50 protein-coding genes (2 of these 50 only partly in view) are annotated in these 57411 nt (G+C 69.4%); 25 read left to right on the top strand and 25 right to left on the bottom strand.

Annotation, left to right across the window (positions count from 1 at the left end; translation table 11 throughout):
- Together AC27L4_RS28245 and AC27L4_RS28240 are read right to left on the bottom strand one after the other, a co-directional pair.
- Positions 1-1637 carry the start of an acyl-[ACP]--phospholipid O-acyltransferase gene (locus tag AC27L4_RS28245; RefSeq protein ID WP_487145946.1) on the bottom strand. 1774 nt of this gene lie to the left of the window's left edge, so 1637 of the gene's 3411 nt are visible here — the first part of the coding sequence; its start codon is at positions 1635-1637; its stop codon lies off the left edge, out of view.
- A 119-nt stretch (positions 1638-1756) separates the two neighbouring features.
- Entirely contained in the window at positions 1757-3133 is a 1377-nt protein-coding gene (locus tag AC27L4_RS28240) for a cation diffusion facilitator family transporter (protein ID WP_487145945.1), read from the bottom strand.
- A 126-nt stretch (positions 3134-3259) separates the two neighbouring features.
- Here AC27L4_RS28240 and AC27L4_RS28235 point away from each other — a divergent pair, with 126 nt between their 5' ends.
- From AC27L4_RS28235 to AC27L4_RS28215, 5 genes are all read left to right on the top strand, one after another.
- Positions 3260-3778 (top strand): GNAT family N-acetyltransferase, encoded by a 519-nt coding sequence (locus AC27L4_RS28235; RefSeq protein WP_487145944.1) that lies wholly within the window; start codon positions 3260-3262, stop codon positions 3776-3778.
- Positions 3779-3872: 94 nt separating this feature from the next.
- The gene (gene tal / locus AC27L4_RS28230; protein WP_487145943.1) at positions 3873-4847 is read left to right on the top strand and encodes a transaldolase; all 975 of its coding nucleotides are present in this window, start codon (positions 3873-3875) and stop codon (positions 4845-4847) included.
- 1 nt (position 4848) lies between these two features.
- Positions 4849-5334, top strand: coding sequence for a transcription elongation factor GreA (greA, locus tag AC27L4_RS28225; RefSeq protein WP_487145942.1), 486 nt, complete (start codon positions 4849-4851; stop codon positions 5332-5334).
- 126 nt (positions 5335-5460) lie between these two features.
- Positions 5461-5988, top strand: a complete 528-nt coding sequence (locus tag AC27L4_RS28220) for an RNA polymerase sigma factor (protein ID WP_487145941.1) — start codon at positions 5461-5463, stop codon at positions 5986-5988.
- A complete protein-coding gene (locus AC27L4_RS28215; protein ID WP_487145940.1) occupies positions 5975-6805 on the top strand; it encodes an anti-sigma factor family protein in 831 nt (276 codons plus the stop codon). Before AC27L4_RS28220 ends, AC27L4_RS28215 begins: the two co-directional genes overlap by 14 nt.
- Before the next feature lie 33 nt (positions 6806-6838).
- On the opposite strand, the gene AC27L4_RS28210 is transcribed toward AC27L4_RS28215, so the two are convergent.
- The 8 genes from AC27L4_RS28210 to AC27L4_RS28175 form a co-directional block, all read right to left on the bottom strand.
- Positions 6839-7468: a beta/alpha barrel domain-containing protein gene (locus tag AC27L4_RS28210; RefSeq protein ID WP_487145939.1), complete on the bottom strand. Its 630-nt coding sequence runs from the start codon at positions 7466-7468 to the stop codon at positions 6839-6841.
- Positions 7465-8994: a sugar ABC transporter ATP-binding protein gene (locus tag AC27L4_RS28205; RefSeq protein ID WP_487145938.1), complete on the bottom strand. Its 1530-nt coding sequence runs from the start codon at positions 8992-8994 to the stop codon at positions 7465-7467. The genes AC27L4_RS28210 and AC27L4_RS28205 overlap by 4 nt, the downstream gene beginning before the upstream one ends.
- A 32-nt stretch (positions 8995-9026) precedes the next feature.
- Positions 9027-10007, bottom strand: a complete 981-nt coding sequence (locus AC27L4_RS28200) for a substrate-binding domain-containing protein (protein WP_487145937.1) — start codon at positions 10005-10007, stop codon at positions 9027-9029.
- A 50-nt stretch (positions 10008-10057) separates the two neighbouring features.
- Positions 10058-11128: an ABC transporter permease gene (locus AC27L4_RS28195; RefSeq protein ID WP_487145936.1), complete on the bottom strand. Its 1071-nt coding sequence runs from the start codon at positions 11126-11128 to the stop codon at positions 10058-10060.
- A 76-nt stretch (positions 11129-11204) separates the two neighbouring features.
- A complete protein-coding gene (gene xylB, locus AC27L4_RS28190) occupies positions 11205-12662 on the bottom strand; it encodes a xylulokinase (protein ID WP_487145935.1) in 1458 nt (485 codons plus the stop codon).
- Positions 12663-12667: 5 nt separating this feature from the next.
- Entirely contained in the window at positions 12668-13309 is a 642-nt protein-coding gene (locus AC27L4_RS28185; RefSeq protein ID WP_487145934.1) for an SIS domain-containing protein, read from the bottom strand.
- A 158-nt stretch (positions 13310-13467) separates the two neighbouring features.
- On the bottom strand, positions 13468-14403 hold the full coding sequence (locus tag AC27L4_RS28180; RefSeq protein ID WP_487145933.1) for a sugar-binding transcriptional regulator: 936 nt from the start codon (positions 14401-14403) through the stop codon (positions 13468-13470).
- A gap of 323 nt (positions 14404-14726) precedes the next feature.
- Positions 14727-15704: a nitrilase family protein gene (locus AC27L4_RS28175; RefSeq protein ID WP_487145932.1), complete on the bottom strand. Its 978-nt coding sequence runs from the start codon at positions 15702-15704 to the stop codon at positions 14727-14729.
- Between the two features lie 139 nt (positions 15705-15843).
- Between AC27L4_RS28175 and AC27L4_RS28170 the strand changes: the two genes are divergently transcribed.
- From AC27L4_RS28170 to AC27L4_RS28135, 8 genes are all read left to right on the top strand, one after another.
- Positions 15844-16722, top strand: coding sequence for a LysR family transcriptional regulator (locus AC27L4_RS28170; protein ID WP_487145931.1), 879 nt, complete (start codon positions 15844-15846; stop codon positions 16720-16722).
- Positions 16723-16890: 168 nt separating this feature from the next.
- Positions 16891-17073: a CsbD family protein gene (locus AC27L4_RS28165; protein WP_487145930.1), complete on the top strand. Its 183-nt coding sequence runs from the start codon at positions 16891-16893 to the stop codon at positions 17071-17073.
- A gap of 137 nt (positions 17074-17210) precedes the next feature.
- The gene (locus AC27L4_RS28160) at positions 17211-18749 is read left to right on the top strand and encodes a PAS domain S-box protein (protein WP_487145929.1); all 1539 of its coding nucleotides are present in this window, start codon (positions 17211-17213) and stop codon (positions 18747-18749) included.
- Between the two features lie 136 nt (positions 18750-18885).
- Positions 18886-20037, top strand: coding sequence for a sensor histidine kinase (locus AC27L4_RS28155; RefSeq protein WP_487145928.1), 1152 nt, complete (start codon positions 18886-18888; stop codon positions 20035-20037).
- Between the two features lie 142 nt (positions 20038-20179).
- On the top strand, positions 20180-21535 hold the full coding sequence (locus tag AC27L4_RS28150; RefSeq protein ID WP_487145927.1) for an NAD(P)-dependent oxidoreductase: 1356 nt from the start codon (positions 20180-20182) through the stop codon (positions 21533-21535).
- Between the two features lie 23 nt (positions 21536-21558).
- Complete coding sequence (preA, locus tag AC27L4_RS28145) at positions 21559-22884, top strand: NAD-dependent dihydropyrimidine dehydrogenase subunit PreA (protein ID WP_487145926.1); 1326 nt, start codon at positions 21559-21561, stop codon at positions 22882-22884.
- Positions 22885-22914: 30 nt separating this feature from the next.
- Entirely contained in the window at positions 22915-23592 is a 678-nt protein-coding gene (locus tag AC27L4_RS28140) for a ferredoxin (protein WP_487145925.1), read from the top strand.
- Positions 23593-23728: 136 nt separating this feature from the next.
- Entirely contained in the window at positions 23729-24091 is a 363-nt protein-coding gene (locus AC27L4_RS28135; protein ID WP_487145924.1) for a DUF1304 domain-containing protein, read from the top strand.
- 13 nt (positions 24092-24104) lie between these two features.
- On the opposite strand, the gene rutR is transcribed toward AC27L4_RS28135, so the two are convergent.
- The 4 genes from rutR to AC27L4_RS28115 all read right to left on the bottom strand — a co-directional run bounded on the left by rutR (position 24105) and on the right by AC27L4_RS28115 (position 29031).
- On the bottom strand, positions 24105-24746 hold the full coding sequence (gene rutR, locus AC27L4_RS28130) for an HTH-type transcriptional regulator RutR (protein WP_487145923.1): 642 nt from the start codon (positions 24744-24746) through the stop codon (positions 24105-24107).
- Positions 24747-25193: 447 nt separating this feature from the next.
- Positions 25194-26168 carry a substrate-binding domain-containing protein gene (locus tag AC27L4_RS28125; RefSeq protein ID WP_487145922.1) on the bottom strand — a complete coding sequence of 325 codons (975 nt, stop codon included), beginning with the start codon at positions 26166-26168 and terminating at the stop codon, positions 25194-25196.
- Entirely contained in the window at positions 26165-27421 is a 1257-nt protein-coding gene (locus AC27L4_RS28120) for an ABC transporter permease (RefSeq protein WP_487145921.1), read from the bottom strand. The genes AC27L4_RS28125 and AC27L4_RS28120 overlap by 4 nt, the downstream gene beginning before the upstream one ends.
- Positions 27418-29031, bottom strand: coding sequence for a sugar ABC transporter ATP-binding protein (locus AC27L4_RS28115; RefSeq protein ID WP_487145920.1), 1614 nt, complete (start codon positions 29029-29031; stop codon positions 27418-27420). Before AC27L4_RS28115 ends, AC27L4_RS28120 begins: the two co-directional genes overlap by 4 nt.
- 275 nt (positions 29032-29306) lie before the next feature.
- On the opposite strand from AC27L4_RS28115, the gene AC27L4_RS28110 reads away from it, so the two are divergent.
- The gene (locus AC27L4_RS28110; RefSeq protein WP_487145919.1) at positions 29307-30224 is read left to right on the top strand and encodes a GntR family transcriptional regulator; all 918 of its coding nucleotides are present in this window, start codon (positions 29307-29309) and stop codon (positions 30222-30224) included.
- A 163-nt stretch (positions 30225-30387) separates the two neighbouring features.
- Here the strand turns inward: AC27L4_RS28110 and AC27L4_RS28105 are convergent, their stop codons facing one another.
- Positions 30388-30939 (bottom strand): cupin domain-containing protein, encoded by a 552-nt coding sequence (locus AC27L4_RS28105; protein WP_487145918.1) that lies wholly within the window; start codon positions 30937-30939, stop codon positions 30388-30390.
- A 304-nt stretch (positions 30940-31243) separates the two neighbouring features.
- On the opposite strand from AC27L4_RS28105, the gene aptA reads away from it, so the two are divergent.
- From aptA to AC27L4_RS28065, 8 genes are all read left to right on the top strand, one after another.
- Positions 31244-32572 carry an omega-aminotransferase AptA gene (gene aptA / locus AC27L4_RS28100; RefSeq protein WP_487145917.1) on the top strand — a complete coding sequence of 443 codons (1329 nt, stop codon included), beginning with the start codon at positions 31244-31246 and terminating at the stop codon, positions 32570-32572.
- A gap of 199 nt (positions 32573-32771) precedes the next feature.
- Positions 32772-34268 carry a CoA-acylating methylmalonate-semialdehyde dehydrogenase gene (locus tag AC27L4_RS28095; RefSeq protein ID WP_487145916.1) on the top strand — a complete coding sequence of 499 codons (1497 nt, stop codon included), beginning with the start codon at positions 32772-32774 and terminating at the stop codon, positions 34266-34268.
- A gap of 438 nt (positions 34269-34706) precedes the next feature.
- Positions 34707-35531: an ABC transporter ATP-binding protein gene (locus AC27L4_RS28090; RefSeq protein ID WP_487146066.1), complete on the top strand. Its 825-nt coding sequence runs from the start codon at positions 34707-34709 to the stop codon at positions 35529-35531.
- On the top strand, positions 35521-36450 hold the full coding sequence (locus AC27L4_RS28085) for an ABC transporter permease (protein ID WP_487145915.1): 930 nt from the start codon (positions 35521-35523) through the stop codon (positions 36448-36450). The genes AC27L4_RS28090 and AC27L4_RS28085 overlap by 11 nt, the downstream gene beginning before the upstream one ends.
- A gap of 332 nt (positions 36451-36782) precedes the next feature.
- A complete protein-coding gene (locus tag AC27L4_RS28080; protein WP_487146065.1) occupies positions 36783-37595 on the top strand; it encodes an ABC transporter permease in 813 nt (270 codons plus the stop codon).
- A 32-nt stretch (positions 37596-37627) separates the two neighbouring features.
- The gene (locus AC27L4_RS28075; protein WP_487145914.1) at positions 37628-38620 is read left to right on the top strand and encodes an ABC transporter substrate-binding protein; all 993 of its coding nucleotides are present in this window, start codon (positions 37628-37630) and stop codon (positions 38618-38620) included.
- Between the two features lie 147 nt (positions 38621-38767).
- On the top strand, positions 38768-40222 hold the full coding sequence (hydA, locus tag AC27L4_RS28070; protein WP_487145913.1) for a dihydropyrimidinase: 1455 nt from the start codon (positions 38768-38770) through the stop codon (positions 40220-40222).
- Positions 40223-40279: 57 nt separating this feature from the next.
- Positions 40280-41521, top strand: a complete 1242-nt coding sequence (locus tag AC27L4_RS28065) for an allantoate amidohydrolase (RefSeq protein WP_487145912.1) — start codon at positions 40280-40282, stop codon at positions 41519-41521.
- A 310-nt stretch (positions 41522-41831) separates the two neighbouring features.
- Here AC27L4_RS28065 and AC27L4_RS28060 read toward each other — a convergent pair whose 3' ends face one another.
- Complete coding sequence (locus AC27L4_RS28060) at positions 41832-42992, bottom strand: M20 aminoacylase family protein (protein WP_487145911.1); 1161 nt, start codon at positions 42990-42992, stop codon at positions 41832-41834.
- A 226-nt stretch (positions 42993-43218) separates the two neighbouring features.
- On the opposite strand from AC27L4_RS28060, the gene pgi reads away from it, so the two are divergent.
- On the top strand, positions 43219-44856 hold the full coding sequence (pgi, locus tag AC27L4_RS28055) for a glucose-6-phosphate isomerase (RefSeq protein ID WP_487145910.1): 1638 nt from the start codon (positions 43219-43221) through the stop codon (positions 44854-44856).
- Positions 44857-44958: 102 nt separating this feature from the next.
- Entirely contained in the window at positions 44959-45171 is a 213-nt protein-coding gene (locus tag AC27L4_RS28050; protein WP_487146064.1) for a nuclear transport factor 2 family protein, read from the top strand.
- On the opposite strand, the gene AC27L4_RS28045 is transcribed toward AC27L4_RS28050, so the two are convergent.
- From AC27L4_RS28045 to AC27L4_RS28015, 7 genes are all read right to left on the bottom strand, one after another.
- The gene (locus AC27L4_RS28045; RefSeq protein WP_487145909.1) at positions 45107-45904 is read right to left on the bottom strand and encodes an endonuclease III domain-containing protein; all 798 of its coding nucleotides are present in this window, start codon (positions 45902-45904) and stop codon (positions 45107-45109) included. The genes AC27L4_RS28050 and AC27L4_RS28045 overlap by 65 nt on opposite strands.
- Before the next feature lie 10 nt (positions 45905-45914).
- Positions 45915-49190 (bottom strand): error-prone DNA polymerase, encoded by a 3276-nt coding sequence (locus AC27L4_RS28040; protein ID WP_487145908.1) that lies wholly within the window; start codon positions 49188-49190, stop codon positions 45915-45917.
- Positions 49187-50971, bottom strand: a complete 1785-nt coding sequence (locus tag AC27L4_RS28035; RefSeq protein WP_487145907.1) for a Y-family DNA polymerase — start codon at positions 50969-50971, stop codon at positions 49187-49189. Before AC27L4_RS28035 ends, AC27L4_RS28040 begins: the two co-directional genes overlap by 4 nt.
- Positions 50892-51689 carry an ImuA family protein gene (locus AC27L4_RS28030; protein ID WP_487145906.1) on the bottom strand — a complete coding sequence of 266 codons (798 nt, stop codon included), beginning with the start codon at positions 51687-51689 and terminating at the stop codon, positions 50892-50894. The genes AC27L4_RS28035 and AC27L4_RS28030 overlap by 80 nt, the downstream gene beginning before the upstream one ends.
- Positions 51690-51922: 233 nt before the next feature.
- Complete coding sequence (locus AC27L4_RS28025) at positions 51923-53611, bottom strand: flotillin family protein (RefSeq protein WP_487145905.1); 1689 nt, start codon at positions 53609-53611, stop codon at positions 51923-51925.
- A 23-nt stretch (positions 53612-53634) separates the two neighbouring features.
- Positions 53635-54294 (bottom strand): OB-fold-containig protein, encoded by a 660-nt coding sequence (locus AC27L4_RS28020; protein ID WP_487145904.1) that lies wholly within the window; start codon positions 54292-54294, stop codon positions 53635-53637.
- A 106-nt stretch (positions 54295-54400) separates the two neighbouring features.
- Positions 54401-55549, bottom strand: coding sequence for a PspA/IM30 family protein (locus AC27L4_RS28015; RefSeq protein ID WP_487145903.1), 1149 nt, complete (start codon positions 55547-55549; stop codon positions 54401-54403).
- A 218-nt stretch (positions 55550-55767) separates the two neighbouring features.
- On the opposite strand from AC27L4_RS28015, the gene AC27L4_RS28010 reads away from it, so the two are divergent.
- Positions 55768-56484: a metallophosphoesterase gene (locus tag AC27L4_RS28010; RefSeq protein ID WP_487145902.1), complete on the top strand. Its 717-nt coding sequence runs from the start codon at positions 55768-55770 to the stop codon at positions 56482-56484.
- Between the two features lie 58 nt (positions 56485-56542).
- On the opposite strand, the gene AC27L4_RS28005 is transcribed toward AC27L4_RS28010, so the two are convergent.
- Together AC27L4_RS28005 and AC27L4_RS28000 are read right to left on the bottom strand one after the other, a co-directional pair.
- The gene (locus AC27L4_RS28005; RefSeq protein WP_487145901.1) at positions 56543-57016 is read right to left on the bottom strand and encodes an SRPBCC family protein; all 474 of its coding nucleotides are present in this window, start codon (positions 57014-57016) and stop codon (positions 56543-56545) included.
- 142 nt (positions 57017-57158) lie between these two features.
- Positions 57159-57411, bottom strand: partial view of a YciI family protein gene (locus tag AC27L4_RS28000; RefSeq protein WP_487145900.1) — the 3' portion only. Its footprint extends 146 nt past the window's final position; 253 of the gene's 399 nt are visible here — the last part of the coding sequence; the start codon falls outside the window, past its right edge — the gene reads right to left on this strand; it ends in the stop codon at positions 57159-57161.

Here is a 57411-nt window from a genome sequence, read left to right as displayed (position 1 = left end):
CCGTCATAGACCTTCATCAGGCTGCCGGTGACGGTGAGGCGTCCCTCCGGGAAGATCACCAGCGTGTCGCCGGCCTTGACCGCGTTGATCAGGGCGCGCGTCGCCATCGGCTTGGACGGATCGAGCGGATAGGCCCGGGCGAGCTTGAGGAAGGGCTTCACCCACCAGGCCTTGGCGATGGTGTGGTCGATGGCGAAGACGGGATCCTGGTCGAGCAGCGCCAGCATCAGCCCGGCATCGAGGAAGCTGATATGGTTGATCGCGATGATGCGCTGCGGCGAACTGGTCTCCAGGTGCTCGATGCCCTTGACCTCCAGGCGGAACATGAGCCGGTAGAGCATCAGGATGAAATCGCGCAGGGCATGCATCGGCAGGATGCGGAAGAACACGATGCCGGCCGCGATGTTGAGGACGGCGATGCCGAGGAGCAGCATCGGCGTCGATACGCCCAGGGCCTGCAGCCCCGCCAGCACGCCGGCGCCGGCCGTCATGAACAGGGCGGAGAGCACGTTGACGCCGGCGATGACGCGAGCCCGCGCTGCCTTGTCCGCCCAGGCCTGCACGGCGGCGAACACCGGCACGATGAACAGGCCGGCAAAGATCGCCAGCAGGGTGAGGGCGGCGACCAGGCGCACGCCCTGCACGTCGGCCAGGAAGGCGCCGATGGTGAGCGGCGCCTCGCCGTGGCTGGCATGTGCCGCCACCCAGGCGATGTCGAGGCCGGTCAGGCCCATCAGGATGGCGGCGACCGGCGTCAGCACCAGGATGATGCGGCCGGCGACGAGCTGGGCCGCCAGCACCGAGCCGATGCCGATGCCGATCGAGAAGGCGGTAAGGAATAGCGTCGCCACGTCCTGGTTGCCGCCGATCACGTCCTTGGCCAGCGTCGGCACCAGCGACAGCACCACGGCGCCGATCATCCAGAACCAACTGACGGCGATGCCGCCATTGAGCAGCTTGCGGTCGGCGAAGAGGCTGCGCAGCAGCCCGGTGGTGGAGCGGGCGATGTTCCAGTCGACCTTGAGGTCCGGAGCGGCCTCGCCGGTCTTGGGGATCAGGGCGGCCGAGGCCCAGCAGCCGAGGGCGATCACCACCATGAAGCCGGCGATGATCCAGCTCTCGATATAGGCCGGTGCGACGCCGCCGGCGATGATGCCGATCAGGATGGAGAGGAAGGTGCCCGCCTCGATCAGGGCATTGCCGGCCGGCAGTTCCTCCAGCTTCAGATGGTCGGGCAGGATGCCGTACTTGATCGGCCCGAACAGCGTCGCCATGATGCCGAGGCCGAGGATGCAGGCCATCAGGATCGGCACGGAATGCAAGGCGAAGCCCACCGCGGCGGCGGCGACGACGCCGATCTCCGCCATCTTCACCCGTCGCGCCACCACCGCCTTGTCGTAGCGGTCGGCGAGTTGGCCGGCGAGGCCGGAGAGCAGCAGGCCGGGCAGCACCAGCATGGCGGTCGCCACCGTGGTCAGCACCTTGGCCGTGTCGATGTCGAGCGCCGCGGTGGTGCCGACCCCGAACAGCACCAGGATGATCAGCGACTGCTTGATGAAATTGTCGTTGAACGCACTGAGGAACTGGCACCAGAACAGCGGCGCGAATCGGCGGGCCGTCATCAGCGAAGAGAGCATCGGAAGGCTCCTGCGGCTGGCGCCGCGCTTCGATTGCATGGGTTCACTAAGTGAGTGAACGTGCGCTCACTTAAGATCAATTCGCCCGAGGGGTCAAGCCGGTTCTCCGGGCCGCAGCATCAGCGCACCGGCTCGGCATGCACGATGATGCGGGCAATGCCCGGCCAGGCCGCGCCGATGCGCCGCTCCGCCGCATCGACGCGGTCATGCACCTCCTGCACCGGCATGGCCGCCGGTGCCCGGCAGTGGAAGGTGACGATCAGCCCGCGCGCCGTGGTCCGCACCCGGACATTGTGGGCGTCGGTCAGGCCGCTGTCGCCGTCGGTGATGGCGGCGATGGTCGCCGCGAGGCGCTGGCGCGTGTCGGGGTCGACGTCGCGGCCCTCGACATCATCGGCCTCGAGCGGCTCGATATGGGTTTCCACCTCCGTGTCCGGCCCGAATTCCCGCCGGATCGCCGCCTCGAGCTCGGAGGCGACGGCATGAGCCTCGCCGAGCGGCATCTCATGATCGACCTCCAGGTCGAGGCTGACCGACAGCCGGCCGTCGAGGCTCTGCACCGTGACGTGGTGCACGGCCAGATGCCGGTTGAGCGCGATCATCAGCACACGCTCGCGCACCGTCTCGCTGTCGACGGCGATCGGGTTGGCGGTCACCTGCACCTCGGCCTCCGGCGTGGCGGCGAGCACGGCCGCGGCGACGGCCTGCTTGAGCTCCATCACCCTGTCCAGCGGCATGGCGCGCGGCACCCGCAGGACCAGCTCGACGAACAGGGCGGCGCCGGCCGGGCGCACCCGCACCTGGTCGACGGCGACGACGCCCTCGACGCCCTGCACCGCCGTCCGGACGCGCTCGGCCGCACCCTGCGGCGCGGCATCCATCAGCACGTCGATCGTGCGCTTGCCGAGCCGCCAGCCGGCGATGCACACGAAGACGGCGACGGCCAGGGCCGCCACCGCGTCGCCTTGCGGGAAGCCGAGCCAGACCGCGCCGAGGCCGGCCAGGACGACGATCGAGCTCCACATGTCCGAGGAAAAGTGCAGCGCATCGGCCTCCAGCGCCTGGCTTCCGGTTTCCTTGGCCGTCCGCTGCAAGGCCCGCGCCCGCCAGAAATCGATGACGATCGAGCCGGCCACCACGGCGAAGGCATAGGGGCTGAGGACCACCTCGCGCTCGTGCCAGATCAGCCGCTTCGCCGCCTCCTGGATCACCCAGGCGCTGGTGACGAACAGCAGCCCGGTCTCGATCAGGGCCGTGACGCTCTCGACCTTGCCGTGGCCGTAGTGATGGCTATCGTCGGCGGGCTTGTCGGAGAGCCGCACCGCATAGAGCGTCATCGCCGTCGACACGAAGTCGAGCAGGGAATGCAGCGCCTCGGACAGGATCGCCAGGCTGCCGGTGGCGAGGCCGACGACGAGCTTCGCCAGGGTCAGGAGACCGCTGGCGCCGACCGAGACCAGGGCGACCCGTTGCTTGCGCTGCGAATGATCCTGCATCGCGTGCTCCATCCATGCGGACTAGCGACGCCGGCAGGCCCGGTCAATGGCCGATCAGGCGGATGGGGGTGTTGCGGGCGGGGACCGCCGGCCATAGGCTGACGCGACCGCAACGGAGAGGGTCTCGTGAGCCCAGAGATCCAGCTTCGCCTCGCCCGGCCGGAAGACGAGGCCGCGGTCGGGCGGCTGTTCCGTGCCTCCTTCCCGCGCCTTGCGGCCGGCGCCTACGAACCGGACGCCTTCGCCCGGGCGCTGCCGCTGATGATCCGTGCCAATCCCCGGCTGCTCGCCTCGGGCAGCTACTACGTTGCGCAGGCTCCGAACGGTCTGCTTGTGGGGGCCGGCGGCTGGACGCACGCGCGGCCGGGGAGCGGCGAGGTCGAGGACGGGCTCGCCCATATCCGTCACCTCGCCGTCGACGCCGACTGGGCCGGCCGCGGCGTCGGCCGCGCCTTGTTCGCCCGTTGCGCCGCCACGGCGCGCGCGGCCGGCATCGTGCGCTTCGAATGCTACGCCACGCTCAACGCCGAGGCCTTCTACGCCGCCCTCGGCTTTCGCACGGCGGCGCGCCGCGAGGTCATGCTGGCCGAAGGGGTTTCGCTGCCCAGCCTGGTGATGGTCTTCTCCCTCGACGAGGCGGTGTAGCCGGATCGCCGTCCGGGCACATTAGTCGATGACGCCGGCTCCGTGGCGCGCTATCTGTCGGGGTCGACACGAAACCTGCTTATGGGAGACGATGATGGCTTCGAAACTCGCACAATTGCGCGCCATGACGACGGTGGTCGCCGATACCGGAGACATCGACGCGATCCGCACCCTGAAGCCGATCGACTGCACCACCAATCCGACCCTGATCCTCAAGGCGGTGGAAATGCCGAGCCATGCCGACATCGTCGACGAGGCGATCGGCTGGGGCCGCAAGCAGTCCGGCACCAGCGCTGCCGTGGCGGCCGCCGTCGCCGATCGGCTGGCCGTGGCGTTCGGCTCCGAGCTTTCCAGGCTCGTGCCCGGCCGCGTCTCCACCGAGGTCGACGCCGACCTGTCCTTCGACACGCAGGCGACCCTCGCCAAGGCGCGGGCGATCATCGCCGCCTACGCCGCCCGCGGCATCCCGCGCGAAAAGATCCTGATCAAGATCGCCTCGACCTGGGAAGGAATCCGCGCCGCCGAGGTGCTGCAGAAGGAAGGCATCGACTGCAACCTCACCCTGCTGTTCTCGCTGGCCCAGGCCATGGCTTGCGCCGAGGCCGGCGTCTTCCTGATCTCGCCCTTCGTCGGCCGCATCCTCGACTGGCACGTCAAGAACGAGGGCCGCAAGTTCGAGCCGGAAGAAGATCCGGGCGTCATCTCCGTGCGCGGCATCTACGCCGCCTACAAGTCGCGCGGGGTCAAGACCATCGTCATGGGCGCTTCCTTCCGCTCGACCGGCGAGGTCGAGGCCCTGGCCGGCTGCGACAACCTCACCATCTCGCCGGCGCTGCTGACCGATCTCGACAAGGACCAGGGCACGCTGGTCCGCCGCCTCTCGCCGGAGCAGTACGGCACGGTGCCGGCGCTGCCGAAGACGGACGAAGTCTCGTTCCGCTGGGCCATGAACGAGGATGCGATGGCGACCGAGAAGCTCGCCGAGGGCATCCGCGGCTTCGGCAAGGATCTCGGCAAGCTGCGCGCCCTGGTGGCGCAGCGCCTGGAGGGCGCCGCTAAGGCCGCCTGAGATGAGCCGGGCCTTCACCCGGGACGGTCAGGAAGGCGAGGGGGCCGAGGTCCTGCCGGACCGCCCCCTCAGCCCACACCGCAACTTGGTGACCCGGCGCGGCCTCGCCCGGATCGAGGCCGCGCTCCAGGCGGCGCGGCAGGCCCACGCCGTCGCCGAGCGTGCCGGCGACCGCACCGCCATGGGCGCCGCCTCCCGCGACATCCGCTACTGGCAGGCGCGCCGCGCCAGCGCCGAGCTGGTCGAGCCGGCGCCGGACGCCGAGGAGGTGCGCTTCGGCATGGAAGTGACGCTGCGCCATGCCGATGGCCGGGAGGTGCGGTGGCGCGTCACAGGCGAGGACGAGGCCGACGCCGCCTCGGGCCGGATCAGCCATGTCGCGCCGCTCGCCCGGTCGCTGTTCGGCAAGGGCATCGGCGACAGCGTCCGCGTCGGCTCAGGCGAAGCCGAGATCGTGGCGATCGATGCCCGCCCCGAAGCGGGGTGACTGATCCACGGTCATGCGGATTTGAACGGCGATGCCCGTCCGGGCGGCTTTGCGCGTTGCGAATCTCGTCTAGACTCGTTGCCATGACCCCGCCGCGCTCCGCTCCTAATCATTTCGTGCATGACCATGACCGGTGACGAGGCTGTGCGGACGGGGCTGGCGAGCCAGCTCGTGCCGCTGTGGCGCTATGGCCTGGTGTTGTCCGCCAGCCGCCAGGCGGCGGAGGATCTGGTGCAGGCGACATGCCTGCGCGCGCTCGAGCGGTCGCATCAGTTCATGCCGGGCACCCGGCTCGACCATTGGCTGTTCGCCATCCTTCGTTCGATCTGGCTCAACGAGCTGCGCGCCCGGCGCATGCGCGAAGGCACGGGCGTGGAGGACGCGGAGACGGTGCTGAGCTTCGATGGGGCCGGCGCCATGGAAACGAATATTCTGGCGGCTCAAGTGTTGAGGGAGGTGTGGGGCCTGCCCGAGGCGCAGCGCGAGACCGTCTACCTCGTCTATGTCGAAGGCCTGAGCTATGCCGAGGCGGCGCAAGCGCTCGGCATCCCGGCCGGGACCGTGATGAGCCGACTGGCCGCCGCACGGGCGCGCCTTGCCGCGCTCCGGGACGAGGTGAAACCGACACGGGGGGAGAATCATGGGGCGGGATGAAACGAGCCCGGAGGATGCCGGCCTCGTCGCCTATCTCGACGGTGCGCTGGCGCCGGAGGAGCGCGAGGCGACGGAGCAGCGTCTCGCCGCCGATCCCGCCTTGCGGGCTCGCCTGGACGCGATGGCGCGCGGCGGCCGGCCGTTCCGCGAGGCCTTCGACGCGGTCGCGGCTGCGGCGCCGCGCGAGCGCCTCGACGCCATGCTGGCGCAGGCCCTGCAGACCCGGCCCGTGCCGGCAGCGCGGCCGGCGATAGCACCGCGGCCCTGGTACGCCGCGCGGTCCGCGGCGATCGCCGCGGGCCTCGCCTTGTTCGTGCTTGGCGCCGGCGCCGGTCATTTCGCCCCGGCCGATTGGTGGCCGCAGGCCGAAACGACGGCTGGCGCCGAAGGCGACCCCGAGGCCTGGCGCAATGCCGTGGCCGATTATGTCGGTCTCATCACGTCGCAGACCCTGCTCGCCCTGCCGCGCGACCAGGCCTCGATCCACCGCGACCTCGGCGTCGTCGGCAAGAAGGTCGGGCTCGACCTCTCGCCCGGTCGGCTGGCGCTGCCCTCGCTGTCGCTGATGCGGGTGGATCTGTTCCAGTTCCAGAACAAGCCGCTGGTGCAGATCGCCTATTTCGATCCGGAGAACGGGCCGATCGCCTTCTGCATCCTCGGCCGCAAGCTGCCGCCCGAGGAGCCGGAGTCCGAGCGTCGCCGCGGCATGAACATTTCCTACTGGTCGGCCGGCAACAACACCTTCATGGTGGTCGGCCGCGCCCCCGAGGAAATCCTGACCAAGCTCGCGACGCAGCTATCGCAGCAGGTCAGCTGAGGTCGGACACGAGACGGCGCGAGACCGGCCCGGCTATGCCGGAGCCGACGCCAGATCGACGAGCGCGCGCGCCCTGCCGTCGACAGCTCCATGGCCGAAGAGGGTCCGCCCGACGACGGCCAACTGGACCTCCAGCGAGCGCAGGCGAGGGAAGTGCGCCGGCTCGATCGCGCCGTCGACGATCGTCCGGGCGCCCACCGGCAGCTCGGCCATCCGTTCGAGTGCGGCCGGGATGAAGCCGCCGCCGCCGGCCGGAGCGGTCAGCAGCAGGACGCCGTCGACCGCCGGCAGCCAGGCGGCCGCCCGGCTCGCCGGCGTTTCCGGCCGAAGCGCGAGATAGGCGAGCGCGCCCTCGGCGCGGATGCGCCCGGCGAGCGCCGCTGCGTCGTCGACCGCCTCGGCATGAAAGGCGACGCTCCGCGCGCCCAGGGATGCGAAGCGCAACGCCCAGCTCTCGGGCCGTTCGAGCATCAGGTGCACGTCGATGGCGGGGCTCTTCTCGCTCAGGAGGCGGCGGACAAGCGCCTCCCCGAACCCGAAGGCCGGCGCGAAGCATCCGTCCATGACGTCGATGTGCAGCGAGTCGACATGGGGGGCGACGGCCGCCGCCGCTTCCGCGAGATGAAGAGGGTCGGCGGCGTGCAGGCTGGCGGAAAGCTTCATGCCTCGTGCGCCCAGGCGGACCGCTTCAGGTCGGCGACGGAGAGGCTGGCAGCCGGCAGCGCATGCCCGTCGCATGCGCCGTTCCTGAAGACGACGATGCGGTGGGCGACCTCCAGCAGTTCCTCCTCTTCCGTCGAGACGACGAGCACCGACCGGCCTTGCCGCGCGAGGTCGCGGATGATCCCGTAGATTTCGGCCTTGGCGCCGATGTCGACGCCCTTGGTCGGTTCGTCGAGCAGCAGCAGCCGGGGCGATTGCAGCAGGGCCCGCGCGAACAGGACCTTCTGCTGGTTGCCGCCCGAGAGCGAGGTGATGGGGCGCTGGACATCGCCGCGGACCGGGATGGTCGAGAGCACCCTGGCGGCGGCGCCTTTCAGCGACGGCCAGTTCAGCAGACCGGACCACAGGTGGCGTCCGAGGACCGGCAGCACGATGTTGTCGACCGACGACATCTGCGGGATGAATCCGTCGGACTTGCGTTCCTCGGAGAGGAAGGCGACGCCGCGGGCGATGGCGTCGATCGGGCTGCGCGGCTGGTAGGGCTCGCCGTCGAGGGACATGGTGCCGTCGCCGGCCGGCTCGGCGCCGTAGACGGTCCTGAGGAAGCGCGACCGGCCGGAGCCGACCAGGCCGTAGACGCCGAGGATTTCCCCGGGGCGGACGGCGAGGTCGACGCCCTCGAGGCCGTTCCCCCGGAGCCCGCGGGCGACGAAGGTCGCATCGCCGAACCCGCCGTCGTCGGCCTGGGCGGCGGCCGAGGAGGGCCGGAAGAAGGCCTGCTTCTCCCGCCGGTCCTCGGCTTCGCCGACGATGGCGTCGACCACCGCCTCCATCGAGACATCGGCCGCCCGTCCGTTCAGGACGATCTGGCCGTTGGCGAGACCGACGATCTGGTCGGCCACCGCATAGACCTCGTCCAGCTTGTGGTTCACGAACAGGATGCCGATGTTCTTCTCGGTGGCGATGCGTCGGATGAGCTTGAGCAACTCGTCGATCTGGTGCTGCTCGAGGGCGGTCGTCGGCTCGTCGAGCAGCAGGTATCGGGCGTCGCGGTGGATCGCCCGTGCTACTTCGAGAAGCTGGCGCTGCGCCACCGGCAGATGCTCGACCGGATCGGATGCGGCGGCCGGAATCCGGTACTCCGCGCAGATCTCGTCGGCGACGCGGTTCATGCTGCGCCGGTCGAGCAGGGGGCCGGCGAACATCTCGGCGCCGAGGAACAGGTTCTCGGCGACTGTGAGCTGGCTGATCAGGCTCAGCTCCTGGTAGACGCAGGCGATGCCGGCGGCACCGGCATCGCCCGGCGAGTGGAATTGCATGTCGGCGCCGTCGACGCTGATCGAGCCTTCGTCCGGGATCTCGGCCCCGGACAGGGCCCGCAGCAGCGTCGACTTGCCGGCGCCGTTGTGCCCGATGAGTGCAACGATCTCGCCGGGGCCGATGCGGATGTCGACGTTCGACAGGGCCCGGGTGGCGCCGTAGGATTTCGACACGGCCCGGACGACAAGTCCCTTGTCGGTGCTCATGCCTTTCTCCTTCGGCGCCGGGCGTCGCCGGCTCAGCCGACTTCGCCGGGGGCCGGCGTCTGGCCGTTGAGGAAGATCTTCAGCGGCCGCAGCACCTGCGCCGGCACGTCGGCGCCGCCGAGATAGGCCTTGAGGTTGTCAAGGGCGATGCGGGCATAGTCGGCCGGCTCCTGTGCGGCGCAGGCGGCATAGGTCGCGGTCAGGGCCGTGTCCGCGGCGCAGAAGGCGTAGAGCTTGACCGTGTCGGCCTTGCCCTGCTGCGTGATCGCCTGCAGCGCGCCGACCGCGTGCGGGCCGGTGTCGGCCCAGATGACGTTGAGGTCGGGATGGGCCTGGAGCAGGTCGCCGGCGACCTGGAGGCTGACATTGGGGTCGACCTTGCCGTTGACGGTCTGGACGACCTTGGCGTTGGGGCTCTTGGAGATGGCGTCGGTGAAGCCCTTGTCGCGCTGGTTGGTCGGGATCTGGTCAGGATTGCCGATGATGCCGGCGACGATCTTGGCATCGGCCCCCAGATCCTTGAGCAGCTGCTCGCCGATCTGCGTGCCACCCGCGACCTGGTCGGCGCCGATATACTGGACGAAGGAGGCGCCCTGCGCCTTGAGGTCCTCGTCCGAGACGATGACGTTGACGGTGAACACCGGGATCCCGGCCTGGTTCAGCGCCCGCACGCTCGCCGCGCCGGGGCCGGAGTTGACGGCGTTCAGCACCACGGCGCAGACGCCCTGCTGGATGAAGCCCTCGATCTGGGACAACTGGTTGGAATCGCTGTCGTTGGCGATGGCCACGTTGACGGTGTAGCCGAGCTCGGCGCCGTGCTTCTGGAAGCTGTCCTGCATGGCGATGTAGTAGGGGTTCACCGTGTTGGGCAGGGCGACCCCGATCACCGGCTTGTCGGCGCGGCAGCTCTCGGGCAGCGCGGGGGCGGCGGCCGCCGCGCTGACGCCGGCCGGGATGCCGAGCGCGAACAGCGCCGCGCCGGCGAGGATGGACTTGCAGCCTTGGGTCTTCATCGACTTCCTCCTGTTGATTGGATGCTTGTCTTGCGGCACCGCGTCCCGGCTCAGCTCGGCCGGCCGAGGCGGCTTGGCTCGGCGGATGGCGAGGCTGGCGGATTGCGGGGAGACGAGGCGGGGCGCGGCGATATCGTCCGGCCGAAGACCGGCTTGCCCTGGCGGGCCCGGCGGTAGGTGTCGAAGGTGACGCCGATCAGGATGATCACGCCGATCACCAGCGACTGCCAGTAGCTCTGGACGTTGATGACGTTCATGCCGTTGCTGACCACGGCGATCAGCACGGCGCCGATCATGGCGCCGAGGATCGTGCCGGCTCCGCCGAACAGCGACACGCCGCCGACCACCGCCGCCGCAATGGAGTAGAACAGCTCGTTGCCCGTGCCGGTGGCGGGAAAGCCGACCATTAGCCGCGACGTGGCGATCAGGCCGCCCATGCCGGCGCAGAAGCCGCTCACGCCGTAGACGAAGAGCGTCGTGCGGGCGACGTTGACGCCGGCGAGGCGCGCGGCCGCCTTGTTGCCGCCCAGGGCGTAGATGTGGACGCCGAGCCGGGTCATACGCAGGAAGCAGCCGGCGATCACCGCGGCCGCGATGATCAGGATGACCGGCATGGGGACACCGAGCACCCGGCCCTGGCCGATCCAGGAGAACCCGAAGTCGCGCACCGAGACCGACTGCGCGCCGGTGATGATCAGGGGAATGGCGAGCGCGACGCCCTGGGTCGAGAAGGTCGCAATGAAGGCCGGGATGCGCAGGTAGTGCGTCAGCGCGCCGTTGATCACGCCGAGGAGCGTCGCCGCCGCGAGCGCGATCAGGGCCGCGAGCGGCCAGGGCACGCCCGCCGCCATGAGCAGGGCGGCGATGACCCCGGTCATGGCGATGTTCGCCCCGGTCGACAGGTCGATCCCGCCGGTGAGAAGCACGAAGGTCTGGCCGAGGGCCAGGAAGGTGATGACGGAACCGTTGACCAGCAGGATGAAGCCGTTGTTCACGGTCCGGAACGAGGGCGACCAGGCGCTCAGCGCCAGGACGACGACGACCAGGACGCAGAAGATGCCGACTTCTTCCGGCAGGCGGCGCTTGCGGGCGGGCCTGGCCTCGGGAACGGAACCGGTCATCGTGCGGCTGCTCCTGCTATGGCCGCTGCGGCGGCGGATGCGGACGCGTCATCCGGGATCGCGACACGGCCGCGCTTCATTCTTGCCTCCCATAGGCTTCGCCCACCGCCTGCCTGTAGGCCTGGCGCACCGTCGCGGCCTGGTCTGCGCTGACGCCGGGCTCGGCGCCGACCTCGAGACGCGGCGACCATGCGGCCGCGACATCGCGGGTGGAGGTGCTGGCGAGTGCGGCGGCGGCCTGCACGGCGGCGCCCGCGGCGGCCATCTCGGCTTCGGGGCAGATCCACACGGGCCGGCCGGCGAGGTCGGCCAGCAATTGGCGATAGGCGCGGGAGCGGGCAGCGCCGCCGGTCAGGATCAGGCGTCCGTCCTGGCCGGCGCCGTGGCGCGCCAGGATGTCGCCGCCCTCCAGCAGGCCGCAGAGCACGCCTTCCACGGCCGCCCGCGCCATCTCGGCCCGGGTCGAGCTGGTTCTGAGCCCAATTATCCGCCCGGTGGCGTGCGGCAGGTTGGGCGTCCGCTCGCCGTCGAGGAAGGGGACCAGGACCAGGCCGCCGGCACCGGGCGGCGCCGAGAGGGCGAGATCGTCGAAGCGCTCGAAATCGACGTCGAGCAGGCGGCGGATGCTGTCGGTGACCTTGGCCGCGTTGAGGGTGGTGACCATCGGCAGGAAGGCGCCGGACGCGTCGGCATAGCCGTTGATCGCCCCCGACGGGTCGCGGACCCCGGTGGTCGTCAGGCCGTAGATCGTGCCGCTGGTGCCGAGGGAGACGACGGTGTCGCCTTCGCGGACGCCGAGGCCGAGAGCCGCCGTCATGTTGTCGCCGGTGCCGGCGCCGACGACGGCGCCGGTCAGCGCCCCGAGGCCGGCGGCTTCGTGGACCTCGCCGGCCCGGGCGTCGGAGGCGATGATCTCCGGCAGCCTGGAAGCCCAGTCGATGCCGGGCACGGCCAGGGCAGCGAGGTCGGCGTCCCAGCGATTGCGGAAGGGATCGAAATAGCCCGTGCCGGAGGACCCGCCCCGCTCCGTGACGGCATGCCCGGAAAGGCGATAGACGATGTAGTCGAACGGCAGCATCACCCGCCGGGCGCGGGCGACGAGGCCCGGATGGTTCCGCTCCGTCCAGGCCAGCTTGGCGACGGTGAGCGCCGGCGCCGGCACGGAGCCGGTCCGGGCGGCCCATTCCGCCGCGGGCAGCAGGCCGAGGAGCCGTTCGGCATCCGGCGCGGATTCGGTGTCGTTCCAGAGCTTGGCCGGACGCAGAGGCTGATCCGCCGCGTCGAGGAGGACGAGGCCGTGCCCCTGTCCGCCGACGGAGATGGCGGCGATCCGCGGCAGTTCGTGCGCCAGCTGCGCGAAGCAGGCCCGGAGCGCGCTCCACCAGTCGAGCGGCGATTGCTCGCTCAGCGGCGGCGTGGTCGGCGGATGGGGAGCCCGGGCCTCGCCGACAACGGCCCCGTCGTCCAGCCGGCGCAGCACGAGGGTGCAGGACTGGGTGGAGGAGTCGATACCGGCGACGAGATCGCGGGCCATGGCGCTCAGCCTTCCCTGTTGGACGCCGCCATCTGTTCGAGCGTGCGTGTCGCGTCGCGGCCGACGGCGCCGGACGGATGCGTGAAGAGCAGGCGCTCCCACGAATAGTCGCGGGTGACCCGCCCGACCTCGCCCAGGGCGTCGACGAGCGCGGAGATGGCCAGGGAGCTGCCGGTGGCGACGACCGACCCCAGGTCGGAATCGTCGTCGAGCTGCAGCCTGATCACATGGTCGGCGAGCCTGGCGAGCGGCGAATCCGCGGCGGCGGTGACCGCGATCACCGCCCGACACAGCGTCCTGGCGCGGCCACAGAAGGCGTTCAGCTCGTCCGAACTGCCACCCTTGGACAGGGCGAGGACGATATCGTCCGGCTGCAGCACGCCCAGGCCGCCATGCAGCCCGTCATTGGGCGAGAGATAGAAGGCGGGGGTGCCGCAGACGGACAAGAGATGGGCGGCGCGGCTGGCGATCGTCCCCGAGGTGCCGCTGCCGGTGACGAGAACCTTGCCCGTCCCCGAGGTCAGGAGCCTTGCGGCCTTGGCAAAGTCCTCGTCGAGGGCACCGGCCGCCGACCGGACGGCCCGGCTGTCCGCTTCGATCACGCCGCGCGCGATCGCAAGGAGCTCGTCGTCGTTCAGAGTCGCCAAGCGCGTCCTCCCGGGACTTTTCCAACTGTTGCTCGACCGATAGGTCAGAGGAACTATTGTGTCAATAGAGCGTATATGCGCTCAAATGAGCGAATTGGCAGGGCGAGCATGCGCGACCGGGCGGAAGCTCCGCCGTGCCGGCGCTGCGGGGGAATGGCTCAGGCGAGGAGGCGGCGTGCGACGCCGGCGTCGGTGATCAGGAAATTGATCCAGCCGCCGCGTAGGACGGCCGCGATCGCCTCCACCTTTTCCAGGCCGCCGCCGATGCCGATGATATCGGGGATGCGACGCAGTTGGGCCGACCGGATGCCCAGGCCGTGCCCGTCGAGCCGGCCGGCGACCTCCCGTCCGTCGCGGTCGATCAGGGTGGCGCAGACATCGGCCTGGACGCCGGCGGCGAGGGCTTCCTCCCGCCAGGTCTTGGGAAATCCGGTGCAGATGGAGGATTCGGCCGGATTCCACGAGCCGATGCCGACGATGAGCACATCGATGCTGTCATAGCGGGCGATGGCGCTGGCGACGGACGGCTCCTGGCGCAGACGCTCGATCAACTGCGGGTCTTCCGCCCACATCGGGCCGTAGATGGGGTAGGCGAGCCCGCCGCTCAGGCTGGCTAGGCGGTGCACGAGCTCCACGGGGCCTTGCAGGAAGTCGAGGCCCGCAGGGCTGCCCGCCGCCTGCACCACGTCGACCTTGGGCAGGTGGGTCAGCGCCCTGGCCATGGCCGTCAGCGTGCGCCCCCACGACACGCCGAGGGTCTGGCCGTCCGCCAGGGTCTCGTCGAGCACCTGTGCCGCCAGGTTGCCGAGCGGCAGGGTCAGGGCCTGGGTGGAGAGATCCGGGCCTTCCAGCACCAGCGCGGACTTCAGCCCGAAGCGCCGCCTGACCGCCTCGCTCAGCTTGGTGTTGATGTCGCCCGGCTCGGAAATGACGAACTGGATGATGCCTTCCTCGATGGCGGCATCGATCAGCCGCGCCACCTTGAAGCGCGAGAAGCCCAGTTCGTCGGCGATCTGCGACTTGGTCTGCCGGTCGATGAAGTAGCGGCGGGCGGCAAGGGCCGCCTGGACGCGGTGAAGGGGGCGGCGCGCCATCGATGACCTCGATCATGGCCCGGATCGTTCATGGGCCGGGCAGCGAAGAGACGGGCTCCTGCTGCGATGATCGGTCCAAGAGAGAGGCGGGAGCGGCAAGCCGCTTACAGCATCGGAGGAGGCCAAGGCAAGCGGGCGGCGCCCGCACGCAGCCCGGCTTCGTGGCCAGGCGTGCCCGCTTCCGGCGTCACCACGTCATGCCGCCGCCGCTCGGTGAGAGGTTCTGGCCGAGCATGCAGCCCGCCTCGTCCGGGGCAAGGAACACGAAGGCCGGGTGATCTCCTCGGGACGGGCGACGCGGCCGATCGGCAGGCGTCCCGGGCTCAGGCCGGCCGCTCGACCTCGTCCCGCGAGAAGCGGGCCTGGCGCGGGTCGAGCTCGTGGCCGAGGCGCCGGGTCAAAGGGCCGTAGAGCTCCGGCCGGCGGCCGCGGATCCAGCGCCGGCCGGTGCTGAGCGGCAGGAGGCCGAGGTCGAGGTCGGCGACGACCAGCCGGTCCGCCGGCGCCGATGTCTCGGACAGGATGCGGCCATAGGGATCGAGGATCATGGCGTTGCCGGTCCGCACCTCGCCGTCATCCTCGCCGACGCCGTTGCTGAACAGCACGAACAGGCCGTTGTCGTGCGCCCGGGCCGGCAGCCAGCGCATCAGCCACTCCCGTCCCTTGGGACCGCGGAATTCGGCTTCGATCGCCGCCGGGTCCTCGGCCCGCCGCCGCCACAGGGCGGGATCGATCAGGCCCATGGCATGCGGGCTGCGCGAGTCGCAGCCGCCGGTCTGGTGGGGGGCGATCAGGATGTCGGCGCCGAGCAGGGCGGTGGCGCGGACGTTCTCGACGAGATTGTTGTCCCAGCAGATCAGGATGCCGACGCGCACGCCCCAGGGCGTGTCGAAGACGGTGTAGCGCTCGCCGCTGTCGATATGCTCGTTCTCGAAGGCGTGCAGCTTGCGGTGCCAGTCGACGGCGCCGTCAGGCCCGCAGACGAAATAGCTGTTGTAGAGCCGGCCGTCGGCGGCGCGCTCGATCAGGCCGGCGCCGATCATCATGCCGTGGCTGCGGGCGAGGGCGGCGACCGCCTGCGCCGAGGCTCCGTCCGGCAGCGGCTCGGCCAGTTCGTCGAGCGCCGCGCGGCCGAGGTTGCGGACGTGCCAATAGCCGGTGAGGCACATCTCGGGAAAGGCGAGGATGCGCACGCCCTGCGCCGCCGCCTCGGCCGCGAACCGCTCGACGACGGCGAGGTTGTGGATCTTGTCGTCGGCACGGTGCTGGAACTGGACGGTGCCGCAGCGCAGGCTGGTCATGTCGGGTCTCCTCGGCAGGTTCGGAAACGAGCGGCCTGCCTTGCCCGTGGCAGGCCGGCATCCGCCTGTCCCTTCCTAATCCGCCGCGCTATGTTCACGAATTCGCTTTCGCTGCACAGGGACCGATCGTTTCTGCACAATGAACTGGGATGATCTGCGCGTGTTCATGGCCGTGGCGCGGCAGGGCACCCTGTCGTCCGCGGCGCGCCTGCTCGGCGTCAACCACGCGACCGTGTCGCGGCGGCTGGCTGAGATCGAGGCCGGCCTCGGCCGGCCGCTGTTCGACCGTGACCGCGCCGGCTACCGCCTGACCGGGCTCGGCCAGGCCGTGCTGGCGCAGGCGCGTCGCATGGACGAAGCCGCGCTCGCCGTCCAGAAGCTGGCCGACGCCGGCGACGGTCTCGCCGGCACGGTGCGTCTGACCACGGCGCGGGCCATGGCCAACGGCTATCTGGCCGGCCGCCTCGGTGGGCTGCTGCGCCGCCATCCCGGGCTGGAGCTGGTGCTGCTCGCCGAAGCGCGCATCCTCAGCCTCGCCCAGCGCGAGGCCGACATCGCCGTCCGCCTCGGCCGTCCGTCCGACGTCGACCTCGTCGGTTCCCATGTCGCCGACATCGAATACGGCTTCTATGCCCTGCCGGCCGTGCGGGCCGCGATCGAGGCGGGCGACACGCTGCGCCTGATCGGCTTCGACAAGGATCATCCCACCGCCGAGGGGAGCTGGATGGCGGCGCACTTTCCGGATGCGGCCATCCCGTTCCGCGCCGACAACCAACTGTCCCAGGTCGCGGCGGCGCGGGACGGCATTGGTGCCGCGCTGCTGCCGCGCTATCTCGCCGGCGGCCTCGAGCGCGTGCATCTCGGGGCCGTGCCTCCGCCCCGGGAGGTCTGGGTGATGACGCGCCGCGACCTCGCCAAGGTCCCGCGTTTCCGCGTCGTCCTGGATTATCTTGCGGCGCTCTACCGCGCCGACCGGGCGATGTTCGCCGCCGGCGCGCAGGACGGGCCCGATTCTTGAGCGCCGCGGCCGACCGTCCGCCGCGGGCGTGTCGGGGTGCAGCTGTATCAGGCGCCGTGATCCGCCGGGGTCTTTTGCGCCGTCGTTGGCGGGCCTAGCAATGCCCGTTCCGGCGAGAGGGGCAGACGTCCCGGCTGCGCCGGGACCGCTCACCCATGGAGAGACGACATGGACAAGGACCGCATCGCCGGTGCCGCCAGGCAGGTCAAGGGCACCATCAAGGAGGCAGCCGGCAAGGTGCTCGGCGACGCCGGGATCGAGGCCGAGGGCAAGGCCGAGAAGGCAGCCGGCAAGGTTCAGAACGCCGTCGGCGGGATGAAGGACGCCGCGCGCGACGCGCTGAAGAAGTGAGGTTCGGCGGGAGGCCCCGAGGGGCCTCCCGGCCCGGGCCCGGCGCAGGCGCTCTTCTCATCGGCGGAGGCGACCGACTATCTTGAACGATCGGGCGAGGCAGGCCTTCGGCGGCGCCCGCAAGGCCGGGGAGTGCCATGGGCAACGAGGTTTCGGACGAGACGGTGCTGCGGCGGCAGGTGGATCGTCGCCAGTTGCAGGAGATCATCGCCGGGCTGGGCGAGGGCATTCTGCTGGTCGATCCCGCCGCCGGGATCGTCTGGGCCAACGAGAGGGCTCTCGCCCTGCACGGCGTCGAGGAACTGTCCGCCCTCGGCGAGACACCGGCCGGATATCGCGAGCGTTTCCTTCTCCGATATCGCAACAACCATGTCCTGGGCGACGAACAGTATCCGATCGACCGGCTCCTGGCCGGCGGCGCCTTCACGGGCATGACCGTGGAGGTCGCCAAGCGCGCCGCGGAGGACAGGGACGAAGCCTGGCGATGCGTTCAACGGCTTCGCGGCCTGGTGCTGGCCGATGCGAAGGGGGCACCCGAGGCCTATGTGCTGATCATCGAGGACATGACCGGCAGCGTCACGGCCGAGGAGCGCTTCGAGCGCACCTTCGGCGCCAACCCGGCGCCGGCCATCATCTGCCGACTTTCGGACCTGCGCTATGTCAAGGTCAACCGGGGCTTCTTGGAGATGACGGGCTACGCGCGCGACGAGGTGATCGGACGCCCCACATACGAGATCGACGTCCTGGAGAACGCCGCCACGAAGGATGCGGCGATCGCGGCGCTGCGGGAAGGTCGGACCATCCCCCAGACGGAGGCGACGCTCCGGCTTCCCGGAGGCGAGACGAAGCTCGTCATCGTCGCCGGCCAGCCGATCGAGGTCGCCGAGGAGGCCTGCATGCTCTTCACCTTCATGGACCTGGAGCCGCGCCGGAAGGCCGAGGATGCGCTGCGCCAGAGCGAGGAGCGCTTCGCCCGTTCCTTCCGCCTGACCCCGGTGCCGACGATCCTCCTGACGCGGGCCGGCCTTCGCCTGCTCGACGTGAACGACGCCTTCGTCGCCGTGCTCGGCTTCACCCCGGAGGAGGCGATCGGCAGGGCCGGGCACGAGCTGCCGATCTGGACTTCCGGTCAGGCCCGCCGCCAGCTCGAGCGGGAGATCGAGAAGAACGGCAGCTTCCGCAACATCGAGGTCCAGCTCCGCACCAGGCATGACGAGACCCTGGACTGCCTCGTCTCGGCCGAGGCCGTGAGCATCCAGGGCGAGGATTGCGTCCTTGTCGTCATCCAGGACATCACGGAGCGCAAGCGGACCGAGGTCGAGCTGATTGCGGCGATCGAGGCGGTGATGCAGGACACGTCCTGGTTCAGCCGGACGGTCATCGAGAAGCTCGCCAACCTGCGCCATCCCGGCCGCGCCGATGCGCCGGCGGCCGAACTGTCGGATCTCACGCAGCGGGAGCTGGAGGTGCTCGGCCTGATGTGCCGGGGGCTGGGCGATGCGGACATCGTCAAGGCCCTGAAGCTCAGCCGCAACACCGTGCGCAATCATGTGGCCCGCATCTACGGCAAGATCGACGTGCACAGCCGTGCCGCTGCGGTGGTTTGGGCGCGCGAGCGCGGTTTCACCGGGCTGTCGGCCAAGGCGGCTTCGCCCGCCGGCCGCACCGGGGCCTGATGCATCTGCATCAGTGTTCGCTGACGCAGCCGGCTCTGTCGCAGCGGGCTACCACTCAATAGGGTCTCGGCATCCGAGCCGGCCGGGGCGACTCGAAGACCTCGGCTGAGCAGCGAACCTTCCCAGGATGCGTGACATGGACGAGGCGGCTCAACAGGACCAGCGCATTGCCGCGCTGCGGCGGTACAATATTCTCGATACGCCTCGCGAGCCGCAGTTCGACGAGATCGCCGCCGCCGCAGCCATGCTGTGCAAGGTTCCGGCCGCCGCGATCACCTTCATCGACCATGACCGGCAATGGACCAAGGCGAGTTGGGGCATCTGGTCTCCGACCATGCCGGTGGACGGCTCGACCTGCGCGCCCGCCGCCCGGCGGGACGATGTCTTCGCCGTCGACGATATCGCAATCGATCCCCGGTTCGAGCCGCGTCCCGACGGGGACATGTGGCCGTTGCCGCGATTCCATGCCGAGGTCCCGATCGAGACGCCGGATGGTCACCGGATCGGCACGCTGCGCATTCTCGACGTCAGGGCTCGCACGCTCGAGGCGAATCAGAGAGCCGTCCTGCGCCTGCTGGCGCGACAGGTGACGGCGGAGCTGGAGCGCCGACGCGCGCTGGAGGAGGAGCGTTCGGCGCGGCGCGAGATGGAGCGGCTCCTGGCGGAACGGGAAGAGCTCGTCGCCCGCGCCGACATCCTGATGCGGGAAATCGACCATCGCGTGAAGAATTCGCTGCAGCTCGTCGCGAGCATGCTGGGCCTCCAGGCTCGCCGCCTGCCGGACAGGTCGGCGGCCCGGGCCCTGGAGGAAGCCCAGCAGCGGATCGGCGGCGTCGCGGCCATGCACGAGCAGCTCTACCGCGTGTCGGAAACCGACCGCGTCGATCTGAAGGAGTTTCTCGGCGGCTTGTGCGCCTCGCTCGCCATGAACAAGCCCAACAGCGTTCGAAACCTGATCGTCGAGGCGGAACGGGTCATCGTCAATTCCAAGCGTGCGATGAAGGCCGGCCTGGTGCTGAACGAGCTTGTGACCAATGCCTTCAAGCATGCCTACGAGCCGGGGCAGCGCGGCGATGTCCGTGTGACGCTGACGGCGCAAGGCAATGGGTCCAGGCTCGTCGTCAGCGACGACGGCGCCGGCGTTCCCGCCGATTTCAGCATCGAGGCGAGCGAGGGGCTCGGCATGCGGTTCATCCGGTCCATCGTCGACCAGTTCGGCGGGATATTGACGCTGAGCAGCGGGCCGGGCGTCACCTTCACCATCGACATGCCGCCGATTTCGACCTGATGCCGCCCGAGCGGACCGGGACGGGCGGCCTCGCTTCGATGCAGGAGAGCTGCGCCACTCTGGAACGTCTCCAGGGAGAGTTGACGATCGGACGATAGTTTGATCAACTGGTCAAAATAATATGAAACGCCCAGAGGTCAGCATGCCGTCGTCCCCCGATATCGCCGCGGGCCGCCTTGCCCCGGACGCCTATGCCGAGAATTTCTCCGACCTGCATCCGCCGCTCACCCGGCACGAAGCGCGGGTCGCCGCCGAGCGCTGCCTGTTCTGCTACGATGCGCCCTGCGTGAAGGCCTGCCCGACCGGCATCGACATCCCGCTGTTCATCCGCGAGATCATGACCGGCAACACGGTCGGGGCCGCCAAGACCATCCTCGACGCCAACATCATGGGCGGCATGTGCGCGCGCGTCTGCCCGACAGAGACGCTGTGCGAGGAAGCCTGCGTCCGCGAGGTGGCGGAGGGGCGGGCGGTCGAGATCGGCCAGCTCCAGCGCCATGCCACCGACGATCTCTTCGCCCGCGGTCGCCAGCTCTACAAGCGCGGTGCACCGACCGGCCGCCGCATCGCCGTGGTCGGCGCCGGGCCGGCGGGCCTGTCCTGCGCCCACAAGCTCGCCACCCTCGGCCACGAGGTGGTGGTGTTCGAGGCCCGCGAGAAGTCCGGCGGCCTCAACGAATACGGCATCGCCGCCTACAAGAGCACCCGGGACTTCGCCCAGGCCGAGGTCGACTACATCACCGCCATCGGCGGCATCGCCATCGAGCATGGCAAGCGCCTGGGCCGCGACGTCACCCTGACCAGTCTGCAGCAGCATTTCGATGCGGTGTTCCTCGGCATGGGCCTCGGCGATACCAATGATCTCGGGCTCGAGGCCGGTCTCGAGGGGGTGATCGATGCGGTCGACTACATCGCCGGCCTGCGCCAGGCCGAGGATCTGTCGGCCCTGCCGGTCGGGCGCAACATCGTCGTCATCGGCGGCGGCATGACCGCCATCGACATCGCTTCTCAGACCCGTCGGCTCGGCGCCGAGAGCGTCACCATCGCCTATCGCCGCGGCCAGCCGCAGATGAACGCCTCCGACTACGAGCAGGAACTGGCCCAGACCGACGGCGTGCTGATCCGCCACTGGCTGAAGCCGAGCCGGCTGGTCGGCGAGGGCGGCCGGCTCGTCGCCGTCGAGCTCGAGTACACGCGGGAGGACGGGGGACGCCTCGTCGGCACCGGCGAGACGGTGACGCTGGCCTGCGACCAGCTCTTCGCCGCCATCGGCCAGAGCTTCCTGCCGGCGGAGGTCGCCGGCGTGCCGTTGACCTTGGACAAGGGCAGGATCAAGGTCGACGCCGAGCGCAGGACCTCCGTTCCCGGCATCTGGGCCGGGGGGGACTGCGTCGCCGGCGGCAAGGACCTCACGGTCGCCGCCGTGGAGGACGGAAAGCAGGCTGCGCTCTCCATCGACCGCGCCCTGAAGTCCGCCACGGCTGCTTCGGCCGCCTGAGCACCATCGAGGGAGCACGACACATGGCCGATCTCCGCGTCGATTTCGTCGGCATCAAGGCGCCGAACCCGTTCTGGCTCGCTTCCGCGCCGCCGACGGACAAGGAATACAACATCGTCCGCGCCTTCAAGGCGGGCTGGGGCGGCGTGGTCTGGAAGACCCTCGGCGAGGCCGGGCCGCCGATCGTCAACGTCAACGGCCCGCGCTACGGCGCCTGGCATTCCCAGGACCGCCGCGTCATGGGCTTCAACAACATCGAGCTGATCACCGACCGGCCGCTGGACGTGAACCTGCGCGAGATCAAGCAGGTCAAGCGCGACTGGCCGGATCGCGCCATCGTGGTCTCGCTGATGGTGCCCTGCGAGGAGCAGGCCTGGAAGGCGATCCTGCCATTGGTCGAGGACACCGGCGCCGACGGCATCGAGCTCAATTTCGGCTGCCCGCACGGCATGTCGGAGCGCGGCATGGGCGCGGCGGTCGGGCAGGTGCCCGAATATGTCGAAATGGTCGCCCGCTGGTGCAAGCAGAACACCCGCATGCCGGTGATCGTCAAGCTGACGCCCAACATCACCGACATCCGCAAGCCGGCCGAGGCGGCCAAGCGCGGCGGCGCCGACGCGGTGTCGCTGATCAACACTATCAATTCGATCATCGGCGTCGACATCGACGCCATGCAGATGTCGCCGAGCACCGACGGCTTCGGCACCCATGGCGGCTATTGCGGCGCGGCGGTGAAGCCGATCGCCCTCAACATGGTGGCGGAGATCGCCCGCAGCCCGGCGACGCATGGCCTGCCGATCTCCGGCATCGGCGGCATCGAGACCTGGCGTGACGCGGTGGAGTACATGGCGCTCGGCTGCGGCACCGTGCAGGTGTGCACCGCCGCCATGGTCTACGGCTTCAAGATCGTCGAGGAGATGAAGTCGGGCCTGTCCAACTGGATGGACGAGAAGGGCTATGCCAGCGTCGCCGACGTGGTCGGCCGCGCCGTGCCGCGCATCACCGACTGGCAGCACCTCAACCTCGACTATGTCGTCAAGGCGCATATCGACCAGGATCTGTGCATCAAGTGCGGCCGCTGCCACATCGCCTGCGAGGACACCTCGCACCAGGCGATCTTCGCCGAGAAGGACGGCAAGCGCCATTTCGAGGTGAACGAGGCCGAATGCGTCGGCTGCAACCTCTGCGCCGTGGTCTGCCCGATCGAGGGCTGCATCTCCATGCTGCCCATGGTCTCCGGCGTCGATCCGCGCACCGGCCGCACCATCGGCGGCCACACCACCTGGAAGGAGCACCCGAACAACCCGGCCGTGTTCGGCAAGGCCAAGGTGGCCGAGCCGGCCGAGTAGGGCGGCGCGGCCCGTCGGCGGAACGGGGCGATGCGCCTTGCCGATCTCGCCGCGGCCGCCGAACCCGTCGGTCTGGTGCTTCGCGGCGCCTTTCATCCCGCTCCGGAGGACGCCGCCGTCCTGCCGGACGGCAGCCTGCCTGGGACGCTGGTCCTGCTCGGCTGGATCGGCGGCCGGCAATGGCCGGCCTTCGCCGCGTCGCCCGAAGCCCGCGACGGCCTGCCCGATCCGCTCGACCGCTGGTCGCGCCGCGTCATCGACGACCTCGCGGCCGGGGCCGGCGCGACCCCGTTCTATCCGTTCGGCGGCCCGCCCTGGCATCCCTTCCAGCGCTGGGCCCGGAAGGCGGAGCCGCTGTTTCCCTCGCCGCTCGGCCTGCTGATCCATCCCGACTGGGGGCTCTGGCACAGCTATCGCGGCGCGCTGGCCTTTGCCGGCAGGCTCGACATCCCGGCCACGGCGCCCCGCGCAAGCCCTTGCGAAACCTGCGAAACCCGTCCCTGCCTCTCGGCCTGCCCGGTGGGGGCCTTTACCCCGGCCGGCTATGACGTCCGCGCCTGCGCCCCCCATGCCGGATCGCCCGCCGGGACCGAGTGCCGCAGGCGGGGATGCCTGGCGCGGCGGGCTTGCCCTGTGGCGGCAGATATGGCGTATGGAGGCGAGCCGGCCGGGTTTTTCATGCAGGCCTTCCTGCACGGCAAGCTCTAAGGCGTCTTGCGATTTGACGGAATCGCGTCAAGTCGCAAAGACGCGTCGAAACAAGGGGTTGGAGCAAAGCGCGTTTCCGTCAAGACGCGCTTTGCTCTAGGATCGGCAAGGTTGCCGCAAAGGGTGGAGATCGGCCTTGAGCACGCTTGGAAACTTTCTGGTCGCGCTGATCGTCATGCTCCACATCGGCTTCCTGGTGGTGGAGATGTTCTTCTGGAAGAAGCCGATCGGCCTGAAGCTTTTCGACCAGACGCTCGAGCAGGCCCAGCACACGGCTGCCCTGGCCGCGAACCAGGGGCTTTATAACGGATTCCTGGCGGCCGGCCTGATTCTCGCCCTCGCCCTCCGCGACCCGGCGACCTCCATGCACGTGAAGGTGTTCTTCCTCCTGTGCGTCGCCCTCGCCGGCATCTATGGCGGCGCCACGGTGAAGGGGAAGATCTTCCTGGCGCAGGGCCTGCCGGCGCTGATCGCCCTGTTCTGCTTCTGGGTCGGGTAGGGGCTTCGGCGCTTCACCGCCCGAGCACGCCCCTCAGGATCCCCGAGACCACAGCCTGCTTCGTCTCCTCGAAGAAGGCAGCGTCCTCCAGGCCCTTGCCGGTCAGCGTGCGGATCTGCGCGTCGAAGTCGGCGTAATGCTGGGTCGCCGCCCAGATCATGAAGAGCAGGTGGTGCGGGTCGAGCGGCCGCAGCCGGCCGTCGGCGATCCAGCCCTGGATGATGCCGATCTTGCGGTCGACCAGCGCGGCCAGGTCCGTCTCCAGCACGGACGCCAGATGCGGGGCGCCCTGCATGATCTCGATGGCGAACAGCCGCGAGGCTTCGGGGAAGCGGCGGGAATAGTCGAGCTTCTGCTCGACATAGGCGGTGAGCGAGGCTTCCGGTCCGCGCGCCGCGTCGAGCTCGCGCAGGGGCTTCAGCCAGATGTCGAGCGTGCGGGTCAGCACCGCCTTGTAGAGCTCGTCCTTGCTGCGGAAGTAATAGAGCAGGTTGGTCTTCGACATGCCGGCCGCCTCGGCGATCTGGCCGATGCGCGTGCCGTGCAGGCCGTGCCGGGCGAAGGCGCTCAGGGCGGCGTCGAGGATCCGGTCGACATTGGCCGCACCGATGCGCGTCTTCGGCCGCGACGCCGCCCCTGCCTCACCATCCGCCATGCCTTGGTCTCCCGACCGATGCGATAGCATCCCGCGCGCTGGCGCGGAAGGTTTTCCGGGCCCGGCTGCGGAGCCCGGATCGGCATGATGTACCGCTCGCCCGAGCGGGCCGGGGGGCGAGGCCGTGTTCCGGGATTTCCGTGTCGGCCCGCCGATTTCGAGAAACCTGCATGGCCGAGGCGGGCCGGGACGGCTCGAACCGGCCGGACGTTGCCGTTGTCGAGCCCGTGGGCCGGGCGTGGAATGTCCGACAGGTTGACGAGCAAGAGCATGCACCGGGCGCGAACGCGTCACCGGCCTGGCTCCCCCGACGAGATCGCGCGATCCCGTCGGGATGGACGGCATAGCCGAGGCCTCGCTCGGCGTCCCATGAAAGAGACGGCGATCGAAGATCGCCTATGCCCGTCCATGACGCGCGGGTCGGGGCGCCTGTTGGCGAACGACGCCTCAGAGCAGCCCGTTCTGCTTCAGGATACCCTCCGAGTTCTCCTTGGTGATCGTCATCGTATCGAGGACCAGCTTCTTCGGCACGGTCTCGCCTCCCAGAACCTTGAGCGCCTGCCGCAGGCCTTCGGCGCCGGGCGTGGGGTAAAGGAACGTGGCGGCCAGGATACCGTCATGGACATACTTGACGCCCTCGTTCGGCAGGCCGTCGACGCCAACGAACAGGATGTTCTTCTCCCGCCCCGCGTCCTTGGCGGCGAGATAGGCGCCGTAGGCCATCGGGTCGTTGTGGCCGTAGACCAGGGTGATGTCCTCGAAATTGCGCAGGGCCGTCGACATGATCTCGTAGGCCTTGGCCTGCTTCCAGTCGGCCGATTGCTGGTTGAGCAGGTGCTTGATGCCGCTCTCCTTGTCGGCCGCCTCGTGGTAGCCGTTGGAGCGGTCGTGGCTCGCCTGGGTGCCGAGGCCGCCCCAGATCTCGACCACATTGCCCTTGGCCTTGCCCTTGCCGCCCAGGGTGCCGACGACGAACTCGCCGACGGCGCGGCCGATGACGACGTTGTCGCCGCCGATCCACTGGGTGTACTTGTCCGAATTGATGTTGCGGTCGAGCACGAACACCGGGATCTTGGCGTCCATGGCCTTTTCCACCACGGCGGTGAGGCCGGCCGATTCCTTCGGGCTGATCAGGATGGCGTCGACCTCCTGGGTGATGAAGCTTTCGGTGTCGGCCACCTGCTTCTCGGTCTTGTCCTCGGCGTCGGCCATCAGCAGGTTGACGTTCGGGTGCTTCGCCGCCTCGGCCTTGAGGTCCTTGTTGAACTGCACGCGCCAGGGTTCGAGCGTCGTCGCCTGCGAAAAGCCGATGGTGTACGTCTTGTCCTCGGCCAGCGCCCGGGGCGTCCAGCCGGCAGGGATGAGCATCGCGGCGCCGCCCGCGGCGAGCGTCGACTGGATGAATGTGCGGCGGTTGATCATGCGTCTCCTCCGATTTTCGCGGTTTGCGTCTTCTCATCCTGCGCCGCGGCTTCGGCCCTCCGGCGGAGCGGCGCGAAGATCTGGCCAAGATTGCGTTCCTGCAGCAGCACCGTGAGGATGATGATCAGCCCCTTCATCACCAGCTGGACGTTGGTGGAGATGTTGTGGAGCTGCAGGATATTGGTCAGCAGTCCAAAGATCAGTACGCCGACCAGCGTGCCGGCGAGGCTGCCGCGCCCACCCATCAGGCTGGTGCCGCCGATGACCACGGCGGCAATGGCGTCGAGCTCGAGCCCGACGCCGGCATCCGGCTTGCCCTGGCGATATTGCGCCACGTAGAGCACCCCGGCGGTGCAGGCGAGCATGCCGGAAAAGGCATAGGTCGCAATCTTCACCGGCGTCACCGCGATGCCGGAGAGCCGCGTCGCCTCTTCGTTGCCGCCGATGGCGTAGATGTAGCGGCCGAAGGCGGTGAATTTCAGCACCGCCATGAACACCGCCAGCGCCACCAGGAAGAACAGCCCGGGCACCGGCAGCACGCCCCAGAGCACGGCGCGCAGCATGTCGATGTCCGCTGTCGCGTTGGTGCCGGAATAGACGGCGACGACGGCGCTGTCCTGGCCGGCGATCAGGCGGGCGAAGCCGAGCATCGTCACCATCGTGGCCAGGGTGACGATGAACGGTTGCAGGCGGCCGGTGACGATGATGGCGCCGTTGACGGCTCCGACCGCGAGGCCGACGCACGGCACGGCGACCAGAACGCCGGCGACCCCGAACCTGGCGTCGACCTGCGGCACCAGCCAGAGCGCCAGAAGCCCGGCGGCGGCAAGCCCCGCGACGGCGGTGGCCGGGCGCGCGGTACCTGGCGCGCCTGCCGTGCCGCCGCGCTGGCGGAGGACGAAGAGGGTCAGCGCCGCGGCACACATGCACGCTGCAAGGAGCGTGATGGGGACGGCGATGCCGCTCGCGGCCGTCAAGCCCGGCTGCGTCAGCATCAGTGCCGTCAGCACCGTGCCGAGCGCCAGGGTCGAACCGACGGAGAGGTCGATGCCGCCGATCAGGATCACCATGGTCATGCCGACAGCCACCAGGCCGGTGATCGATACCTGCCGCAGCACGTCCGACAGGTTGCCGTAGGACAGGAAGATGTTGTGCCCCTTCGAGGTCATCGGCGAGAAGGCGACGCCGACCAGGAACAGCGCCGCCAGGCCCCAATAGAGTTTCGTACGCGAGATCAGGCGCCAGACGATCATGACAGGCTCGACGGTGACGGAGCGTGGTGCGGCGGACCGGGCGGGACGCTGTCGGGCTCCGGCCCGTTCGCGGCCCGGCGCGGCGAGGCCAGCGTCATGATCGTTTCCTCGGTCGCCTGCCGGCGATCGAGGATGCCGGCCTGCCGCCCTTCCTGCATCACCAGGATGCGGTCGGCGAGCAGCAGGAGCTCCGGCAGTTCCGAACTGACGACGATGATGGCAAGTCCCTGGCCGGCCAGGCGGAATATCAGATCGTAGATCTCGCGCTTGGCGCCGACGTCGATGCCGCGCGTCGGCTCGTCGAGCAGCAGGATCTTCGGGCCGACGGCGAGCCATTTTCCCAGGACGACCTTCTGCTGATTGCCGCCGGAGAGATGCGACACCACCTGCTCGTCGGACCGGCAGCGCACGCCGAGCCGGCCGATCGCCCCCCGTGCGAGGTTCTTTTCCGAGGCTGCGTCACGCAGGCCGAAGCCGCGGCGCAGCGGCTCGGAGGGCAGCGAGATGTTTTCGCGGATGCTGGACTGCAGCAACAGGCCGGTCGCCTTCCGGTCCTCGGTGACCAGGGCGAGGCCGTGGCGGATGGCATCGCGCGGCGTATCGATCCGCACCGCCGCGCCGTCGATCTCGATGGTGCCGGACCGCTCGCCGAACGTCGCGCCGAAAATGGTCTCGAGGATTTCGGTGCGGCCGGAGCCGAGCAGGCCGGCGATGCCCAGCACCTCGCCGCGATGCAGAGCGAAGGAGACGCCGCGCAGAACCTGCTTGCGGCCGCGTGCGGTCGGCATGCTGAGGCCGAGGCCCCGGACGGCAAGCGTCACGGCGGGCCGGCCGGCGCCGCGGTCGGGCGCGGCGAGATCGAGCTCGCGGCCTACCATGCTGGCGATGATCCGCTCGGGCGTCAGGTCCGCCATCGGTGCGGTCAGCCGGCGCCGCCCGTCGCGCAGCACCGTGACTCGGTCGGCGAGCAGCGACACCTCGTCCATGCGATGGCTGATATAGACGATGGCGACGCCGGAACCCGCCAGCCGCCGGATGATGCCGAACAGGCGGTCGCATTCCGTCGGCGACAGCGCCGAGGTTGGCTCGTCCATGATCAGGATGCGCGCTTCGAGCGACAGCGCCTTGGCGATCTCGACCAGTTGCTGCTCGCCCACCCTGAGCGATCCGACTCGGGCGTCCGGATCGAGGTCGACGCCGAAGCCGGCGAGCAGCGCCTTGACAGCCCGTCCGAGCCCTCTCCGGTCGATGACGAAGCCGGCGATGCGCGGCTCGCGCCCGAGGAGCACGTTCTCGGCGACGCTCATCTCGGGGATGAGATTGAGTTCCTGGTGGATGATGGCGACGCCCGCGGCCTGAGCCTCGCGGACGGCGCGGAACCGCACCGTCTCCCCGTTGATCGACAGCGTGCCGTCGAAGTCCGGCAGGATGCCGCTGAGGATTTTCATCAGCGTCGATTTGCCGGCGCCGTTTTCGCCGACCAGCGCGTGCACTTCACCGGCGACGAGATCGAAATCGACGTCATGCAGGACGCGAACACCGTCGAATTGCTTCGATATGCCGTGCGCTTCGAGTACGACGCCGGCCCGCCTCGGTTGGAGAGTGGACATGATGCGTTTCCTCGACACCGGCTACGCAAAGGCGCAGTGTCTTTTATTTATAGAACACGCTATCATGCCGCTACGGAGGCGGCAAGGCCCGATTGGTCGGCGCCGGCGGAGCCGCGGAGGAGGAGTGGCGTTGACGCTGCCGGCATCTTCTGATCGCACCCGTTCCGGCGTCATGGCCGGGCATGCCTCCGCGGGAACGCATTCGAGGAGCTGAACTTCGAGCCGCAGGAAGGACCATGCCGCGCCCGCCAAACGTGTCGATGAGGGCCACGAACATGGCGCTCGATATCATCGCCCGGCTGCCGATCGGTGCCGACCTGCCGCCCGAGAGCGTGTTGGCGCGGCAGGTCGGCGTCAGCCGCACGGCGATGCGCTCGGCGCTCGATGGGATGGAGCGTGCCGGTCTGGTGCGCCGCAGCGGCCGGCAGGCGGTGCTGCGGCGCGCGCCGCTTGCATCCGATTATTTCGCCCTGGCGCAGACCGAAAGCCGATCGGATCTGGTCGAACGGCGCTTCCTGGAGATGGCGGTGTCGGGCGGGCTGATGCCGGGCCGCCATTTTTCCGAAACCGAGCTCGCCCGCAACGTCGGTGCCAGCACGGTGAGCGTGCGGGAATTCCTCATCGGTTTCTCACGCTACGGCCTGGTGGAGAAGGCGCCGCGCGGCGGCTGGCGGCTCTGTGCCTTCGATGCGTCCTTCGCCCGGGAACTCGCCACCACGCGGCGCACCTTCGAGATCGAGGCGATCCGGCAGTTTGCGACGCGCGCCGACGGCGACCCGATCTGGCAGCAGGTCGACCTGCTGGCGACGGATCACAAGGCGATGGCGCAGAGCGGGGACGAAGCGCTCCGCCAGTTTCCGCAGATGGACCGACGCCTTCACCGTTTCCTCATCGGCCAGTTGAAGAACCGCTTCGTCGAAAGCCTTTACGACGTCGTCTCCTTCGTCTTCCACTACCATTACCAATGGCGCAAGGACGACGAGATCGAACGCTACCGCACGGCCCTGTCGGAGCATCTCGACATCCTCGAGGCCCTGCAGTCCCGGGCCACGGCCGAAGCCGAGGCCTGCCTGGAACAGCACCTGCAGACCTCCGTGCGCACCCTGCTGGAGTCCGCCATCGGCGCGGCCGAAGGAGCGTCATCCCGGCCGACGCTCCGACCGTCCGCGATCAGGGCGCCCGTGAGAAGGTAGGAGCGGGAGCGCGGCAGCCCAACCGTCCGGCTTGTTTGAAAGATCCGTGGTCTAATTTTCGGTGCGGGCAGACATGAACTTCAACGCGGTTGAACGTGCGCTGGCAAAAATGTTGCTCCGCCGAATTTGTTGAAGGTAGGCCGCCGCTTTGGTCAGGCCGTGCTCAGAACGAGGGCGGCGTGCAGGCGCTCACCAACTCGCAGACCTCGTCGCCGACATTGCGGAAGCGGTGCGGTTCGCGGCTGTCGAAGGAATAGGCGTCGCCCGGTCCGAGCACGGCCTTGTCGCCGCCGACCGTCACCTCCAGGGCGCCGCGGATGACGATGCCGCACTCCTCGCCCTGGTGCTGCAGCAGCACCTTGCCGCTGTCGGCACCCGGCGCGTAGCGCTCGAAGATCATCTGCAGGGCGCGTCCGCGCAGGTCCACGCCGACTTGGCGGTAGGACACCGGCCCGCGGCCGATCTCCATCAGCTCCGCGCCGCGGTAGAACACCTTCCTGGCATGGCTCTCGTCCAGGGCGAAGAACTCGGCGAGTCCGATCGGCACCGCATCGAGCACCCGCTTCAGCGCCCCGACCGACGGGTTGACCGCGTTGGATTCCATCAGAGAGATGGTGGCGTTGGAAATGCCCGCCCGCTTGGCGAGCTGGCGCTGCGACAGGCCCCGCGCCTCGCGCACCCGGCGCAGCAGCGCCCCCAGATCGACGCCCGACATCGCCGCCCCTGTTTAGAGTGTTCAAGATCATGAACACCCTACGGAGATTGCCGTGATTTTTCAACGGTGATGCGTCTTCCAAACTAACGTCTTGTTGCTTGAACTTTGAACGGGTAACCTCTTCGCAGATTTGCCCTTTCCGGCAATTCGCCGGCATTCCCGGCCCCCGTCGCCCGGAGCCTGCGGCTTCAGGGATGCGGGGGCGCGGGAGCGCTCCGCAGGGCATTCTCGGGTCGGGCCGTGCCCGCCGGGAACGGGCGAAGGCGCCGGGAAGGCCTGGACATCACCCGCCGGAGATCCCGCCATGAACGCCCCGACCCGCGTCGTTTCCAACAATCTCGAAGCGTTCTGGATGCCGTTCACGGCGAACCGGCAGTTCAAGTCGAACCCGCGCATGTTCGTCAGCGCCAAGGACATGCACTACCGCACCGCCGACGGCCGCGAGGTGCTCGACGGCACCGCCGGCCTGTGGTGCTGCAATGCCGGCCATTCCCGTCCGAAGATCGTCGAGGCGATCCAGAAGCAGGTGGCCGAGCTCGACTACGCTCCGGCCTTCCAGATGGGCCATCCCAAGGCGTTCGAACTGTCCTCGCGCCTGGTGCAGTTGACGCCCCAGGGCATCGACCACGTCTTCTACACCAACTCCGGCTCCGAGTCGGTCGAGACCGCCCTGAAGATGGCGATCGCCTATCACCGGGCCAAGGGCGACGGCAGTCGCTTCCGCCTGATCGGGCGCGAGCGCGGCTATCACGGCGTCAATTTCGGAGGCATCTCGGTCGGCGGCATCGTCTCGAACCGCAAGATGTTCGGCACGCTCCTGACCGGTGTCGACCACATCCGCCACACCCACGACCTTGCCCGCAACGCCTTCTCGCGCGGCCAGCCCGAATACGGCGCCGAGTTCGCCGAGGATCTGGAGCGCGTCATCCAACTGCACGACGCCTCCACGGTCGCGGCCGTGATCATCGAGCCGGTGGCCGGCTCCACCGGCGTGCTGATCCCGCCGAAGGGCTATCTCGAGCGCATCCGCGCCATCTGTGACAAGTACGGCGTGCTCCTGATCTTCGACGAGGTCATCACCGGCTTCGGCCGCCTCGGCCAGCCTTTCGCCGCCGACTATTTCGGCGTCACCCCCGACCTGATGACCACGGCTAAGGGCATCACCTCCGGCGTCATCCCGATGGGCGCGGTGTTCGTGAAGAAGGAGATCCACGACGCCTTCATGAACGGCCCGGAACATCTCATCGAGTTCTTCCACGGCTACACCTATTCGGCCAATCCGGTTGCCTGCGCCGCGGCGCTCGGCACGCTCGACACCTACCAGGAGGAGGGCCTGCTGACCCGCGCCGCCGAGCTCGCCGATTACTGGGCCGACGGCGTGCACTCGCTGAAGGACCTGCCCCACGTCATCGACACCCGCAATCTCGGCCTGATCGGCGCCATCGAGCTGGAGCCGATCGCCGGCCAGCCGAGCAAGCGGGCCTTCTCCGCCTTCCTCAGCGCCTATGAGAAGGGCCTGCTGATCCGCACCACCGGCGACATCATCGCCCTGTCGCCGCCGCTGATCGTGCAGAAGTCCGAGATCGACCAACTCTTCGGCACCCTGCGCGACGTGCTGAAGGCGCTTGACTGAGGGCTGGTCCCTCTTTTCTTGGACGGGGCGCTGCGCCCCTGACATTCGGGCCGGCCGGCTTCGTCCGGGCGGCCCTTTCCATATGCGGCGGCGCCACGGCGCCGCCGGTTCGGACGCTCCGCACGCCGACGGTTGCAAACCGTCGCCAAGGCGCGTTCAGTCTTCCCTCGGCCAATACCCCCTCGCAAAGGACGACGCCATGCAGCGCATCGGCAACATGATCGGCGGCAAGGCCGCCGAAACCACCAGCGGCCGCTTTTCCGGCGTGTTCAACCCCGCCACCGGCGAGCAGATCGCCGAGCTCGGCCTGTCCTCGACCGCCGACGTCGATGCCGCGGTGCGGGCGGCCAAGGCGGCCCTGCCGGCCTGGGCCAACACGGCGCCGCTGAAGCGCGCCCGCTTCATGTTCAAGTTCAAGGAGCTGCTGGAGGCCAACGCCGACGCCGTCGCCCGCGAGATCTCGCGCGAGCACGGCAAGACCCATTCCGACGCGCTCGGCGAAGTGCAGCGCGGCATCGAGGTGGTGGAGTTCGCCTGCGGTATCCCGCACCTGCTGGCCGGCGAGTTCTCGCGCAATGTCGGCCCGGCGATCGACACCCATTCCGACCGCCAGCCGCTCGGCGTCGTTGCCGGCATCACCCCGTTCAACTTCCCGGCCATGGTGCCGCTGTGGATGTATCCGGTGGCGATCGCCTGCGGCAACACCTTCATCCTCAAGCCCTCGGAGCGCGATCCGTCCGCGGCGATGTTCGTCGGCGAGCTCCTGCAGCAGACCGGCTTGCCCGCCGGCGTGTTCAACATCGTCCATGGCGACAAGACCGCCGTCGACGCCATCCTGCACCACCCGGACGTCAAGGCGGTGAGCTTCGTCGGCTCGACGCCGATCGCCCAGTACATCTATGCCACCGCCGCCGCGGCCGGAAAGCGCTGCCAGGCGCTGGGCGGGGCCAAGAACCACATGGTGGTGATGCCCGATGCCGACATGGACCAGGCCGCCGACGCGCTGGTCTCGGCCGGCTACGGCTCTGCCGGCGAGCGTTGCATGGCGATCTCGGTGGCCGTGCCGATCGGTGACCGTACCGCCGACGCCCTGGTCGAGCGCCTGCTGCCGCGCATCGCCAAGCTGAAGGTCGGCCCCGCCTCGGACAAGGACGCCGAGATGGGACCGGTGGTGACCAGGCAGCACCGCGACAAGGTGATCGGCTATATCGATGCCGGCGTGCGCGAAGGCGCGGAGCTGGTGGTCGACGGCCGCGGCCTCAAGCTGCAGGGCTACGAGAACGGCTATTTCGTCGGCCCGACCCTGTTCGACCGCGTCACCGAGACCATGTCGATCTACAAGGAGGAGATCTTCGGCCCGGTGCTCTCGATGGTCCGCGCCCGCGACTATGACCACGCCGCGAAGATGATCAACGAGCACGAATACGGCAACGGCACCGCCATCTTCACCCGTGACGGCGACGCGGCCCGCGCCTTCGCCGACCAGATCGAGATCGGCATGGTCGGCGTCAACGTGCCGCTGCCGGTGCCGGTGGCCTACCATTCCTTCGGCGGCTGGAAGCGTTCGCTGTTCGGCGACCATTCGATCTACGGCATGGAGGGCGTGCGTTTCTACACCCGCCTGAAGACCGTGACCGCCCGCTGGCCGACCGGCATCCGCGCCGGCGTCAACCTGAACTTCCCGAACCTGAACTGATCGGCACCCGCGACGGCGGAACGGATCGCTGCGCCCGGTATCCCGGCAAGGGGGCCGGGCGCGGGCCGTCGGGACATCCCCGAGGCGCCCGACGGGGCAGGCAGCGGAGGCGGTCTGCCGCGATCCCGTTCCGGTGCCCGGGCCTGGTTCGGGCCCACGTCTCCGTGGTACGAAGACGCCGGTGCGGCGGAGGGCCTGCCGCGCATTCCGCCTCTCTGGACAATTTGCCCTTTTGGTCAAAACCTGTCGCGGTTTCGTTTGACAACGCCTCTGGAAGAGGCTGGAAAGAGTTGACCAAGCAATCAAAAAATCCACCCCGCGCTGGCGTGACGATTGCGAGTTTGACGGATCGGAGCGATCGTGACGCCCGTCCCCGTCTCGGCGAGGGGGCAAGGGGATTGCGGCTGTTCGCGGGGGTGGCGTGAGGGTATGAGCGAGATGCGGGCCGAGACTTCGGGACAGGCGGGAGGAGCGGGCGGCACGGACAGGGCCGTCATCGCCGTCAAGGATCTCACGCTCACCTTCCAGACCGCCGACGGGCCGGTCTACGCCCTGTCGAAGGTCGACCTGACCATCGACGAGGGCGATTTCGTCTCCTTCATCGGGCCGTCCGGCTGCGGCAAGACCACGCTGATGCGCGTCATCGCCGACCTGGAGCAGGCGACTTCCGGCTCGATTCGGGTCAACGGCCTTTCGCCGCAGGAGGCGCGGCTCGGCCGGCAGTACGGCTATGTCTTCCAGGCCCCGGCGCTCTATCCCTGGCGCACCATCGAGCGCAACGTCATGCTGCCGCTGGAGGTCATGGGCTTTCCCGCCGCCGAACGGGCCGAGCGGGCGGCGCGCAACCTCGATCTCGTAAACCTCAAGGGCTTCGAGAAGAAGTTCCCCTGGCAGCTCTCCGGCGGCATGCAGCAGCGCGCCTCGATCGCGCGGGCGCTCAGCTTCGACCCGAAGCTGATGCTGATGGACGAGCCCTTCGGCGCCCTCGACGAGATCGTGCGCGACAAGCTCAACGAGCAATTGCTCAACCTGTGGCGCGCCACCGGCAAGACCGTGGTGTTCGTCACCCATTCCATCCCTGAGGCGGTGTTCCTGTCGACCAAGATCGTGGTGATGTCGCCGCGTCCCGGCCGCATCATCGACGTCATCCGTTGCGACCTGCCGCGCGACCGCACGCTCGACATCCGCGAGACGCCGGAATTCCTCAAGGTGGCGCAGCGCGTGCGCGAGGGCCTGCGGGCGGGGCATTCCTATGACGACTGAGGCCTTGCCCGCGCCGGCCCGTCCCTCGGTCTGGACGCGGCTGATGGCCGGGCAGGCCGGTCCGGTGATGGTGGTGGTCGCCGTCATCCTGCTGGTCTGGTACGCGGCCTGCGTGCCGGCGAACAGCGACGCCGTCTTGCGTACGGCCGCCGATCCGGCGGCCCTGACCACCTCGGACCGCATCCTCCTGTCCTTCTCGCAGGACCGTCCGGTGGTGCCGGCGCCGCATCAGGTCGTGGCCGAGATGTGGCGGACCATCGCGCTCGTCTCGCCGGTGTCGAAGCGCAGCCTCATCTACCACAGCTGGGTGACGCTCTCCTCGGCCCTGCTCGGCTTCGCTCTCGGCACGCTGCTCGGCATCGGCCTGGCGGTGCTGATCGTGCATATGCGCTCGCTGCAGCGCAGCCTGATGCCCTGGATCATCTCCTCGCAGACCATCCCCATCCTGGCGCTGGCGCCGATCGTGGTGGTGGGCCTCGGCTCGATCGGCATCACCGGCATCGTGCCCAAGTCGATCATCTCCACCTATCTGTGCTTTTTCCCGGTGACCATCGGCATGGTCAAGGGCCTGACCTCGCCCGATCCGATGCAGCTCGACCTGATGCGCACCTACAACGCCTCCCAGGCGCAGACCTTCTGGAAGCTGCGCTGGCCGGCCTCGGTGCCGTTCCTGTTCGCCAGCCTGAAGGTCGCCATCGCCATCAGCCTGGTGGGCGCCATCGTCGGCGAACTGCCGACCGGGGCGCAGGCCGGACTCGGCGCCCGGCTGCTGTCGGGCTCCTATTACGGCCAGATCCTGCAGATCTGGGCCGCGCTCTTCACCGCGGCCGCCATCGCCGCCCTGCTGGTGGTGCTGATGGAGATGATCGAGCGTCGCACCTTGCGGGCCATGGGCGCGCGGCCGGAGACACGCGAATGAGTGCCGCCGCATCCCCCGGCCTCGACACGGTCCATGCCCGGGGCTGGATCGCCTCCGGCCTGTTCATCGTCGCCAGCTTCGTCTTCCCGATCGGTATTCCCGTGCGCGGCACGCCGATCCTGATGCTGGAGACGCTGCTGCTCGCCCTCGGCGCCGCCTATACCGCCATCGGCTGGACCCGGCGCCTGGACGGCGGTCGGCTGTGGCTGGCGCTCGCGCTGGTGCTGGCCGGCGCGGCCACCATGGTCGTGCTGGTGCACGAGCCGGGCGTCGCCGGCGCGGCCGGCCTCAATTTCTGGTGCAAGGCGCTCGGTGTCTGGCTCGCCGGCTGGATGATGGTCGACGCCCTGATCGACCGGCCCGCCGGCTCCGAGGCCGAGCGGCGCCTGCTCCGGCTCGCCGTGCCGACGCTGTTCGGCCTGTTCCTGTTCGTGATCTGGGAATGGGTGGTGGTGGGCTTCGGCGTCAACGCCGTCCTGATGCCGCCGCCCTCGGCCATCCTAGCTGCCATGGCCGGCTATGTGCCGACCCTGTCGGCCGATTTCGTCCAGACCTTCCTGAAGTCGGTGATCCCCGGCTGGGCCCTCGGCTCGCTGCTCGGCTTCCTGGTGGCGATCCTGGCCGACGCCGTGCCGTTCCTCAGGCGCGGGCTGCTGCCGCTCGGCAACTTCGTCTCGGCCCTGCCGATCATCGGCGTCGCGCCGATCATGGTGATGTGGTTCGGCTTCGACTGGCAGTCGAAGGTGGCGGTGGTGGTCATCATGACCTTCTTCCCCATGCTGGTGAACACGGTGGCGGGCCTGGCCGCGGCCGGCAGCCTCGAGCGCGACCTCATGCGCTCCTACGGCGCCGGCCATTGGTCGACGCTGCTGCGCCTGCGCCTGCCGGCGGCGATGCCGTTCATCTTCAACGGCCTGAAGATCAACTCGACGCTGGCGCTGATCGGCGCCATCGTGGCCGAGTTCTTCGGCACGCCGATCGTCGGCATGGGCTTTCGCATTTCCACCGAGGTCGGGCGCATGGCGCTCGACAAGGTCTGGGCGGAGATCGTCGTCGCCGCCGTGGCGGGGTCGGCCTTCTACGGCATCCTCGCCGCCATCGAACGGGCGGTGACGTTTTGGCATCCCTCATACCGGCGCGCCTGACGCCGGACGAGGACAACAGAGGAGTGGACGGAATGAAGAAGACGCTGATCTGCGGGATGGCCCTTGCGCTCGGCCTCGGGCTCGGCGGCGCGGCCCGCGCGGACGACAAGGTGACGCTGCAGCTCAAATGGGTGGTGCAGGCCCAGTTCGCCGGCTATCTCGTGGCCAAGGACAAGGGCTTCTACAAGGAGGCCGGGCTCGACGTCACCGTCAATCCGGGCGGCCCCGACATCGCGCCCGAGCAGGTGATCGCCGGCGGACGCGCCGACGTCATCGTCGACTGGATGCCCGCCGCCCTCGCCGCCCGCGAGAAGGGCCTGAAGCTGGTCAACATCGCCCAGCCGTACAAGCGCTCGGGCCTGATGCTCACCTGCCGCAATGATTCCGGCATCAAGAGCCCGGACGACTTCAAGAACAAGACTCTCGGCGTCTGGTTCTTCGGCAACGAGTATCCGTTCCTCGCCTGGATGAGTAAGCTCGGCCTCAAGACCGACGGTTCGGCCGGCGGCGTCAAGGTGATCAAGCAGGGCTTCAACGTCGACCCGCTGCTGCAGAAGCAGGCCGACTGTATCTCCACCATGACCTACAACGAGTATTACCAGGTCATCGAGGCGGGGGTGAAGCCGGACTCCCTGACGGTCTTCAAGTATGAGGACCAGGGCGTCGCCACGCTCGAGGACGGCCTCTACGTCATGGAGGACAAGCTCAAGGACCCGAAGTTCGTCGACGTCATGGGCCGCTTCGTCAAGGCTTCGATGAAGGGCTGGGACTATGCCCGCGCCCATCCGGAAGAGGCCGTGAAGATCGTGCTCGACAACGACACGTCCGGCGCCCAGACCGAAGAGCACCAGACCAACATGATGGGAGAGGTCAACAAGCTCACCGAGGGCTCCGACGGCACGCTCGACGTCGCCGCGGCGCAGACGACGGTGAAGACGCTGCTCTCCGGCGGCTCGGACCCCGTCATCACCAAGGAGCCCGTGGGCGCCTGGACCGCGGTGGTGACGGACGCGGCCAAGAAGTGAGCTGAGGGCGAGGGGGCCCGACCGGTCGGACGGATCGGCCGGGCGCCGGAGATATCCGGGCAAGGCCCGGCCCGATGGCCGCGTCGCGGTGGCGCCCTGGGGCGACGCTGCGGCGGCCATCCTGATCGAGACGAGGGAGACACGACCATGCCCATCCTGATCCGCGGCGGCACCGTGGTGAACCACGACCATTCCCGCCTCGCCGACGTGCTGATCGACGGCGGCACCATCACGGCGGTGGGCCCCAAGCTCGACGCACCGAAAGGGGCCGAGATCATCGACGCCGACGGCTGCTTCGTCCTGCCCGGCGGCATCGATCCGCACACCCATCTGGAAATGCCGTTCATGGGCACGGTCTCGGCCGACGATTTCGAGAGCGGCACCAAGGCGGCGCTCTCAGGCGGCACCACCATGGTGGTCGACTTCTGCCTGCCGGGCTCCGGCCAGTCGCTGCTCGCCGCCTATCAGGACTGGCGTCACAAGTCGGAGAAGGCCGCCTGCGACTACGGCTTCCACATGGCGATCACCTGGTGGGACAAGCCGGTGTTCGACGAGATGGAGACCGTGGTCAAGACCTACGGCATCAACACCTTCAAGCACTTCCTCGCCTACAAGGGCGCGCTGATGGTGAACGACGACGAGCTCTTCGCCTCCTTCAGCCGCTGCGCCGGCCTTGGTGCTTTGCCGCTGGTGCATGCGGAGAACGGCGACGTCGTCTTCCGCCTGCAGCAGCATTATATCGACCTCGGCGTCACCGGCCCCGAGGGCCATTCCTATTCGCGCCCGCCGGAAGTGGAGGCCGAGGCCACCAACCGCGCCATCATGATCGCCGACATGGCGGGCAGCCCGCTCTATGTCGTGCACACCTCGTGCCGCGACGCCCATGAGGCGATCGCCCGGGCCCGGGCCGCCGGCAAGCGCGTCTATGGCGAGCCCCTGATCCAGCACCTCGTGCTCGACGACCGCGAGTACCAGAACAAGGACTGGGACTATGCGGCGCGGCGGGTGATGTCGCCGCCCTTCCGCAACAAGGCCAACCAGGATTCGCTCTGGGCCGGGCTGGCGGCCGGCTCGCTGCAGGTGGTGGCGACCGACCACTGCGCCTTCACCGCCGAGCAGAAGCGCATGGGCCTCGGCGATTTCCGCAAGATCCCGAACGGCACCGGCGGCCTGGAAGACCGTATGCCCGTGCTCTGGGCCGCCGGCGTCAACACCGGGCGCCTGACCCGGGAGGAGTTCGTGGCGGTGACCTCGGCCAACATCGCCCGCATCCTCAACGTCTATCCGCGCAAGGGCGCCATCGCCGTCGGCTCCGATGCCGATCTGGCGGTCTGGGATCCCGGCGCGACCAAGACCGTGACCGCGAAGAAGCAACTCAGCCGGATCGAGTACAACGTGTTCGAGGGCTATGAGTGCCGCGGCCTGCCGATCGTCACCCTGTCCGGCGGCCGCGTCGCCTGGGCCGAGGGCCAGATCCGGGCCGGGAAGGGCGACGGCCAATATGTGGCGCGCCCGCCATTCCCGGCCGCCGCCGTGGCCAACGCCACCTGGAAGGAGTTGTCGCGGCCGCGCAAGGTGGAGCGGCTGGAGGTGACGCCGTAGGCTCGCCGCAGCCGTCTCGTAGACTGCCGTCCTTCATCCTGACGATCGGGGCCGATCATGCTTGCCAACCTCGCCATCAATCCGCAGCGCCTCTGGGACACGCTGATGGAGACCGCCAGCTTCGGCGGCACGCCCAAGGGCGGCATCCGGCGCCTCACTCTCTCGGACGAGGACAAGCGCGTCCGCGACTGGTTCAAGGCCCAGTGCGAGGCGCTGGGCTGCACGGTGACAGTGGACGAGGTCGGCAACATGTTCGCCCGCCGGCCCGGCCGCAACGATGCCCTCGATCCGATCTGCATGGGCTCGCATCTCGACACCCAGCCGACCGGCGGCAAGTTCGACGGCGTGCTCGGCGTGCTCGGGGCGCTGGAGGCGATGCGCACCCTGCACGAGCAGGGCTACGAGACCAACGCGCCGGTGGAGATCGTCAACTGGACCAACGAGGAAGGCTCGCGCTACGCGCCGGCCATGCTCGCCTCGGGCGTCTTCGCCGGCGTCTTCACCACCGAATACGCCTATGAGCGCGAGGATCGCGACGGCATCCGCTTCCAGGCGGAACTGGAGCGGATCGGCTATCGCGGCAGCGAGAAGGCCGGGGCCCGTAAGCTCGGCGCCATGTTCGAGCTGCATATCGAGCAGGGGCCGATCCTGGAGGACGAGAAGACGATGATCGGCGTCGTCACCGGCGTGCAGGGCATGCGCTGGTACGAGGTCAACGTCACCGGCCAGGACGCCCATACCGGTGCGACGCCGATGTATCTGCGCAAGAACGCCCTGCTCGGCGCCGCGCGGATGATCGAGGCGATCGACGCCATCGGCCAGCGCCACCAGCCGGGCGTGGCCACCGTCGGCCTGATCGAGAACAGGCCGAACAGCCGCAACGTCGTGCCGGGCGAGGTGTTCTTCACCGTCGACCTGCGCCATCCCGACGAGGCGGTGCTCGAGGTGATGGAGACGGAGTTCCGCACGGCGCTGGAGGCGACCTTGCCGGCGCTGAAGCTGTCCTACGAGGAGAAGCGGATCTGGAACTCGCCGGCGGTGAGGTTCGCGCCCACGCTGATCGACTGCGTGCGGCACGGCGCCGAAAAGGCGGGCTTCGCCATGCGCGACATGGTCTCGGGCGCCGGCCACGATGCCGCCTATATCGCCCGCGTCGCTCCCACCACCATGATCTTCGTGCCCTGCGAGGGCGGGCTCAGCCACAATGAGGCCGAGTCCACCAGCTTCGACGAATGCGCCGCCGGCGCGCAGGTGCTGCTCAACGCCGTGGTGGAGTACGACCGCCGGCTGGCGGGGTAGGGGCGACGAGGCCTGTCACCGTTCACGGATGGAGGGCAGGTCAGGCGCAAAGGCCTTCTCCCGGCAAGTCGGATGTTTCCGATCCGCTCTCTTGCATGCCAATCTCGGGAACACCTGAGATTGGAGGCGGGAAAGGTGCCCCGACGAAGTCGAGGCGGATGGGATGTGGCCCGCAGGTCTCGCCCTTTGCTGCCCCTGCGCCAGCCAAACACGGGCTTGTATCTGCCCCCACACGTTTGCCGCTTCGCGGCGCCACCCTCCCCAACTTCGTTGGAGAGGGCTTTCCCGTGCCGTTTCCGGGACCGCGCGTCTACGCCGCCAGCCGCGCTTCGGCCAGGCGCGTCCAGTAGGTCACCCCCGCCGGGATGATGGCGTCGTTGAAGTCGTAGGCGGGATGATGCAGGCCGGCGCTGTCGCCGTTGCCGATGAAGATGAAGGCGCCGGGGCGGGCCTCCAGCATGAAGGCGAAATCCTCCGCGCCCATGATCGGCACCGCTGCGATGTCGACGTTCTCGGCGCCGGCGACGCCGCGGGCGACCTCGGCGCAGGCCTGAGTCTGCGCATCGTGGTTCACCACCACCGGATAGTGGCGGACATAGCGCAGGGACGCCGTGGCGCCGAAGGCCGAGGCGACGCCCTGGACGATGCCGGCGAGGCGGGTCTCGATCAGGTCGCGCACGCCCGGATCCAGCGCCCGGCAGGTGCCTTTCATCCGGCAGGTCGAGCCGATGACATTGTAGGCGTCGCCCGTCTGGATGCCGGTCACCGATACCACCGCGCTCTGGAGCGGGTCGACATTGCGCCCGGCGATGGTCTGCAGGGCGGTGACGATGTGCGCGGCGACCACCACCGGGTCGACAGTTTCGTGCGGCTTGGCGGCATGGCCGCCGCGGCCGGTGATCTCGATGTCGAACACGTCGCTGGAGGCCATGAACGGACCCGGCCGGATGGCGAAGTGGCCGGGCGTCAGGCCGGGCATGTTGTGCATGCCGTAGACCTCGGCGATGCCGAAGCGCTCCATCAGCCCGTCGTCGACCATCGCCTTGCCGCCGGCGCCGCCTTCCTCGGCCGGCTGGAAGATGACCACGGCGCTGCCGGCGAAGTTGCGCGTCTCGGCCAGGTGCTTGGCCGCGCCGAGCAGCATGGCGGTGTGGCCGTCATGGCCGCAGGCGTGCATCTTGCCGGGCACGGTCGAGGCATAGGGCGCGCCGGTGACCTCGGTGATCGGCAGCGCGTCCATGTCGGCGCGCAGGCCGACCGCCTTGCCGCCCGGCCGCCCGCGGATCACGCCGACCACGCCGGTGCGCCCGATCCCCTCCACCACCTCGTCGCAGCCGAAGCCGCGCAGCAGCTCCGCCACCAGGCCGGCGGTGCGCTGCACGTCGTACTGGGTCTCGGGATGGCGGTGGATGTCCTGCCGCCAGCCGGTGATCTCCTGCGCCATGGCGGCGATGCTGTTGGAAATGCTCATTTCGGTTTCCTGTCGTTCCGCCCCAGATGAGACGACCGAAGCGCAATGGTCAACCATGGCCGTGCTTGACGCCCCGTCGCCCTGGCGCGATCCGCGGACAGGAGGGGCGGGCCGGGCGGAGAGTCCTGGCGAAGACGGCGGCCGTGCCTGCCGGCGAGGCCAGCAAGAGGGGCGACAAGCGCGCGGCAATTTGGCATGAGTCTGCGAAACCACCGGGAGCGGACCCATGTTGCATCCTGAAACGGCCAAGATCTGGGCGGACTTGCGCGAGCATCGGCAGACGCTGGAAGGCGTGGCGACGCGCGACCTGTTTGCCCGGGATCCCCAGCGGTTTTCCGCCTTCTCCTTCGCGCTCGACGACATTCTCGTCGATTTTTCCAAGAACCGCATCAGCCGCGACACGCTGGCCCTGCTTCTGTCGCTGGCCAGGGCGGCCAATATCGAGGTTCGCCGCGACGAGATGCTGCGCGGCGACGCCATCAACACCACCGAGCAGCGGGCCGTGCTGCACGTGGCGCTGCGCGCGCCGGCCGACGCCGACATTCGCGTCGACGGCCGCAACGTCGTGCCGGACGTGCACGAGGAGTTGTCGCGCTGCTATGCCTTCGCCGATGCCGTCCGCTCGGGCGGGCTGCGCGGGGCGACGGGCGACCGCATCGCCGACGTGGTGAATATCGGCATCGGCGGCTCCGATCTCGGCCCGGCCATGGGCGCGCGCGCGCTGTCGCCCTATGCCGACGGGCCGCGGGCCCATTTCGTCTCGAACGTCGACGGCGCCGACATGGCCGACGTGCTGGCGAAGCTCGACCCCGCCCGCACCCTGTTCCTGGTCTCCTCCAAGACCTTCACCACCATCGAGACCATGACCAACGCCGCCACGGCGCGCCGCTGGATCGCCAAGTCCCTCGGCGAATCGGCAGTCGGCGACCACTTTGCGGCGATCTCCACCAACATCGTCGCAGTGGAGGCGTTCGGCATCTCCAAGGACCGGATGTTCCGCTTCTGGGACTGGGTCGGCGGGCGCTACTCGATGTGGTCGGCGATCGGCCTCGGCCTGATGATCGCCATCGGCCCGCAGCGCTTCGCCGAATTCCTGGCTGGCGGCCACGAGGTCGACGAGCATTTCGCCAAGACGCCGCTGGACGCCAACATCCCCGTGCTGATGGCGCTGATCGGCATCTGGCATCGCAACATCATGGGTCATGCCGCCCATGCCGTTCTGCCCTACGACCAGCGGCTCGGGCGCTTCCCGGCCTATCTCCAGCAGCTCGACATGGAATCCAACGGCAAGCGCGTGCATCTCGACGGCACGCCGCTCGAGGGCTCCACCGGACCGCTGGTCTGGGGCGAGCCCGGCACCAACGGCCAGCATGCCTTCTACCAGCTCATCCACCAGGGCACGGACGTGATCCCGGCGGATTTCCTCATCGCCGCCGAGCCGCACGAGCAGGGCATGGGCGACCATCATGCCATCCTCGTCGCCAACTGCCTGGCGCAGACCGAGGCGCTGATGCACGGCCGGACGCTGGAGGAGGCGCGGGCCCAGCTGATCGCGCAGGGACTGTCGCCGACCCGGGTCGACCTGCTCGCCCCGCACAAGGTGTTCCCCGGCAGCCGGCCGACCACGACCATCGCCTATCGCAAGCTCGACCCGCGCATGCTCGGACGCCTCGTGGCGCTCTACGAGCACAAGGTGTTCGTGCAGGGGGCGATCTGGGGCATCAACTCCTTCGACCAGTGGGGCGTCGAGCTCGGCAAGGAGCTCGCCTCCCGCCTGCTGCCGGTGGTCAAGGGCGCCAGCGCCGAGGCGCTCGATGCCTCGACCCGCGGGCTGGTCGGGCATCTGCGCAGCCTGACGCGCTGAAGCGAAAGGCCGGCCACAGCGCTCACGGCGAGCCGCGTGCGAATCGCGTCACCGTGTCGATGAAGGCCCGGGGCTTGGGCTGCTCCTGGTTCCGGGCCGGGAATAGAGGAAGAGGCCGGCCTGGGGGTCTGGCAGGCGCTGGCAGCAGCAGCGGACACCCAGTTCGACCTGGAGGAACTGGTCGCCGCCGGCGACCATGCCACCATCCTGTGGCGTTATCGCTGGGGCAAGGGCCAGTCCGTCCGAGGCGTCAACCCGATGCGGGCGCGGGATGGGGTGATCGTCGCGGCGATGGGCGATGTGAAGGGGGCGTGAGGGCCGCTCCCTCCGCGTCCCGCACCGGGGGCGGAATGGCTCCGGCCGCGCTCGCCTGCCGGCATAGGGCGGCGATCGGACAGTGCCGGCAGTCCTGTCGCCGATGGGTGCAGACGGTCTGGCCGAGCATCTTGACGTGCCAGTGGAACTCGTAGAGCGCGTCGGCGCTCCAGTCCGGCAGGGCGTCCATGGCCAGCCGGAAGCCCCGTTCGAAGCCTGCGCCGGCGGGCAGCAGGCCGCAGCGTCGGAACACGCGCAGGACATGGGTGTCGATGACGAGCGCCGGCATGCGCAGGCTGCTGAAGTTGAGGACGACCGCGGCGGTCTTGGCGCCGACGCCCGGCAGCTGCTTCAGCCAGTGAAAGGCGTCGAAGCAGGATCGCGTCGCGAGAAAGCCGAGATCGACGCGTCCTTGCAGGTGCCGGATCATGGTCGCCGCGGCGACGAGGCGCCCGGCCTTGTCCATCGGCCAGGTCACGCCGCGGATGAGACGGGCAATGGCCTCCGGATCCGCGTCCGCAAGCCTGTTCCAGTCGGGGAAGGCGGCGAGCAGGCGTTCATAGGCCGCCTGCGACACCGCATCCCGTGTCCGGCCGCTGATGCTGCCCTTGACCCATTGGCTGGTCGGGTCGTGCCGGATGTCGTCGCGCACCGCCGGGAAGGCCTGCTGCAGGCAGGCTCTGATCAGAGCGATCTCGGGCCTGTCGTGGAACGGGAAGCGGGCTTGGTCCATGGCCGTCGTCTCAATGGAAGTCGCGGCTCTTGAGCAGCGGCAGCTCGAGCTGCGGCGAGCGCAGGGCGGCGGCCGGTGCGGCGCCGATCTCCTCGTCGCCGCCGAGCTGTTCGAGCTCGGCGCTGAGGTCGATGAAGTGCTCGGCGATGACGTGGATGACGAGGCCGGCCCGCTGCAGCCGGCCGCGTACGGCGACGAAGCGCGTCGTCATCACCGTCCGGCGATTGGCCTCGAACACCTTCGACCAGACGACGATGTTGGCGATGTCGGTCTCGTCCTCCAGCGTCATGAACACCACGCCCTTGGAGGTGCCCGGCCGCTGGCGCGTCAGCACCATGCCGGCGACCGTGACGAGGCTGCCCTGCGGCACGCTCTCGAGCCGGTGTTCGGCATTGGTGATGACGCCGAGCCGCTTCAGTTGTTCGCGGAAGAAGGTGCAGGGATGCTCCTTCAGCGACAGGCCGACCGACCGGTAGTCCTCCACCACGTGCTCGCGCAGGGGCATCTGAGGCAGCGCGACCGCCGGCTCGTCGAACATCTCGTCGCCGAGATGCGACGCGAACAGGGGCAGGGGCGGCTTGGCCTGCAGGTCCCGGCCGCGGCCGCGCTCGATGCCGATGGCGGCGAGCCGGCGCGCCGTCCACAGCGCCGCGCGCCGGTCGAGCCCGAGCGAGACGAAGGCGTCGGCCTCCGCCAGCCGCTCGATCGTGAAGCCGGAGACGCCGCCGATGCCGCCGAGCCGCTCGATGCTGGAATAGCCGTTGCCGCGCATGGCGACGAGGCTCTTGATTTCCTCCTCGCGCAGGCCCTGCACCAGGCGGAAGCCGAGCCGCACCGCGAAACGGTAGCGGCTCTGGTCCCGTGCCGGTTCCAGCGTGCAGTCCCACTGGCTGGCGTTGACGTCGACCTCCCGCACCTCGACGCCGTGCCGGCGCGCGTCGCGCACCAGCTGAGCCGGCTGGTAGAAGCCCATCGGCAGGCTGTTGAGGATGGCGGCGCAGAAGACGTCGGGATGGTGGCACTTGATCCAGGCCGAGACATAGACCAGCAGCGCGAAGCTCGCCGCATGGCTCTCGGGAAAGCCGTATTCGCCGAAGCCCTTGATCTGGTCGAAGCAGCGTATGGCGAAGTCCGGGGGATAGCCGCGCCGGATCATGCCGCCGACGAATTTTTTCTCATAATTGCCGACCGTGCCATTGTGCCGGAAGGTCGCCATGGCCTTGCGCAGGCCATTGGCGTCGTCGTCGGAAAACTTGGCCGCCACCATGGCGATCTCCATGGCCTGCTCCTGGAACAGCGGCACGCCCTTGGTGCGCTTGAGGATGGCGGCCAGTTCGTCGGGCGGCCCGTGCTCCGGCGCAGGCGAGGGGAAGTACACATCCTCGCGGCCCTCCCGCCGCCTGAGATAGGGATGCACCATCTTGCCCTGGATCGGGCCGGGGCGGACGATCGCCACCTCGATGACGAGGTCGTAGAATTCCCTCGGCTTGAGCCGCGGCAGCATCGACATCTGCGCCCGGCTCTCCACCTGGAACACGCCGATGGAATCGGCCCGCGACAGCATGTCGTAGACGGCCGTGTCTCCCTGAGGCAGGGCAGCCATCTCCGTCAGGCCGAGATGGTAATGGCTGTTGAGCAGGTCGAGCCCGCGCCTGAGGCAGCTCAGCATGCCGAGCGCCAGCACGTCGACCTTCATCAGGCCGAGGACGTCGATGTCGTCCTTGTCCCATTCGATGAAGGTGCGCTCGTCCATGGCGGCGTTGCCGATCGGCACCGTGTCGTCGAGGCGATGGCGGGTCAGCACGAAGCCGCCGACATGCTGGGAGAGGTGGCGGGGGAAGCCGGTGATCTCGGCCGCGAGAAGGATCGCCCTGGCGATCTCCGGATTGTCCGGGTCGAGGCCGGCCTCGCGCACCCGCTCGGGTTCCCATTTGTGCTCCCAGCTGCCCCAGACCGTGCGCGACAGCGCCATGGTGACGTCCGGCGTCAGCCCCAGCGCCTTGCCGACCTCGCCGATCGCCCGGCGTGAGCGGTAATGGATCACGGTGGCGCAGATGGCGGCGCGGTGGCGGCCATAGCGTTCATAGATGTACTGGATCACCTGTTCGCGCCGCTCGTGCTCGAAATCGACGTCGATGTCCGGCGGTTCGCCGCGGTTCTCCGACAGGAAGCGCGAGAACAGGAGGTTGCTGATCGCAGGATCGACCTCGGTGATGCCGAGACAGAAGCACACGGCGCTGTTGGCCGCCGAGCCGCGGCCCTGGCACAGGATCTTCAGTTCCTTACGAGCGTGAGCGACGATATCGTGCACGGTGAGGAAGTAGTGAGCGTATTTGAGCTTCCCGATCAGGGCCAACTCCTTGTGCAGCAACTCGACCGTCTTGTCCGGAATACCGTTCGGATATTTCTGCTTGGGGTAGCGCCATTGTGCCCCAGCCCATGCCAGATCCGTCAGATGCTGCTGTGCCGTCTTGCCGGGCGGGACCGGCTCGTCGGGATATTCGTATTTGAGCTCCTTGAGTGAAAACTGGCAGGCCTCGGCGATGGCGACGGTGCGGGCGACCGCCTCCGGGAAGTCCTTAAACAGCCCGGCCATCTCCGCCGCGTCCTTGAGGTGGCGCTCGTCATGGACCTGCAGCCGGCGGCCGGCCTCGGCGATGGTGCATTTCTCGCGGATGCAGGTCAGCACGTCGGCGATGGGACGGCGCTGCGGCACATGGAACAGCGCGTCGTTGACCGCCACCATCGGCGCGCCCGACCTCTCGCCGAGCTCGGCGGTCAGGCCGAGCCGCCTGGGCTCGTCGCCGCGATGGCGATGGCATCCGGCCAGGAAGGCGCGGCCCGGGGCGGCCTGCGCCAGGCGGGCCAGCCGGGCGGCGAAACCGGGGGATGATGCAAGGTCGTCCGGCGGCAGCGCGATCAGGATCTGTCCTTCGCTCGCCGCCAGAATATCCTCGAATCCGAACAGGCATTCGGCCTTGTCCGCCCTGCGCTTGCCGTCGGTGAGCAGCCGGCAGAGCCGGCCATAGGCAGCCCGGTCGGTCGGATAGGCGATCGCCTCGAAGCCGTCGGTGGCGACGAGGCGGGCGCCGACCAGCAGCTTGATGCCGGGGTGCTTTTGGGCCTCGGCAAAGGCGCGCACCACGCCCGCCAGGCTGTTGCGGTCGGCGATGCCGATGGCCGCGAGGCCGAGCTCGTCGGCGCGGGCGACCATCTCCTGCGGATGCGAGGCGCCGCGCAGGAAGGAGAAATTGGTGGTGACGGCGAGCTCGGCGTAGCGCGTCATGCGAACAGCCCGTGTACGAACCAGCGCGGCGGCGAGGCGCCGACGTCGCGGAACAGCCAGAAGCGCCGGCCGGCCTCGTCCTCGGCGAGGACATAGTCGCGGATCTGCCAGGCCGGGATGGAGGGCAGGGGGGCATCGGCAGGAGGATGCGCCGGCAAACCAGAGTCATGGCCGAGCTTGTCCCGGCCATCCGGACGAGATCGCATGCGATCTCGTCCGGGATCGCGACGGTAGCCAGCGCCGGCGCGACCTTCGCCAGTGTGCTCTCCTGCACCGGCAATGGTCGCGTGGATGGCCGGATCAAGTCCGGCCATGACGGCCGATGTGGTGGTTCTGGATGTGCTGGCCCGGACCGGCGGCGCATGCCACCACTCGTCGGCGATCCGCTCTGGACCCTGCAGGCGGGCGATGGCGTGGGTCGTGCCGCGCCAGCGCAGGCGTCGCGGCGGGCCGTCGGGCAGGAGGGCCACGATGTCGGCCGGTTCCGGGGCGGCGAGCAGCAGCACCGGGCGCAGGCGCGAGCCGTCCGGCGCCGGCCAGGCCGGCGGCGCCTCGCCGATGCACCGGGCGGCTTGCGAGCGCTCCGGCACATGGCTCGCCACCGGCGCCAGCACCTGCACGCTGCGCGGCCCCAGCCGCTGCCGCAGGCTGTCGACCAGGGCGGTGCGGCGCTCCGCCAGGTCGATGGCGGCGGCGGAGGCAAAGCCCGACTGCCGCTCGTCCAGCACCTCGGCGCCGATGACGGACAGGGCGAAGGCCTCGAAGCCGAAGCCGGCGTCGACGGCTTCGCCGAGGCGTTCCAGCTTGAGGCCGATCAGCCGCGCCACATGGGCGGGATCGCGCGTCGCCTGGGCAAGGCCGATATCGACCGTGCGCACGGCACCGTCGACCCGGTAGAGGGCAAGCTCGAGGGTACGCGCACCCATGCCGTCCCGCTTGAGCTGCGGCGCCAGGTCGGCCATCAGCCGCCGCGCCACGGTGACGACGGCGTCCTGGGTCAGCACCGGCTCGAGCAATTGGCGCAACGCCCGATAGGCCGGCGGCGGCGCGAGCCAGGTCAGCGCTTCCGGGGCACGGCCCAGCGCCTGGTCGAGCCGCCGCAGCAATCCCTTGTCGAAGCGCGCGGCAAAGGGGGCGCGGGGCTTGTCCAGGAGGTCGCCCACCCGCTTGAAGCCGAGCCGCCGCAGCGGCTCGCGCGTCCCGGCCGGCAGGCGCAGGGCCGCGACCGGCAGGGGCGCCAGCGCCGCCGCCTCCGCGCCCGTCGGCAGGATCGGGCGGGGGATGCGGGAAAAACGCGACAGGGCCCAGGCCGCTCCGGCCGTGCCGGCGACGGCGAGGCGGGCGGGCAGGCCGAAGCGGCGCAGGCGGGCGTCGAGGTCGGCGAGCAGCTTCTCCTCGCCGCCCAGCAGGTGGTCGGCGCCGGCGACGTCGATGAACAGCCCGTCCGCCCCCTCCGCCTCGCCCCAGGCCGTGACCGCGGGGGCATAGCGCGTCGCCCACAGGGCGAGCCGGCGCAGGGCCGCGTCGTCGGCGGCGGGATCGGCGGGCCGGACCTGCAGCGGCCCGCAGCGCGCCCGCGCATCGGCCAGCCGGTCGCCGGAGGCGAGGCCGGCCGCCGCGGCGGCACGGTTGGCGGCGGCGATCAGGCCGCCGCCCGGTCCCTCGACCGACAGCACGAAGGGCCGGCTGTCGTCGATCGCCTCAGGCGACGCGGATCGCTGCGCCGCCAGGAAGCGCAGGATCGGCCAGCGAGGCAGCCAGACTGAAACGATGCGCGGCATGATCCCACTCCACGGTCCAGGTTCCCGTCCGCCCGTTGCGGCAGCGCTCCAGCTCCAGCCGCCAGCGCCAGCGTTCGAGCAGGCCGAAACGGTCGCGGGCGGCCGGGGCCGCGGCGACCCGCCAGCGCGTCGCGGCGGCGCTCGCCCCCGCGCCGGGCAGCAGCAGGAACAGCGGCGCCTCCGCCTGGGCGGCGGCCAGGTGCAGCCGGCGGCTCGCCTTGAGGTCGAGGCCCCGGAGGGCCGAGAACAGCCCGGCGACGGCGGCCAGCGCGCCCGAGCGCAGCGCCTCCTCCAGGGCCCAGAGCGCCTCGATGTCACCGTCCGCCTGCGCCAGGATCAGGCGGGCCGGGTCGAGGCCGAGGATGCGGAGGCCGTGCCCGTGCAGCCGGCCCCGCTGCGCCGCATCGGCCCTGTCCTGCACGACCAGAATGGATTGTTCTCTATTTGTTCTAGACAGGAGCGCGCTCAGGAAGCCCAGGGCAGCGCCCATGTCGGCTGCCGTGTCGGGCACGATCTCGTGCAGGGCATCCAGCGCCAGGCCGCCCCGGGGCAGAGCCCGGTCGAGCGGTGGCAGGCCGAAAGGCAGGATCCGCGTGCCGCGACCGGTGTTTTCCAGGCGCGGCAGCAGCCGGCGCAGGCTGTCCAGCGTCGCCGCGCGTCCGCGGCCGGTATCGGGGCGGGCCGGGAGCGGAGCATGAGGCGGGACGGTCTGCGGCATGGGCTCTGCGGAGTTGATCTGCCGGCAGACTAGAACAAAAAGGAAACATTGCAAGCGGAGTCTGGACGCGCGCAGGGCTCCGAACTCAGGAATCGTGGCGGCAACGCGACCGTAAAAAATCCTTGGTGCAACGCTTCCATCATGGCCGGGACAAGCCCGTCCATGACGGCTGAGAGGGCGTTGCCTTGTCCTGCACCGCCTCCCGCCTCAAGAGGAGCCTCGGGCCGGGCTGCTCACTCCTGCGGCTCTGCCGGCGCCTTGCCGTCCGGCCGGGCCGCGCCATTGGCCTGGGCCAGGGCGTTGGTCATGGCCTGCACCGGGTCGGCGCCGGTGAAGCCGGCCTCGGCCAGGATCTTGTCGAGCAGCGGCGCGTTGGCGCGGTAGGCCAGCAGCTGGCCGACCAGCCCGTCGCCGAAGTTGCCGTTGCCCGTCAGGCCGCCGGCCTTGCCGCCGAGCAGGCCGCCGGCGTCGAAGATGCGGATGTCCGAGATCTTCTCCAGCGGCTTCACCGCCTCGGCCAGGGCCAGCGGGATGACGCGGATGCGCTCGCGCGTCAGTTCGTAGGCGATGACCTCCTGGCTCAGGCGGTTGCGGGCTTCGTTCAGCGCCAGCTCGCGTGCCGCCTCGGCCTGGCCCATTTCGCGGATGCCCTGGGCCCGCGTCTTGGCGGCCTCGGCCTCGGCCTGGGCCAGGGTGGTGATCGCCTCGCCCTTGTCGATGGCCGACTGCTTGTCCGCCGCGGCCTGCACGCGGACGGCGACGGCGTCGGTCTCGGCCTCCTTCTGCGCCGCGATCACGGCGATCTGCTTCTCGCGCTCGGCGACCTCGACGGCCTGCGCCGTGGTGACGCGCTCCTGCGCCGCCACCGCCTTGGCGCGGGCTTCCTGAGCCAGGGCGTTGGCGTCCGATTCCTCGCGGCTCTTGTTGGAGACGGCGATGGCGCTCTCCTGCGCCACCAGTTGCACGTCGCGCTCGGCCTCGGTCTTGCGCTGCTGGATGGCCCGCGTCGTGGCGACGTTGGCGGTCTGCTTGGCCTCCTCGGCCTTGGCGTTGCGCTCGGCGATGGCCTGGTCGGTGGCGATGCGTGCCTCCTCCTCGGCGCGGCGGGCTTCCGCCTCCTTCTGCGCCGCCTGGGCCCGGGTCTCGGCGGTCTTGTTGACGATGTCGCGCTGCTGGTTGAGCTCGGCCTCCTTGGAGGTGCGCTCGATCGACAGCTTCTGCTGCTGGGCCTCCAGGTCCTTGGTGGCGATGGCGACCTCGGTGTCGCGCACCACGTCGTTGCGCTCCTTCTTGCGCGCCTCGGTGATGCGGGTCAGCGTCGCCAGGCCCTCGGCATCGAAGTAGTTGTTGGCGTTGAAATGCTTGATGTCGGTCTGGTCGAGGCGGGTCAGCGACACCGATTCCAGCTCCAGGCCGTTGGACTGCAGGTCGGCCGCCACCGCCTCCTGCACCGCCTTGACGAAGTCCATGCGCTTTTCCTGCAAGTCGTTCAGCACCATGGTGGCGGCGACCGAGCGCAGGGCGTCGACGAACTTGGCCTCGATCAGCACGCGCAGCTCGTTGGCGTCGTTGGTGCGGTCGCCGAGCGTCTGCGCCGCCAGGGCGATCGAGGCGCTGTCCGGCTTCACCCGCACATAGAACTCGGCGCCGATGTCGACGCGCATGCGGTCCTTGGTGATCAGGGCCTCGCCCTCGCCGCGGCGCACCTCCAGCCGCAGCGTCTTGAGGTTCACCCAGGCGGTGGAATGGAACACCGGCAGCACCACCGAGCCGCCGTCGAGCACCACCTTCTGGCCGCCGAGGCCGGTGCGCACATAGGCCCGGTCGCGCGAGGAGCGGGTGTAGAGCGTCGCCAGCACGAAGCCGATGCCGAGAATGACGACGAGGCCGATGGCGGCCGGGATGAGCATGTCCATGATCATCGATAGGCTCCGTTGGGGCGGGCTCAGCGGCCCGAGGTGAGGTCGTCGGGGACGGTGATGGCGAGGAACACCTTGTCGCGGCGGTCGGCCAGCAGCACGGTTGCGCCGGTGGCGAAGGGGCCGTGGCCCGGCGCCGCGCGGGCGATGAGGAAGTGCCAGTTGCCGTGCCGGTCCTGCAGGCGCACGCGGCCGGGCCTGCCCTCGTCGAGCGGGCCGATCGTCACCGAGGCGGTCAGGCCGACGAAGTCGGCCTCGTCGACCACATAGGTCTCGTCGCGCGGGATGACACGGGCGAGAAGGCGGCTGCCGAGGCGGGTCAGTTCCACCGCAGCCGCCGCGGCGACGGCCGCGGCGATCGGCGCCGTCAGCGGTCCGGCGACGGCGATGGCGATGGATTGCACGCTATAGCCGGCCGCCGCGAACGAGCCCAGCGCCAGCATGATCACGATCAGGATCGGCGCCCGGCCGGGATTGATCCAGCCGAGGATGCCGCCGAACCAGCTCCCATGGTCTTCGGCGTGGCCGGCGGGATGGCCGTCGGCATGGCCGCCGAACCCCTTGTCGAAGACGGAACTCGCGGAAACTCCGATGATCAGCCCGGTGAGCTCGATCGCCACCAGGCCGAGCAGGATGAGTGCCGCGATCCCGAACGGTTTTGTTTCAGGCGCCAGCAAAAGGTCCATGGCCCAGTCCTGTCAGCCTCTCATCTCCTCGTATCGTCCGGGCACCGCGCCGGCTGGGTCGGGTCGACCCGCGGGTGAGGTGGCGGGCGGAGTGCAAGGCTCGATCCTAGCTGCCCTTGCCGGCCTTGATCGCCGCCAGGCGTTCCTCGATCAGGTTGTCGCGATGCAACCGCTCCAGCTCGTCCAGCTTGCCGGCGTCCGGGCTGGCGACGCCAGCGGGAACACCGGTGACGCGGACGATGGCCGCGGCCGATTTCGCCGCCTTGTCGAGGGGCGAGGCGGCGGCGTGGCCGTTGCCGGCCTCGCCGCCATGCTGCCGCACCAGGCTGCGCTTGAGATCGGCCAGGCGGCCCTCCGCCTCCTTGCGGGCGGCGGCGACCGCCTGCAGCGCCTTGCGGCCCTCGTCGGTCCGGTCGTCGACATCGGCCAGGGCCTTGTCGAGCGCGGCGATCTGGGCCTCGAAGTCGACCTGGCGGCCGATGCCGGCCCGGGCGAGGTCGTCGCGCCCCTGGGCGATGGCGGTGCCGATCCGCCCCTGCAGCGCGCCGAGCTCGGCGGCGATCTCCTTGCGGCGGCTGTCGATGCGGTGGCGCTCGGCCATGGCCTTGCCGAGCTCGGCGCGGGCCTCGCCGGCGGCGGCGTCGATCTCGCGGATCGCCTGCTCGACCACCGCCACCGGGTCGAGGCCCTCGGCCTTGTCGATGCTGGAATGGGCGAAGCCGGCGATCAGGCGGCCCATGCGGGACAGAATGCCTTCGTGGATCATGGTCCTCTCCTCTTCAGGCAGGGCGCGCGGCGTCACGCCGATGCGAACCTCCAGAGCGTCGCCCTCGGCGACGAGACGCGCGGGGATGGAGCCGTGCCATCCCGGCCGATAGCCGCGCACGTCGCAGGGCAGGGTGATCCGGCCGGCGACGGTGGCGATGGTCAGGCTGGCGGCGCCCTTGATGGCGTAGAGCTTGTCGTCGAGCGGCAGGCCTTCCACCGCCTCGCCGTTGCGCCGGGCCACGAAGTCGCGCAGCCCCAGCACCACCATCTGGGCCGGCAGCCGGGTCTGGGCCCGCACCCGGCCATAGGCCTGCTCATGCAGCAGGACCAGATTGGATCCGGCGCTGGAGCCGGCCGCCACGTCGGCCAGGATCGCCATCATCGCCTCATAGTCCCGGAACGTCTGCACGATCGCAGCGAGCGCTTCCGCATCCGGAAACAGCTGGTAGCGCAGGGCAGACGATGCCGGGGTCCGTATCCGAGGCATGCGGAAGAGATAAAGGACTCCCTTTGTCCTTTTCAAGGCGAGACGGGGAGGGCATGTTCCCTTGGGAACAGGTGCGGCCGCCACGGGCAATGCCGTCCTCCGGATGGACGCTCTCGTCCCCGCCAATCCGCGGCGGGGACGGCGGTCGCGCATTGCCACGCCGGTTGCGGCCGAGCCGGATTGGCCGACCATGCCGCATCACGAAAGGGACCTTTTCCGTGCGACTGCAGATCCTCTCCGACCTCCATGTCGACGTCGATGCGATCAAGCCGATCGAGCCGGCGGGCGATGTCGTCCTGGTCGCGGGAGACGTGTGCCAGGGCGCCGCCAGGGCCCATGCCTTCCTGGCGGAGCGCTTTCGCCATTTCGTCCATGTCGCCGGCAATCATACCTTCTACAAGTCGTCGATCGAGGCCGAGCTCGCCACCGGCCTGTGCGGCGAGAAGCAGGTGCGTCTCGTTCGGCACCTGCGCATCCTGACGACGACGCTCTGGACGGATTACGAGCTCCACGGCTCGTTCCTCCACGGGATGGATGCGGCCCGCCGTGGCCTCAACGACCATCGCCGGATCGCGCTGCGCAAGCAGCCGTGGAAGCGCTTCACGCCGCAGGACGCCCGCCGCCTGCACGTCGAGGCCCGCGCCTGGCTGGCCGAGGAACTGGCGCGGCCGCATGCCGGCCCGACCGTGGTCATGACGCATCACGCGCCGCATCCGGGCTCGATTGCCTCCAAGGCGGGCAAGACGATGCTCGATGCCGCCTATGCCTCCGACCTGACCGAGCTGATCGTGGTCTGGCAGCCCGAGCTCTGGGTCCACGGCCATGTGCATGCCTCGTCCGATTATCGCGTCGGCCGGACGCGGATCGTCTGCAATCCACACGGCTACGGCAACGAGAACCCGGGCTTCGATCCGCGGCTGGTCGTCGATCTGTAAGAAAAATAACGGCCGCACGGGAGCGGCGCCGATCGGTCTCGGCGCCGAGCCGCGCATCTCACAGCGTCGCGAGCAGCTCCGCGAGCTGGTCGGCGCATTGGCCCCAGCCGTCGTGGAAGCCCATCCTGGCATGGGCTTCGCAGGCTTCCGCCGTCCAGTGGCGGGCCCGCGCGGTGTAGCGCGTCCCGCCGTCCGCATCCTCCAGCGTCACCGTCGCCACCATGAAGGGCTGGCCGGCGGGCACCCAGCCTTCGGCGAAGGCGTCGGTGAAGACGATGCGCTCGTTCTCGACGATGTCGAGGAAGACGCCGGGGTTGGGATAGTCGTTGCCGTCGGCGTCGCGCATGACGGTGCGGAATACGCCGCCCGGCCGCAGGTCCATGTCGCAGACCGGCGTGGTGAAGGGGCGCGGCGCCCACCAGCGCACCAGCAGCTCCGGGTCGGTCCAGGCCCTCCAGACCTTGGCGCGCGGTGCGTCGAAGATGCGTGTCAGCACCAGCTCGCGGTCCGTCGGGAAGGTGGGGTCGTACATCTCGGTCTCTCCGAAGCATTCACGTGGCCATCAGCCTCAAGACGAACGGGGCGTGGCCGGGGCGACAGCAGGCACGATTTTCTGTCGGAAATCCGGCCAGGGCCGGACCCTCGGCGGATTTTGCGCCGGTTCGCGGCCTGCGTCAGCGCCGCCGCGCCCCGGCCGGTTCCGCGGCGATGCCGCCGGGGGCGAAGACGGAGAGGGGGCGGATCTCGCAGCCACCCGGGCCGTCCTTGGCGTGCGACAGGTCGCCGGCCGTATCGATGGCCTCCTGCAGATCGACGCAGTCGACGACGAAGAAGCCGAGCAACTGTTCCCTGGTGTCGGCATAGGGGCCGTCGAGCACGAGCGGCACGTTGCGGCCCCGTCGCAGCGTCATCGCCGCCGTGGTGGGC

It is taken from the genome of Labrys sp. Lb11 (assembly GCF_057554225.1).
Note: the sequence above shows the minus strand (reverse complement) of the source record. Positions and strands in the feature narration are given on the sequence as shown.

Coding starts and splice junctions, on each gene's coding strand:
- AC27L4_RS28180 (WP_487145933.1), bottom strand. CDS start 14,403: ATGGCGCGCCGCCCCCTTCACCGCGTCCAGGCGGCCCTTGCCGCCCGC.
- AC27L4_RS28125 (WP_487145922.1), bottom strand. CDS start 26,168: ATGATCAACCGCCGCACATTCATCCAGTCGACGCTCGCCGCGGGCGGC.
- AC27L4_RS28170 (WP_487145931.1), top strand. CDS start 15,844: ATGAACTGGGATGATCTGCGCGTGTTCATGGCCGTGGCGCGGCAGGGC.
- AC27L4_RS28025 (WP_487145905.1), bottom strand. CDS start 53,611: ATGATCATGGACATGCTCATCCCGGCCGCCATCGGCCTCGTCGTCATT.
- AC27L4_RS28075 (WP_487145914.1), top strand. CDS start 37,628: ATGAAGAAGACGCTGATCTGCGGGATGGCCCTTGCGCTCGGCCTCGGG.
- AC27L4_RS28005 (WP_487145901.1), bottom strand. CDS start 57,016: ATGTACGACCCCACCTTCCCGACGGACCGCGAGCTGGTGCTGACACGC.
- hydA (WP_487145913.1), top strand. CDS start 38,768: ATGCCCATCCTGATCCGCGGCGGCACCGTGGTGAACCACGACCATTCC.
- AC27L4_RS28115 (WP_487145920.1), bottom strand. CDS start 29,031: ATGTCCACTCTCCAACCGAGGCGGGCCGGCGTCGTACTCGAAGCGCAC.
- AC27L4_RS28035 (WP_487145907.1), bottom strand. CDS start 50,971: ATGCCGCGCATCGTTTCAGTCTGGCTGCCTCGCTGGCCGATCCTGCGC.
- AC27L4_RS28040 (WP_487145908.1), bottom strand. CDS start 49,190: ATGACGCGCTACGCCGAGCTCGCCGTCACCACCAATTTCTCCTTCCTG.
- AC27L4_RS28140 (WP_487145925.1), top strand. CDS start 22,915: ATGCGCCTTGCCGATCTCGCCGCGGCCGCCGAACCCGTCGGTCTGGTG.
- AC27L4_RS28095 (WP_487145916.1), top strand. CDS start 32,772: ATGCAGCGCATCGGCAACATGATCGGCGGCAAGGCCGCCGAAACCACC.
- greA (WP_487145942.1), top strand. CDS start 4,849: ATGAGCCGGGCCTTCACCCGGGACGGTCAGGAAGGCGAGGGGGCCGAG.
- AC27L4_RS28195 (WP_487145936.1), bottom strand. CDS start 11,128: ATGACCGGTTCCGTTCCCGAGGCCAGGCCCGCCCGCAAGCGCCGCCTG.
- pgi (WP_487145910.1), top strand. CDS start 43,219: ATGTTGCATCCTGAAACGGCCAAGATCTGGGCGGACTTGCGCGAGCAT.
- AC27L4_RS28085 (WP_487145915.1), top strand. CDS start 35,521: ATGACGACTGAGGCCTTGCCCGCGCCGGCCCGTCCCTCGGTCTGGACG.
- AC27L4_RS28160 (WP_487145929.1), top strand. CDS start 17,211: ATGGGCAACGAGGTTTCGGACGAGACGGTGCTGCGGCGGCAGGTGGAT.
- rutR (WP_487145923.1), bottom strand. CDS start 24,746: ATGGCGGATGGTGAGGCAGGGGCGGCGTCGCGGCCGAAGACGCGCATC.
- AC27L4_RS28175 (WP_487145932.1), bottom strand. CDS start 15,704: ATGACCAGCCTGCGCTGCGGCACCGTCCAGTTCCAGCACCGTGCCGAC.
- AC27L4_RS28220 (WP_487145941.1), top strand. CDS start 5,461: ATGACCGGTGACGAGGCTGTGCGGACGGGGCTGGCGAGCCAGCTCGTG.
- AC27L4_RS28205 (WP_487145938.1), bottom strand. CDS start 8,994: ATGAGCACCGACAAGGGACTTGTCGTCCGGGCCGTGTCGAAATCCTAC.
- AC27L4_RS28105 (WP_487145918.1), bottom strand. CDS start 30,939: ATGTCGGGCGTCGATCTGGGGGCGCTGCTGCGCCGGGTGCGCGAGGCG.
- aptA (WP_487145917.1), top strand. CDS start 31,244: ATGAACGCCCCGACCCGCGTCGTTTCCAACAATCTCGAAGCGTTCTGG.
- xylB (WP_487145935.1), bottom strand. CDS start 12,662: ATGGCCCGCGATCTCGTCGCCGGTATCGACTCCTCCACCCAGTCCTGC.
- AC27L4_RS28060 (WP_487145911.1), bottom strand. CDS start 42,992: ATGAGCATTTCCAACAGCATCGCCGCCATGGCGCAGGAGATCACCGGC.
- AC27L4_RS28215 (WP_487145940.1), top strand. CDS start 5,975: ATGGGGCGGGATGAAACGAGCCCGGAGGATGCCGGCCTCGTCGCCTAT.
- tal (WP_487145943.1), top strand. CDS start 3,873: ATGGCTTCGAAACTCGCACAATTGCGCGCCATGACGACGGTGGTCGCC.
- AC27L4_RS28030 (WP_487145906.1), bottom strand. CDS start 51,689: ATGCCGCAGACCGTCCCGCCTCATGCTCCGCTCCCGGCCCGCCCCGAT.
- AC27L4_RS28200 (WP_487145937.1), bottom strand. CDS start 10,007: ATGAAGACCCAAGGCTGCAAGTCCATCCTCGCCGGCGCGGCGCTGTTC.
- AC27L4_RS28015 (WP_487145903.1), bottom strand. CDS start 55,549: ATGCCTCGGATACGGACCCCGGCATCGTCTGCCCTGCGCTACCAGCTG.
- preA (WP_487145926.1), top strand. CDS start 21,559: ATGGCCGATCTCCGCGTCGATTTCGTCGGCATCAAGGCGCCGAACCCG.
- AC27L4_RS28120 (WP_487145921.1), bottom strand. CDS start 27,421: ATGATCGTCTGGCGCCTGATCTCGCGTACGAAACTCTATTGGGGCCTG.
- AC27L4_RS28110 (WP_487145919.1), top strand. CDS start 29,307: ATGGCGCTCGATATCATCGCCCGGCTGCCGATCGGTGCCGACCTGCCG.
- AC27L4_RS28150 (WP_487145927.1), top strand. CDS start 20,180: ATGCCGTCGTCCCCCGATATCGCCGCGGGCCGCCTTGCCCCGGACGCC.
- AC27L4_RS28045 (WP_487145909.1), bottom strand. CDS start 45,904: ATGGACCAAGCCCGCTTCCCGTTCCACGACAGGCCCGAGATCGCTCTG.
- AC27L4_RS28020 (WP_487145904.1), bottom strand. CDS start 54,294: ATGGACCTTTTGCTGGCGCCTGAAACAAAACCGTTCGGGATCGCGGCA.
- AC27L4_RS28155 (WP_487145928.1), top strand. CDS start 18,886: ATGGACGAGGCGGCTCAACAGGACCAGCGCATTGCCGCGCTGCGGCGG.
- AC27L4_RS28210 (WP_487145939.1), bottom strand. CDS start 7,468: ATGAAGCTTTCCGCCAGCCTGCACGCCGCCGACCCTCTTCATCTCGCG.
- AC27L4_RS28165 (WP_487145930.1), top strand. CDS start 16,891: ATGGACAAGGACCGCATCGCCGGTGCCGCCAGGCAGGTCAAGGGCACC.
- AC27L4_RS28090 (WP_487146066.1), top strand. CDS start 34,707: ATGCGGGCCGAGACTTCGGGACAGGCGGGAGGAGCGGGCGGCACGGAC.
- AC27L4_RS28080 (WP_487146065.1), top strand. CDS start 36,783: ATGATGGTCGACGCCCTGATCGACCGGCCCGCCGGCTCCGAGGCCGAG.
- AC27L4_RS28240 (WP_487145945.1), bottom strand. CDS start 3,133: ATGCAGGATCATTCGCAGCGCAAGCAACGGGTCGCCCTGGTCTCGGTC.
- AC27L4_RS28065 (WP_487145912.1), top strand. CDS start 40,280: ATGCTTGCCAACCTCGCCATCAATCCGCAGCGCCTCTGGGACACGCTG.